At 65.1% G+C, this 55,308-nt stretch carries 54 protein-coding genes, 1 tRNA gene and 1 pseudogene (1 of these 56 only partly in view); 23 read left to right on the top strand and 33 right to left on the bottom strand.

The window, feature by feature from the left end; all coding sequences use genetic code 11:
• Positions 1-132 carry the final stretch of a hypothetical protein gene (locus tag I6F24_RS34630; RefSeq protein WP_109141820.1) on the top strand. The gene continues 399 nt to the left of window position 1, outside the view, so the window shows 132 of its 531 coding nt (coding positions 400-531); the start codon falls outside the window, past its left edge; it ends in the stop codon at positions 130-132.
• 189 nt (positions 133-321) lie between these two features.
• On the opposite strand, the gene I6F24_RS34625 is transcribed toward I6F24_RS34630, so the two are convergent.
• Positions 322-909: a DUF4337 domain-containing protein gene (locus I6F24_RS34625; RefSeq protein ID WP_036008765.1), complete on the bottom strand. Its 588-nt coding sequence runs from the start codon at positions 907-909 to the stop codon at positions 322-324.
• An 85-nt stretch (positions 910-994) separates the two neighbouring features.
• Positions 995-1,960 carry a tyrosine recombinase XerC gene (locus I6F24_RS34620; protein WP_036024634.1) on the bottom strand — a complete coding sequence of 322 codons (966 nt, stop codon included), beginning with the start codon at positions 1,958-1,960 and terminating at the stop codon, positions 995-997.
• Between the two features lie 112 nt (positions 1,961-2,072).
• Between I6F24_RS34620 and I6F24_RS34615 the strand changes: the two genes are divergently transcribed.
• A complete protein-coding gene (locus I6F24_RS34615) occupies positions 2,073-4,277 on the top strand; it encodes a primosomal protein N' (RefSeq protein WP_036024636.1) in 2,205 nt (734 codons plus the stop codon).
• Positions 4,278-4,503: 226 nt separating this feature from the next.
• On the opposite strand, the gene I6F24_RS34610 is transcribed toward I6F24_RS34615, so the two are convergent.
• Entirely contained in the window at positions 4,504-4,998 is a 495-nt protein-coding gene (locus I6F24_RS34610) for a septal ring lytic transglycosylase RlpA family protein (protein ID WP_036008760.1), read from the bottom strand.
• Positions 4,999-5,657: 659 nt separating this feature from the next.
• Between I6F24_RS34610 and I6F24_RS34605 the strand changes: the two genes are divergently transcribed.
• The 5 genes from I6F24_RS34605 (at position 5,658) to I6F24_RS34585 (ending at position 10,763) form a co-directional block, all read left to right on the top strand.
• Complete coding sequence (locus I6F24_RS34605) at positions 5,658-6,218, top strand: F0F1 ATP synthase subunit delta (protein ID WP_036024638.1); 561 nt, start codon at positions 5,658-5,660, stop codon at positions 6,216-6,218.
• Positions 6,218-7,747, top strand: coding sequence for a F0F1 ATP synthase subunit alpha (gene atpA / locus I6F24_RS34600; protein WP_036008755.1), 1,530 nt, complete (start codon positions 6,218-6,220; stop codon positions 7,745-7,747). Before I6F24_RS34605 ends, atpA begins: the two co-directional genes overlap by 1 nt.
• A gap of 170 nt (positions 7,748-7,917) precedes the next feature.
• A complete protein-coding gene (locus I6F24_RS34595; protein WP_225152550.1) occupies positions 7,918-8,790 on the top strand; it encodes a F0F1 ATP synthase subunit gamma in 873 nt (290 codons plus the stop codon).
• A gap of 34 nt (positions 8,791-8,824) precedes the next feature.
• Positions 8,825-10,267: a F0F1 ATP synthase subunit beta gene (gene atpD, locus I6F24_RS34590; protein WP_036008750.1), complete on the top strand. Its 1,443-nt coding sequence runs from the start codon at positions 8,825-8,827 to the stop codon at positions 10,265-10,267.
• An 88-nt stretch (positions 10,268-10,355) separates the two neighbouring features.
• Entirely contained in the window at positions 10,356-10,763 is a 408-nt protein-coding gene (locus I6F24_RS34585; protein ID WP_036008748.1) for a F0F1 ATP synthase subunit epsilon, read from the top strand.
• A 170-nt stretch (positions 10,764-10,933) separates the two neighbouring features.
• Here the strand turns inward: I6F24_RS34585 and I6F24_RS34580 are convergent, their stop codons facing one another.
• The 10 genes from I6F24_RS34580 to proB all read right to left on the bottom strand — a co-directional run bounded on the left by I6F24_RS34580 (position 10,934) and on the right by proB (position 20,678).
• Complete coding sequence (locus I6F24_RS34580) at positions 10,934-11,434, bottom strand: RNA pyrophosphohydrolase (RefSeq protein WP_036024643.1); 501 nt, start codon at positions 11,432-11,434, stop codon at positions 10,934-10,936.
• A gap of 197 nt (positions 11,435-11,631) precedes the next feature.
• Positions 11,632-12,138 (bottom strand): RNA pyrophosphohydrolase, encoded by a 507-nt coding sequence (locus I6F24_RS34575; protein WP_036024645.1) that lies wholly within the window; start codon positions 12,136-12,138, stop codon positions 11,632-11,634.
• A 75-nt stretch (positions 12,139-12,213) separates the two neighbouring features.
• A complete protein-coding gene (locus I6F24_RS34570) occupies positions 12,214-13,434 on the bottom strand; it encodes a divergent polysaccharide deacetylase family protein (protein WP_074447571.1) in 1,221 nt (406 codons plus the stop codon).
• A gap of 146 nt (positions 13,435-13,580) precedes the next feature.
• Entirely contained in the window at positions 13,581-14,942 is a 1,362-nt protein-coding gene (locus I6F24_RS34565) for a S41 family peptidase (RefSeq protein WP_036008736.1), read from the bottom strand.
• Positions 14,939-16,318 (bottom strand): peptidoglycan DD-metalloendopeptidase family protein, encoded by a 1,380-nt coding sequence (locus I6F24_RS34560; protein ID WP_225152573.1) that lies wholly within the window; start codon positions 16,316-16,318, stop codon positions 14,939-14,941. Before I6F24_RS34560 ends, I6F24_RS34565 begins: the two co-directional genes overlap by 4 nt.
• 32 nt (positions 16,319-16,350) lie before the next feature.
• Positions 16,351-16,833 (bottom strand): 23S rRNA (pseudouridine(1915)-N(3))-methyltransferase RlmH, encoded by a 483-nt coding sequence (gene rlmH / locus I6F24_RS34555; RefSeq protein WP_036008734.1) that lies wholly within the window; start codon positions 16,831-16,833, stop codon positions 16,351-16,353.
• Between the two features lie 91 nt (positions 16,834-16,924).
• Positions 16,925-17,281, bottom strand: a complete 357-nt coding sequence (gene rsfS / locus I6F24_RS34550) for a ribosome silencing factor (protein ID WP_036024649.1) — start codon at positions 17,279-17,281, stop codon at positions 16,925-16,927.
• 209 nt (positions 17,282-17,490) lie between these two features.
• On the bottom strand, positions 17,491-18,135 hold the full coding sequence (locus tag I6F24_RS34545; RefSeq protein WP_036024650.1) for a nicotinate-nucleotide adenylyltransferase: 645 nt from the start codon (positions 18,133-18,135) through the stop codon (positions 17,491-17,493).
• Between the two features lie 19 nt (positions 18,136-18,154).
• Positions 18,155-19,450 (bottom strand): glutamate-5-semialdehyde dehydrogenase, encoded by a 1,296-nt coding sequence (locus I6F24_RS34540; protein ID WP_036024651.1) that lies wholly within the window; start codon positions 19,448-19,450, stop codon positions 18,155-18,157.
• Between the two features lie 106 nt (positions 19,451-19,556).
• On the bottom strand, positions 19,557-20,678 hold the full coding sequence (gene proB / locus I6F24_RS34535) for a glutamate 5-kinase (RefSeq protein ID WP_036008728.1): 1,122 nt from the start codon (positions 20,676-20,678) through the stop codon (positions 19,557-19,559).
• 191 nt (positions 20,679-20,869) lie between these two features.
• Here proB and I6F24_RS34530 point away from each other — a divergent pair, with 191 nt between their 5' ends.
• Positions 20,870-21,835, top strand: coding sequence for a Bug family tripartite tricarboxylate transporter substrate binding protein (locus tag I6F24_RS34530; protein WP_036024653.1), 966 nt, complete (start codon positions 20,870-20,872; stop codon positions 21,833-21,835).
• Between the two features lie 160 nt (positions 21,836-21,995).
• On the opposite strand, the gene I6F24_RS34525 is transcribed toward I6F24_RS34530, so the two are convergent.
• The 3 genes from I6F24_RS34525 to I6F24_RS34515 form a co-directional block, all read right to left on the bottom strand.
• Positions 21,996-23,630 (bottom strand): alkaline phosphatase family protein, encoded by a 1,635-nt coding sequence (locus I6F24_RS34525; RefSeq protein WP_225152548.1) that lies wholly within the window; start codon positions 23,628-23,630, stop codon positions 21,996-21,998.
• 237 nt (positions 23,631-23,867) lie between these two features.
• Entirely contained in the window at positions 23,868-24,908 is a 1,041-nt protein-coding gene (obgE, locus tag I6F24_RS34520) for a GTPase ObgE (protein ID WP_225152546.1), read from the bottom strand.
• 85 nt (positions 24,909-24,993) lie between these two features.
• On the bottom strand, positions 24,994-25,476 hold the full coding sequence (locus tag I6F24_RS34515; RefSeq protein ID WP_225152544.1) for a MaoC family dehydratase: 483 nt from the start codon (positions 25,474-25,476) through the stop codon (positions 24,994-24,996).
• A 269-nt stretch (positions 25,477-25,745) separates the two neighbouring features.
• Here I6F24_RS34515 and I6F24_RS34510 point away from each other — a divergent pair, with 269 nt between their 5' ends.
• Positions 25,746-26,660: a DMT family transporter gene (locus tag I6F24_RS34510; protein ID WP_225115127.1), complete on the top strand. Its 915-nt coding sequence runs from the start codon at positions 25,746-25,748 to the stop codon at positions 26,658-26,660.
• A gap of 174 nt (positions 26,661-26,834) precedes the next feature.
• Here the strand turns inward: I6F24_RS34510 and I6F24_RS34505 are convergent, their stop codons facing one another.
• The 3 genes from I6F24_RS34505 to rplU all read right to left on the bottom strand — a co-directional run bounded on the left by I6F24_RS34505 (position 26,835) and on the right by rplU (position 28,349).
• Positions 26,835-27,428 (bottom strand): GNAT family N-acetyltransferase, encoded by a 594-nt coding sequence (locus I6F24_RS34505; protein ID WP_225152542.1) that lies wholly within the window; start codon positions 27,426-27,428, stop codon positions 26,835-26,837.
• A gap of 161 nt (positions 27,429-27,589) precedes the next feature.
• Positions 27,590-27,859, bottom strand: a complete 270-nt coding sequence (gene rpmA / locus I6F24_RS34500) for a 50S ribosomal protein L27 (RefSeq protein ID WP_025032812.1) — start codon at positions 27,857-27,859, stop codon at positions 27,590-27,592.
• 103 nt (positions 27,860-27,962) lie between these two features.
• Positions 27,963-28,349 (bottom strand): 50S ribosomal protein L21, encoded by a 387-nt coding sequence (gene rplU, locus I6F24_RS34495; RefSeq protein WP_036008712.1) that lies wholly within the window; start codon positions 28,347-28,349, stop codon positions 27,963-27,965.
• A 332-nt stretch (positions 28,350-28,681) separates the two neighbouring features.
• Here rplU and I6F24_RS34490 point away from each other — a divergent pair, with 332 nt between their 5' ends.
• Positions 28,682-29,809 carry an ROK family protein gene (locus I6F24_RS34490; protein ID WP_036008710.1) on the top strand — a complete coding sequence of 376 codons (1,128 nt, stop codon included), beginning with the start codon at positions 28,682-28,684 and terminating at the stop codon, positions 29,807-29,809.
• 174 nt (positions 29,810-29,983) lie between these two features.
• Here the strand turns inward: I6F24_RS34490 and I6F24_RS34485 are convergent, their stop codons facing one another.
• Complete coding sequence (locus I6F24_RS34485; RefSeq protein WP_225132192.1) at positions 29,984-30,847, bottom strand: alpha/beta hydrolase; 864 nt, start codon at positions 30,845-30,847, stop codon at positions 29,984-29,986.
• Between the two features lie 160 nt (positions 30,848-31,007).
• On the opposite strand from I6F24_RS34485, the gene I6F24_RS34480 reads away from it, so the two are divergent.
• Positions 31,008-31,097, top strand: a tRNA-Ser gene (locus tag I6F24_RS34480).
• Positions 31,098-31,132: 35 nt separating this feature from the next.
• Here the strand turns inward: I6F24_RS34480 and I6F24_RS34475 are convergent.
• Positions 31,133-32,044, bottom strand: a complete 912-nt coding sequence (locus I6F24_RS34475) for a LysR family transcriptional regulator (protein ID WP_225152540.1) — start codon at positions 32,042-32,044, stop codon at positions 31,133-31,135.
• Between the two features lie 111 nt (positions 32,045-32,155).
• Between I6F24_RS34475 and I6F24_RS34470 the strand changes: the two genes are divergently transcribed.
• Together I6F24_RS34470 and I6F24_RS34465 are read left to right on the top strand one after the other, a co-directional pair.
• Entirely contained in the window at positions 32,156-33,796 is a 1,641-nt protein-coding gene (locus tag I6F24_RS34470; RefSeq protein ID WP_225152538.1) for an FAD-dependent oxidoreductase, read from the top strand.
• Positions 33,797-33,871: 75 nt separating this feature from the next.
• Positions 33,872-34,852, top strand: coding sequence for a tripartite tricarboxylate transporter substrate binding protein (locus tag I6F24_RS34465; RefSeq protein WP_225152536.1), 981 nt, complete (start codon positions 33,872-33,874; stop codon positions 34,850-34,852).
• A 32-nt stretch (positions 34,853-34,884) separates the two neighbouring features.
• On the opposite strand, the gene I6F24_RS34460 is transcribed toward I6F24_RS34465, so the two are convergent.
• Complete coding sequence (locus I6F24_RS34460) at positions 34,885-35,787, bottom strand: LysR family transcriptional regulator (protein WP_225152534.1); 903 nt, start codon at positions 35,785-35,787, stop codon at positions 34,885-34,887.
• 92 nt (positions 35,788-35,879) lie between these two features.
• On the opposite strand from I6F24_RS34460, the gene I6F24_RS34455 reads away from it, so the two are divergent.
• The 4 genes from I6F24_RS34455 (at position 35,880) to I6F24_RS34440 (ending at position 39,708) form a co-directional block, all read left to right on the top strand.
• Entirely contained in the window at positions 35,880-36,941 is a 1,062-nt protein-coding gene (locus tag I6F24_RS34455; RefSeq protein WP_225152533.1) for an aldo/keto reductase, read from the top strand.
• A 76-nt stretch (positions 36,942-37,017) separates the two neighbouring features.
• On the top strand, positions 37,018-37,533 hold the full coding sequence (locus tag I6F24_RS34450) for a nuclear transport factor 2 family protein (RefSeq protein ID WP_225152532.1): 516 nt from the start codon (positions 37,018-37,020) through the stop codon (positions 37,531-37,533).
• Between the two features lie 292 nt (positions 37,534-37,825).
• Positions 37,826-39,097, top strand: coding sequence for a DUF2157 domain-containing protein (locus I6F24_RS34445; protein ID WP_225152531.1), 1,272 nt, complete (start codon positions 37,826-37,828; stop codon positions 39,095-39,097).
• The gene (locus tag I6F24_RS34440; RefSeq protein ID WP_225152530.1) at positions 39,094-39,708 is read left to right on the top strand and encodes a GDYXXLXY domain-containing protein; all 615 of its coding nucleotides are present in this window, start codon (positions 39,094-39,096) and stop codon (positions 39,706-39,708) included. Before I6F24_RS34445 ends, I6F24_RS34440 begins: the two co-directional genes overlap by 4 nt.
• Positions 39,709-40,072: 364 nt before the next feature.
• On the opposite strand, the gene I6F24_RS34435 is transcribed toward I6F24_RS34440, so the two are convergent.
• The 3 genes from I6F24_RS34435 to I6F24_RS34425 all read right to left on the bottom strand — a co-directional run bounded on the left by I6F24_RS34435 (position 40,073) and on the right by I6F24_RS34425 (position 41,757).
• The gene (locus I6F24_RS34435; protein WP_225152529.1) at positions 40,073-40,333 is read right to left on the bottom strand and encodes a hypothetical protein; all 261 of its coding nucleotides are present in this window, start codon (positions 40,331-40,333) and stop codon (positions 40,073-40,075) included.
• 365 nt (positions 40,334-40,698) lie between these two features.
• Complete coding sequence (locus I6F24_RS34430) at positions 40,699-41,562, bottom strand: hypothetical protein (protein WP_225152527.1); 864 nt, start codon at positions 41,560-41,562, stop codon at positions 40,699-40,701.
• 15 nt (positions 41,563-41,577) lie between these two features.
• Positions 41,578-41,757: a hypothetical protein gene (locus I6F24_RS34425; RefSeq protein WP_225152525.1), complete on the bottom strand. Its 180-nt coding sequence runs from the start codon at positions 41,755-41,757 to the stop codon at positions 41,578-41,580.
• Between the two features lie 899 nt (positions 41,758-42,656).
• On the opposite strand from I6F24_RS34425, the gene I6F24_RS34420 reads away from it, so the two are divergent.
• The 3 genes from I6F24_RS34420 to I6F24_RS34410 all read left to right on the top strand — a co-directional run bounded on the left by I6F24_RS34420 (position 42,657) and on the right by I6F24_RS34410 (position 45,455).
• A complete protein-coding gene (locus tag I6F24_RS34420) occupies positions 42,657-43,796 on the top strand; it encodes an FAD-dependent oxidoreductase (RefSeq protein WP_225152523.1) in 1,140 nt (379 codons plus the stop codon).
• A 427-nt stretch (positions 43,797-44,223) separates the two neighbouring features.
• Complete coding sequence (locus I6F24_RS34415; protein ID WP_225152520.1) at positions 44,224-45,084, top strand: DMT family transporter; 861 nt, start codon at positions 44,224-44,226, stop codon at positions 45,082-45,084.
• An 86-nt stretch (positions 45,085-45,170) separates the two neighbouring features.
• Positions 45,171-45,455, top strand: coding sequence for a hypothetical protein (locus tag I6F24_RS34410; RefSeq protein WP_109141799.1), 285 nt, complete (start codon positions 45,171-45,173; stop codon positions 45,453-45,455).
• Positions 45,456-45,561: 106 nt separating this feature from the next.
• On the opposite strand, the pseudogene I6F24_RS34405 reads toward I6F24_RS34410, so the two are convergent.
• A pseudogene (locus I6F24_RS34405) lies at positions 45,562-46,476 on the bottom strand (LysR family transcriptional regulator); the annotation flags it as partial.
• Positions 46,477-46,572: 96 nt separating this feature from the next.
• On the opposite strand from I6F24_RS34405, the gene I6F24_RS34400 reads away from it, so the two are divergent.
• Positions 46,573-47,427 (top strand): NAD(P)H-dependent oxidoreductase, encoded by an 855-nt coding sequence (locus tag I6F24_RS34400; RefSeq protein WP_225152516.1) that lies wholly within the window; start codon positions 46,573-46,575, stop codon positions 47,425-47,427.
• A gap of 48 nt (positions 47,428-47,475) precedes the next feature.
• Here the strand turns inward: I6F24_RS34400 and I6F24_RS34395 are convergent, their stop codons facing one another.
• Together I6F24_RS34395 and I6F24_RS34390 are read right to left on the bottom strand one after the other, a co-directional pair.
• On the bottom strand, positions 47,476-48,684 hold the full coding sequence (locus tag I6F24_RS34395) for an EAL domain-containing response regulator (protein ID WP_225152514.1): 1,209 nt from the start codon (positions 48,682-48,684) through the stop codon (positions 47,476-47,478).
• A 555-nt stretch (positions 48,685-49,239) separates the two neighbouring features.
• Positions 49,240-50,403, bottom strand: coding sequence for a hypothetical protein (locus I6F24_RS34390; protein ID WP_036024690.1), 1,164 nt, complete (start codon positions 50,401-50,403; stop codon positions 49,240-49,242).
• A 335-nt stretch (positions 50,404-50,738) separates the two neighbouring features.
• On the opposite strand from I6F24_RS34390, the gene I6F24_RS34385 reads away from it, so the two are divergent.
• Entirely contained in the window at positions 50,739-51,368 is a 630-nt protein-coding gene (locus tag I6F24_RS34385) for a helix-turn-helix transcriptional regulator (RefSeq protein ID WP_057026527.1), read from the top strand.
• 69 nt (positions 51,369-51,437) lie between these two features.
• Here I6F24_RS34385 and I6F24_RS34380 read toward each other — a convergent pair whose 3' ends face one another.
• The 5 genes from I6F24_RS34380 to I6F24_RS34360 form a co-directional block, all read right to left on the bottom strand.
• Positions 51,438-51,686 carry a hypothetical protein gene (locus I6F24_RS34380; protein ID WP_036024694.1) on the bottom strand — a complete coding sequence of 83 codons (249 nt, stop codon included), beginning with the start codon at positions 51,684-51,686 and terminating at the stop codon, positions 51,438-51,440.
• 151 nt (positions 51,687-51,837) lie between these two features.
• Positions 51,838-52,212: an Hpt domain-containing protein gene (locus I6F24_RS34375; protein WP_036008515.1), complete on the bottom strand. Its 375-nt coding sequence runs from the start codon at positions 52,210-52,212 to the stop codon at positions 51,838-51,840.
• Between the two features lie 154 nt (positions 52,213-52,366).
• Positions 52,367-53,065, bottom strand: coding sequence for a Crp/Fnr family transcriptional regulator (locus tag I6F24_RS34370; protein ID WP_192893380.1), 699 nt, complete (start codon positions 53,063-53,065; stop codon positions 52,367-52,369).
• A 186-nt stretch (positions 53,066-53,251) separates the two neighbouring features.
• Positions 53,252-53,653 carry a helix-turn-helix domain-containing protein gene (locus I6F24_RS34365; protein ID WP_225152512.1) on the bottom strand — a complete coding sequence of 134 codons (402 nt, stop codon included), beginning with the start codon at positions 53,651-53,653 and terminating at the stop codon, positions 53,252-53,254.
• Positions 53,650-53,961, bottom strand: a complete 312-nt coding sequence (locus I6F24_RS34360; RefSeq protein ID WP_225152510.1) for a hypothetical protein — start codon at positions 53,959-53,961, stop codon at positions 53,650-53,652. The genes I6F24_RS34365 and I6F24_RS34360 overlap by 4 nt, the downstream gene beginning before the upstream one ends.
• 395 nt (positions 53,962-54,356) lie before the next feature.
• On the opposite strand from I6F24_RS34360, the gene I6F24_RS34355 reads away from it, so the two are divergent.
• Positions 54,357-54,779 carry a response regulator gene (locus tag I6F24_RS34355; protein WP_162131166.1) on the top strand — a complete coding sequence of 141 codons (423 nt, stop codon included), beginning with the start codon at positions 54,357-54,359 and terminating at the stop codon, positions 54,777-54,779.
• Positions 54,780-55,308: the final 529 nt, after the last annotated feature.

Raw genomic sequence — 55,308 nt, 5'->3', positions numbered from 1 at the left:
AAGGCCGCGGAGCTGGTCGACCCGATCAAGCGCCGCATCCGCGAGCTGATCGCCGGCAACGGCGAAGGCTGGTCCTACCGCACGCTGCGTATGATCCAGCGCTTCAGGAAGAGCGTGCACCAGGCGCGGTGATCTTCGCCACCACAAGGACCGTCCGTAGCCCGGATGGAGCGCAGCGCAATCCGGGACAGGCGTCCCCGCTCTATCCTCCGTCATTGCGAGCGCAGCGAAGCAATCCAGTATCTTTCCCCGGAGGCAGTCTGGATTGCTTCGTCGCAAGGGCTCCTCGCAATGACGCGGTGAGAACCCGGCCTCAACACCTCAATGCAAATGCAACAGATGCGGCCACCACAGGCCGAGCGCGGTCATGAACAGGCCGGCGATCGTCAGCGCGCCGCCGACATAGGCGAGCGCGATCATGCCGGTGATGATGGTGGCGGACGCCAGCACGATGCCGATCTGGAAGGCGGCCGAGGCCAGCTCGAAATGGTGGTACTTCGCGGTCGCCTCGTCGCGGGCGTGCTCGGCGTGCTTGGCCTTGTCCGCAAGCTGCTCGGTGCCTTCGCCGGTCTCGGGCTCGGAGCGGTAGCGCTGCGCGGTCTTGGTCCAGTCGTCAATCTGCTTCTGCACGGCGGGCTTCTGCGCCTCGGCCGCGGCGGCCAGTGTCAGCTTGCCCTGTTCCGCCGCGGTCACCACCACGGTGCGGCGGATGCTCTTGGCCTGGAAGAATGCCCAGAGATTGGCGGCCTCGACGTTCTTGCTGATCGATTCGGTCTGGGCACCCTTGCCGAGCGTCTCCGAGATCGCCAGGAACAGCGCCAGCACGGCGATCAGAAGAGCGATCTTCTTGTTCGAGCCGGACGCGTGTTCGGCGTGCTCGGCATGCTCCATGCTTTCATGTGCGCCCATATAATGTCCCTCCTGTGCCGGTTCCCACGATTTGACCGAACCGTGGGCGCTGTGCAAGAGGCACGCGAGCTATGACGAGAGTGTGTCAGCGCCGCGGATGGGCGCTGGCATACACCTCGAGCAGCCGCTCGGAATCGATGCCGGTATAGACCTGCGTCGTCGAGAGCGAGGAATGGCCGAGCAACTCCTGGATCGCGCGCAGGTCGCCGCCGCGCGAGAGCAGATGCGTGGCGAAGGAATGCCGCAGCGCGTGCGGCGTGGCGCTGTCGGGCAGCCCGAGCGCGCCGCGCAGCCGCTCCATCGCGAGCTGGATGATGCGCGGGCTCAAGGGGCCGCCGCGCGCGCCGACGAAGATCGGTCCTTCCGCCGGCAGCGGATAGGGGCACATCGCAACATATTCCTGCACCAGCGCGAGCACGTTCTGCAGCACCGGCACCATGCGCGTCTTGTTGCCCTTGCCGGTCACGACCAGCACGTCGCCTTCGCCGGGCTTCGGCACCTCGCGGCGCTTGAGACCCAGCGCCTCGGAGATGCGCAGGCCCGAGCCATAGAGCAGCGCCATCACCGCGGCGTCGCGTGCAAGGATCCAGGTCTCGCGCTCCTCGCCGGCGCGCTCGTCGGCATCGGCCAGACGTTTGGCCGAGGCCATCGGCAGCGGCTTCGGCAGGCTCTTGGCGACCTTCGGCGCGCGGATCGCCGACAATGCACCGACCTTGCCCTTGCCCTCGCGCTCCAGAAAGCGTCCGAACGAGCGCAGGCCCGCCAGCGCGCGCATCAGGCTGCGGCCGGCAATGTCGTCGGCCCGGCGCATCGCCATGAAGGCGCGCACGTCGGTGGCTTCCAGCGCTGCAAACCGCTCCAGCGTGACCCGCTCGCCCCAATGATTGCTGAGGAAATCCAGGCATTGCCGCAGATCGCGGCCATAGGCCTCCAGCGTCTTCGGCGACAGCCGTCGCTCGGCGCCGAGATGCGCCAGCCAGCGCGCCATCTCCTGCGCGATCGAGGGATCGGCGCTGGCGAGCTCGATGTGTGGGGCGACCGCTTTGCTCATGCGCTCTGGACGTGGTGATTCCGCACAGTATATCGCATCACACCAGTTTACTGTTCGCTAAGGCCGCCGCGCGGCGCTAGCCTCAAGGCCTCAAGGTTCCGATTCCCCGCTCATGGACCAATCGCCGCGCAACGACACCGCCCCCGCCACCCGCATGGTCGACGTGCTGGTGCCGGTCGCGCTCGACCAGACCTATTCCTACAAGGTGCCGCGCGGCATGGAGCTGAAGGCGGGCGACCTCGTCGGCGTGCCGCTCGGTCCGCGCGAGGTGCTGGCCGTGGTCTGGGGCGAGAACGCCAATCCTGATCCGCGCCTGCATAACCGCCTCAAGGAGGTCAGCGAGAAGCTCGACATTCCCCCGCTCAAGCCGGAGTTGCGCTCGGTGGTGGACTGGGTCGCAAACTACACGCTGAGCCCGCGCGGCATGGTGCTGCGCATGTGCCTGCGCATGGGCGAAAATCTCGGCCCGGAGCGGGTGCGCGCCGGCGTGCGCCTGACCGGCGATCCGCCGAAGCGCCTGACACCGGCGCGCCAGCGCGTTATCACGCTGCTGTCGGACCGGCTGCTGCACGGCAAGTCCGAGGCGGCCAAGGAGGCCGGCGTCTCCTCGGGCGTGATCGACGGTCTCGTCGATGAAGGCACGCTCACAGTGGAGCCGATGCCGCCGCCGCCTCCGCCGCCGGCGCCCGATCCGGAATTCGGCCGGCCGGATTTTTCGCTGCTACAGCGTGCCGGTGTGGATGCGATGCGCGCGCTCGCGGCCAACGGCACCTTCCATGTCGCGCTGCTCGACGGCGTCACCGGCTCGGGCAAGACCGAGGTCTATTTCGAAGCGGTCGCCGAGGTGATCCGCCGCGGCAAGCAGGCGCTGATCCTGATGCCGGAGATCGCGCTGACCGGCCAGTTCCTCGATCGCTTCGCGCAGCGCTTCGGCGTCCGGCCGATCGAATGGCATTCCGAGCTCACCCCGCGCACTCGCGCGCGCAATTGGGCCGCGATCTCCGAAGGTTCGGCGCCGGTCGTGGTCGGCGCGCGCTCGGCGCTGTTCCTGCCTTACGCCAAGCTCGGCCTCATCGTCGTCGATGAAGAGCACGACCAGGCCTACAAGCAGGACGACGGCGTGCATTACCACGCCCGCGACATGGCGGTGGTGCGCGGGCACATCGCGAAAATTCCGGTCGTGCTGGCCTCGGCGACGCCGTCGGTGGAATCCGAGGTCAATGCGCGCAAGAACCGCTATCAGCGTATCGCGCTGCCCTCGCGCTTCGGCGGCCAGCACATGCCGCATATCGAGGCCATCGATTTGCGCCGCGAGCCGCCCGCGCGCGGCCGCTTCATCTCGCCGCGGCTTGCCGGCGAGATCAGAACCGCGATCGAGCGGCGCGAGCAGGCGCTGCTCTTCCTCAATCGCCGCGGCTATGCGCCGCTGACGCTGTGCCGTGCCTGCGGCCATCGCTTCGCCTGCACCATCTGCGATGCCTGGCTGGTCGATCATCGCTTTCGCCAGCGCCTCGTCTGTCACCATTGCGGCTTCTCGATGCCGCGCCCGCACATCTGCCCGAACTGTTCGGCCGAGGAATCGCTGGTCGCGGTCGGACCCGGCGTCGAGCGCCTGCAGGAGGAGGCGGCCGCGTTGTTCCCGCAAGCGCGCACCATGGTGCTGTCGAGCGATCTCATCACCTCGATTGAGACGATGCGAAGCGAGCTCGCCGAGATCGCGGAGGGCCGCGTCGACATCATCATCGGCACGCAGCTCGTGGCCAAGGGTCACAACTTCCCGCGGCTCAATCTGGTCGGCGTCGTCGATGCCGATCTTGGCCTTTCCAACGGCGATCCGCGCGCGGCCGAGCGCACCTGGCAATTGCTCAACCAGGTGATCGGCCGCGCCGGCCGCGAGCAGGGCCGCGGCGTCGGCTATCTGCAGACCCACCAGCCCGATCATCCCGTGATGCGGGCGCTGATCGCCTGCGACCGCGAGGCCTTCTACGACAGCGAGATCGAGCTGCGCGAAAAGACGCTCTATCCGCCCTTCGGCCGGCTCGCCAGCCTCATCATCTCTGCCGGCGATCGCCCGGGCGCCGAAGGCTTCGGCCGCAAGCTCGTCGCGCTCGCGCCGCGCGACGAGCGCGTCGTCGTGCTCGGCCCCGCCGAAGCCCCGCTCGCCGTCATCAAGGGCCGCTACCGCTTCCGCATCCTGGTGAAATCGGCGCGCGGTTTCGACCTGTCGGACTATTTGCGCAACTGGCTCGCGGTCTGCCCGAAGCCGACAGGCAATCTGAAGCTGGAAGTCGACGTCGATCCGCAGAGCTTTTTGTAGGGCCACCGCAGCCATACCCTCTACTGTCATTCCGGGGCGCGCGTAGCGCGAGCCCGGAATCCATCGGGCGGCAGAGTTTGTGGATGAATGGATTCCGGGTTCGCGCTCCGCGCGCCCCGGAATGACAAAACAAAAAAAGCCCGCGGTCCCCCAAGACCGCGGGCTTGTTTCACGTGCGCAGCAAACTGATGAAAACTGCGCGCTCGATCAGGCGCAGATCGCGCCTTTAGGAGACGACTTCCGCGGTGACGCGGCCAACGCCGCGACTGGTGAGGCCAATGGCGCGGGCGGCACCCGTGGAGAGGTCGAGCACACGCCCGCGAATGAACGGGCCGCGGTCGTTGATGGTGACGATGACGCTCTGGCTGCCATGGGTGACGCGCAGCTTGGTGCCGAAGGGCAGCGAACGGTGCGCCGCGGTCATGGCGTTCTGGTTGAAGCGCTGGCCCGAGGCGGTCTTGCTACCGGACTCATTGCCGTAGAAGGACGCGATGCCGGAGAAGCTGCGGCCCGTGCCGGAGGTCGGCGTCATCGACGCATTGGCATTGCGCCAATCGGAGGTCGCGTTGGCCTCGGTCTGGGCGTGGTGGCGGTGGTGATGCCGATGCTTGGATTTGGCGGAAGCTTCGGTGGCAGTTCCACCGACGAGGAGAGTTGCGGCGACGAAAGCAATCGCCGTACGCGGCCGGGTCACAAAGCCCAGCGTCTTCAAAGACAGCATTTAATGGTCCCTAAGCTAGTATTGCCACATTTGTGGCAAGTGGAGCCCCCATCAGTTTGTGAGCGATTTGGCGTTTCGATTCCCAATGAGGCGTGAATTGGGCAGTAAATCCGCTATGTGTCGTCTTGAAATATCTTGTTACCGTCGCGTGATATTCAGCCGATGTTCCGTAATCTTCGCCTTTAACGATTTATTAACCTCTATATTACTTGCGAATACTGTAAAGCGAAGTCATCGCCCCTAGCGTTTAGAATTCGATAAGTATTCGGCGGGTGGAACTGGTGGGAACGGATTCACGCCTCAGCGATCCGTGTTCATGGCCGCTATGCGCTGGGGGCAGGAACCAAATGGGGGGTGCCGCGGCAGGGCCGGCGCTGAATTCCGTGACGTGGCAGGTCGCCGCCTCGGTCGGCCCTCCCGCGCGCAATGTGTTGCGAGGCTGCGACGAACTGGCGATAGAACCTCATGCCTTTAGTTTGGCGTCATGTTGCACCTGCGCACCTGCTATGTTAGCAAAGCCGCGATTTTAACGAGCCCGGCACCTCCCGTGCTGGTCGGAAATCGAAGTCCCGCTTGAATTCCAAGGGCTTGGATCGCTAGGCGCCGCTTCGTGGCGACGGTTTTTCCCTTGCGAGTTTGACAGCAAAAAGAGCGCGTCTGTGGCTGCAGAAGATACGTCCGTTTCAGGTGTGTCCGGCCGTTATGCAACGGCCTTGTTCGAGCTGGCCCGCGACCAGAACGTGGTCGACGAGGTCAAAGCCGATCTTGATAAATTCGATGCCTTGCTGAACGAAAACGCTGATCTCAAGCGCCTCGTCCGCAGCCCGGTGTTCGCCGCCGATGCCCAGTCCAAGGCCCTTTCGGCCGTGCTGGACAAGGTGGGCATCGCCGGCATCACCGCCAACTTTCTGAAAGTGCTGACCGCCAATCGCCGCCTGTTCGCGGTGGCCGACGTCAGCCGCGCCTACCGCGCCCTCGTGGCCCGGTTCAAGGGCGAGACGACGGCCGACGTCACGGTGGCGGAGGCGCTCTCAGACAAGAATCTCGATGCCCTCAAGGTTGCCCTGAAGTCGGTGACCGGCAAGGACGTCGCGCTGAACGTGAAAGTCGATCCCTCGATCATCGGTGGCCTCGTCGTCAAGCTGGGCAGCCGCATGGTGGATGGTTCGCTTCGCACCAAACTCAATTCGATCAAGCACGCGATGAAAGAGGCAGGCTGATGGACATCCGCGCCGCGGAAATTTCCGCGATCCTCAAGGACCAGATCAAAAATTTCGGCCAGGAAGCTGAAGTCTCCGAAGTCGGACAGGTGCTGTCCGTCGGCGACGGTATCGCCCGCGTCTACGGTCTGGACAACGTCCAGGCCGGTGAAATGGTCGAGTTCGAGAACGGCACCCGCGGCATGGCGCTGAACCTCGAAACCGACAACGTCGGTGTCGTTATTTTCGGTGCCGACCGCGAGATCAAGGAAGGCCAGACCGTCAAGCGCACCCGCGCCATCGTGGACGCGCCGGTCGGCAAGGGCCTGCTCGGCCGCGTCGTCGACGCGCTCGGCAATCCCATCGACGGCAAGGGCCCGATCCAGGCTGAGAAGCGCATGCGCGTCGACGTCAAGGCGCCCGGCATCATTCCGCGCAAGTCGGTGAACGAGCCGATGGCGACCGGCCTCAAGGCCATCGACGCCCTGATCCCGATCGGCCGCGGCCAGCGCGAGCTGATCATCGGCGACCGCCAGACCGGCAAGACCGCGATCGCGCTCGACACCATCCTGAACCAGAAGCCGCTCAACGCGCAGCCGGACGAGAACATCAAGCTGTACTGCGTCTACGTCGCGGTCGGCCAGAAGCGTTCGACCGTCGCCCAGTTCGTGAAGGTGCTGGAAGAGCAGGGCGCGCTCGAATACTCGATCGTCGTCGCCGCCACCGCCTCCGATCCGGCGCCGATGCAGTACATCGCGCCCTTTACCGGCTGCACCATGGGCGAGTACTTCCGCGACAACGGCATGCACGCGGTCATCATCTATGACGATCTGTCCAAGCAGGCCGTCGCCTACCGTCAGATGTCGCTGCTGCTGCGCCGCCCGCCGGGCCGCGAAGCCTATCCCGGCGACGTGTTCTATCTGCACTCCCGCCTGCTCGAGCGCGCGGCGAAGCTGAACAAGGACATGGGCTCGGGCTCGCTGACGGCGCTGCCTGTCATCGAAACCCAGGCCAATGACGTGTCGGCCTACATCCCGACCAACGTCATCTCGATCACCGACGGCCAGATCTTCCTGGAAACCGACCTGTTCTTCCAGGGCATCCGTCCTGCCGTGAACGTCGGTCTGTCGGTGTCGCGCGTCGGTTCGTCGGCGCAGACCAAGGCCACCAAGAAGGTCGCCGGCAAGATCAAGGGCGAGCTCGCGCAGTACCGCGAAATGGCGGCGTTCGCGCAGTTCGGCTCCGACCTCGACGCCTCGACCCAGCGCCTGCTCAACCGCGGCTCGCGCCTCACCGAGCTGCTCAAGCAGCCGCAGTTCTCGCCGCTGAAGATGGAAGAGCAGGTCTGCGTGATCTGGGCCGGCACCAACGGCTATCTCGATCCGCTCCCGCTCAACAAGGTGCGCGCGTTCGAGGACGGCCTGCTCTCGCTGCTGCGCGGCAAGCACGCCGACATCCTCAACGCGATTCGCGACAGCCGCGATCTCTCCGACGATACCGCTGCCAAGCTGAAGTCGGTGGTCGAGGGCTTCGCGAAGTCTTTCTCATAAGAAGGCTGTCATGGCCGGGCCAAAGCGCGAAGCGCGTCTTCGCAACTGAAGTCCCGGCCATCCACGTCTTGTGCGTGGAAGACGGAGAACGTGGATGCCCGGGACACGCCCGGGCATGACGAAAGGATAGGGTCGCGGTCGAGCCGCAGGCTGATCGCTGGGGACGAAGAATGGCGTCACTTAAAGACATGCGCGTCCGCATCGCCTCCACCAAGGCGACGCAAAAGATCACCAAGGCCATGCAGATGGTCGCGGCCTCCAAGCTGCGCCGCGCGCAGACCGCCGCGGAAGCGGCGCGTCCCTATGCCGACAAGATGAGCGCGGTGATCTCCAACATCGCCAGCGCCGCGGTCGGCTCGCCCGGCGCACCGGTGCTGCTGGCCGGCACCGGCCGGGACCAGGTTCATCTGCTGCTGGTCTGCACCGGCGAGCGCGGCCTGTCCGGCGCCTTCAACTCCTCGATCGTGCGTCTCGCCCGCGAGCGCGCTCTGGCGCTGATCGCGCAGGGCAAGGAAGTGAAGTTCTTCTGCGTCGGCCGCAAGGGTTACGAGCAGCTTCGCCGCCAGTTCGACAAGCAGATCGTCGAGCACATGGACCTGCGCAGCGTCCGCCAGCTCGGTTTCGTCAACGCCGAGGAGATCGCCAAGAAGGTTCTGGCGCGCTTCGACAACGGCGAGTTCGACGTCTGCACGCTGTTCTACTCGCAATTCAAGTCGGTGATCGCGCAGATCCCGACCGCCCAGCATGTCATCCCGCTGGTCATCGAGGAGGGCGGTGCCGCCAACACGACGTCGTACGAATACGAGCCGGAGGAGGACGAGATCCTCACGCGCCTGTTGCCGCGCAACCTCGCGGTGCAGATCTTCCGCGCCCTGCTCGAGAACAACGCATCGTTCTACGGTGCGCAGATGTCGGCGATGGACAACGCCACCCGCAACGCCGGGGAAATGATCCGCAAGCAGACGCTGGTCTACAACCGCACGCGTCAGGCTCAGATCACCAAGGAACTCATCGAAATCATCTCCGGCGCAGAAGCAGTCTGACCGGACACGAAATTCGGATCGAAGGAGACAGTAAATGGCTACAGCAGCCACACAGATCGGTCGCGTTACCCAGGTCATGGGCGCCGTCGTCGACGTGCAGTTCGAAGGCCACCTGCCGGCCATTCTCAACTCGCTCGAAACCAAGAACGGCAACAACCGCCTGGTGCTGGAAGTCGCGCAGCATCTCGGCGAGTCGACCGTCCGCACCATCGCGATGGACGCCACCGAAGGTCTGGTGCGCGGCCAGGAAGTGACCGACACCGGTCAGCCGATCTCGGTTCCCGTGGGGGACGGTACGCTGGGCCGCATCATGAACGTCATCGGCGAGCCGATCGACGAGGCCGGCCCGATCAAGTCGGAAGGCACCCGCGCCATCCACCAGGAAGCGCCGACCTACACCGACCAGTCGACTGAAGCCGAAATTCTCGTCACCGGCATCAAGGTCGTCGATCTGCTCGCTCCGTATGCGAAGGGCGGCAAGATCGGCCTGTTCGGCGGCGCCGGCGTCGGCAAGACCGTGCTGATTCAGGAGCTGATCAACAACGTCGCGAAGGCGCACGGCGGTTACTCCGTGTTCGCCGGCGTCGGCGAACGCACCCGCGAGGGCAACGACCTCTATCACGAGTTCATCGAGTCCAAGGTCAACGCCGATCCGCACAATCCGGATCCGAGCGTGAAGTCGAAGTGCGCGCTGGTGTTCGGTCAGATGAACGAGCCGCCGGGCGCCCGCGCCCGCGTCGGCCTGACCGGTCTGACCGTTGCCGAGCACTTCCGCGACCAGGGCCAGGACGTGCTGTTCTTCGTCGACAACATCTTCCGCTTCACGCAAGCGGGTTCGGAAGTGTCGGCGCTGCTCGGCCGTATTCCTTCGGCGGTGGGTTATCAGCCGACGCTCGCGACCGACATGGGCGCGCTGCAGGAGCGCATCACCACCACGCAAAAGGGGTCGATCACCTCGGTGCAGGCCATCTACGTGCCGGCCGACGACTTGACCGACCCGGCGCCCGCGACCTCGTTCGCGCACTTGGACGCTACCACGGTGCTGTCGCGCGCGATCTCGGAAAAGGGCATCTATCCGGCGGTGGACCCGCTCGACTCGACCTCGCGCATGCTCTCGCCGCTGGTCGTCGGCGAGGAGCACTACACCGTCGCCCGTCAGGTCCAGCAGGTGCTGCAGCGCTACAAGTCGCTCCAGGACATCATCGCCATTCTCGGCATGGACGAGCTTTCGGAAGAGGACAAGCTAACGGTGGCCCGCGCCCGCAAGATCGAGCGCTTCCTGTCGCAGCCGTTCCACGTCGCCGAAATCTTCACGGGTTCGCCGGGCAAGTTCGTGGACCTCGCCGACACCATCAAGGGCTTCAAGGGCCTGGTGGAAGGCAAGTACGACCACCTGCCGGAAGCTGCCTTCTACATGGTCGGCACCATCGAAGAAGCCGTCGAGAAGGGCAAGAAGCTGGCGGCGGAAGCGGCCTAAGGTGCGAATGGCGAATAGGGAGTAGCGAATAGACGCGCTGCTCTCTTCGCCACTCGCCATTCGCTACTCACCATTCGCAAGGTTTCCCATGGCCACCTTCCATTTCGATCTCGTCTCTCCGGAAAAGCTCGCCTTCTCGGGTGAGGTCGATCAGGTCGACATCCCCGGCGCCGAGGGTGATTTCGGCGTGCTGGCGGGGCATGCGCCGGTCGTGGCTGCGATCCGGCCCGGCATCCTCACCGTCACCACCGGCGGCCGCCACGAGAAGATCATCGTGCTCGGCGGCCTTGCCGAAGTCTCCGAAAAGGGCCTCACCGTGCTCGCCGACGTCGCGACCTCGCTGGACGAGCTCGACCGTGTCCAGTTCGCCGAGACGATCGCGGAGATGGAAGAGAACTTGAAGGAGCACGAAGGCACCGAGCTCGATCAGGCCATCGAGCGGCTCGACCACTTCAAGAGCATCCAGCATCAGCTCAACGCCACGGCTATGCACTAAGCCCCGGGGCACCGCTCCGGGGCTCGATCTCCAAATTCCTGAACAGTTTCAGCGCTCGTCACGGTCGTGGCGGGCGCTGAAACTTTATTGCGCTATCGCTGGCGCTGTCGCCTATTTTATCGCGGCGCGTCAGTCACTTCGCTACTGTGCATGGGGTTGTTTTCGAGAGTTCAGTCGGCGAGGTGCGCAAACTCCTGTGCCACCGCGCGGTAGACCTCGCGGCGGAACGGCACCACGAGGTCGGCGACACGGCCGAGGCGCTCCCAGCGCCAGGCGTCGAACTCGGCGGGCTGGCCGTTGCGCGGCGTCAGCGGATCGATCTCGTCGTCCGTGCCGGTGAAGCGCAGCGCGAACCATTTCTGGCGCTGGCCGCGAAATTTCGCCAGCCGGTGCGTCTGCGGTCCGTCGTAAGGCGGGAATTCATAGGTGAACCAGTCGGTCTCGCCGAGATAGTCGGCACTGACGACGTTGGTCTCCTCCCACAGCTCGCGCATCGCCGCATCACGCAGGTTCTCGCCCTCGTCGACACCGCCCTGCGGCATCTGCCAGTCGAGCCCCGGCAGGATGATCTCGGGTCCGTCACCCTTGAAGCGATGGCCGATCAGCACGCGGCCGTCGGCGTTGAACAGCGCGATGCCGACGTTCGGGCGGTAGGGTTTGTGGGTCGTCACGCGTAACCTTCTCTCGTCATTCCGGGGCGCGCGAAGCGCGAGCTCTGGTGCGCAATTGCGCACCTGAGAATCCATAACCACAGGCCACAATGGGTTGAAAGGCCGTGGCTGCTATCCTTCGCACAGCTTCTGCCTGGGAGTATGGATCCCCGCCTTCGCGGGGATGACGACCGAGCGAGCCGCGACAGGTGATCTGATCACCCCTCCGCCAGCGCAGAAAATTCCTGCACCACGCGCTCATAGACTGGGCGCTTGAACGGGATGATCAACTCAGGGAGATTCTTCATCGACTCCCAGCGCCAGCTCACGAATTCCGCCTTGTGGCCGCCGCCGCCGGGATGCTCGACGTTGATCTCGCTGTCCTTGCCGGTGAAGCGCACCGCGTACCATTTCTGGCGCTGGCCGCGGTAGCGGCCCTTCCAGGCGCGCCCGGCAACGGTGCGCGGAATGTCATAGGTGAGCCAGTCCGGGACCTCGCCGAGCCGCTCGACCGAGCGGACGCTGGTCTCCTCGTAGAGCTCGCGCTTGGCCGCTTCCCAGGTGTCCTCGCCGGGATCGACCCCGCCCTGCGGCATCTGCCAGACATGGGTGTCGTCGACATGCTCGATGCCGCCGGCGCGGCGGCCGATGAACACCAGTCCCTTTGGATTGATTAGCATCACACCGACACAGGTCCGGTAGGGCAGATCCTCGTAACGCGCCATTCCGCCAGACCTCTTGCCTGCTTCTTGGGAAGGCATGCCGGCCCCGCGAGACCCGCGCCGAACCAATTCGTTGATTTAGCTGGATTTTGATTTCAGCATCGCGGTTGTCAATGGCACCAAAAGGATACCTCGGTCGCCCAGTGTCTTGGTCCAGGCGCTGATGCGCTCGATCGAGACGGGCAGGGCGGAGGCCGTGCCGACGGCGATGCCGCGCTCGCGCGCCGCCGATTCCAGCTTGTTGAGGGCGCGGTCGATCTCGGTCGCTGTCGGCACCGCGTCGATGGCGATATCGCCCTTGCCGAACGGCACGGCCTGGTTGGCCGCGGCCTGAGGCGCGATGCTGCGGGGCGAGGAGCCGTCGTCGAAGAAGCCGAGCCCGCGCTTGGCCGCCTCGCGGATGATCGGCTGCATCGCCGGCTCCGTCGCGATGAAGCGGGCGCCCATGAAATTGGTGAGGCCGGCATAGCCCTGCATCCGGCTGAGGTGCCAGTACAGGCGGTCCATGTTCTGGTCGGGGCTGAGCGAGGTCAGCAGCGTCTGCGGCCCCGGATCGTTGTCGGGGAAGTCGTAGGGCTCCATCGGGATCTGGAGGAAGATCTCGTGGCGCTGCGCCCGCGCCCGCTCGGCGAGCTTGCCGGGGTCGGAGCCGTAGGGCGTGAAGGCCAGCGTCACCGCCGGCGGCAGCTTCATGATGGCGTCCAGGGTCTTGGCGGCGCCGACGCCGAGGCCGCCGATCACGATCGCGACCACCGGCATCTTGGCGGCCTTGGCGCGGTCGGCGTCCGCCGCATAGACGTTGAACGGCCTCAGCCCGTCGGCGACCACCGGGATCATGCCGTAGCGCGATTTCTCCAGCAGCTTCGGATTGATCCCGGTCATGACGGGCGGCGGGGCGGATGCAGCCTCGCCCTTGTCGGCGGCATCGCCCCCGCCGATCACCACGTCGCGGCGGGCGCCGGTGGAGCCATCGATCATGGTGATGGTCTTCTGCTCGCCGGGCGCGGCCTGCTTCGGCGCTTCCTTGGTCTCGTGCTTGGTTTCCTGGCCTTGGCCGATGGCAGACTTGTCGTCCGTGGCCTTCTCGGCCGGCCTGAGCTGGTTGATCGCGATCCGGCTCATCGGCTCACCGCCGAGCGGGTCCTTGTTGAAGATGGCGAAGCCGGCAAAGGTAACCAGGAACAGGCCGAGCAGAACAGCCAGCAGCTGCATAGACGTGAACGGCAGCCGCAGCCGCCGTTTGCGGCGCGGCTTATCCTGTCCGAGCGGGGCGCTCAGATCATCGGCCGTTTCAGTCATGCGCGATCCCGAATCACTCCAGCCGACGATACCACGCCGAGGTCAAGCGGCGGCAGGCCGGGATAGGCCGGAGGCAGCAGCAGTTCCCAAGCAAAAAGGGCGGCTTCGGGAAGCCGCCCTTTCGCTGGATCGCGTGATACGCCGACCTAGTTCGCCGCTTTGGCCTTGTCGGTCGCCGCCTTGTTGTCGTTGCCGGGCGTCGGCGCCGCGGAGGCGCTGTTCTTGATGCCGTGGAGCAGGTCGCCGGCGAGCTTGAGCGCCTTGTCGTCCTTGGCGTCCGGCGGGACGTAGGACTGCGAGCCCGTCTTCTCGTCGCCGTCGTTCTTGAGGTGGCCGCGCAGCGAAGCCTCGCCCTTGGTGTCGGTGCGCGACTTCAGCTCGTCCGGCACGTCCTGGAGCACTTCGATATCGGGCACGATGCCCTTGGCCTGGATCGACTTGCCCGACGGCGTGTAATAGCGCGCGGTGGTCAGCCGCAGCGCGCCGTTGCCGCTGCCGAGCGGAATGATGGTCTGCACCGAGCCCTTGCCGAACGAGCGCGTGCCGACGATGGTCGCGCGCTTGTGGTCCTGCAGCGCGCCGGCGACGATTTCCGACGCCGAGGCCGAGCCGCCATTGACCAGCACGATGACCGGCCTGCCCTTGGTCAGGTCGCCCGTATGCGCGGCGCGGCGCTGGGTCTCCTCGGCATTGCGGCCGCGGGTCGAGACGATCTCGCCCTTCTCGAGGAACGAGTCGGAGACGGTGACCGCTTCCTCGAGCAGGCCGCCCGGATTGTTGCGGAGGTCGATGATGAAGCCCTTGAGCTTGTCGCCGCCGATCTGGTTCGTGAGGTTGCCGATCTCGCGCTTCAGGCCTTCGGTGGTCTGCTCGTTGAAGGTGGTGATGCGGATATAGCCGATGTCATCCTGCTCGACGCGCGCGCGCACCGAGCGGACGCGGATGTTGTCGCGCACCAACGTGACGTCGAGCGGATTGTCCTGGCCCTTGCGGATGATCTTGAGCTTGATCTTGGTGTTGACTGGACCGCGCATCTTCTCGACCGCCTGGTTCAGGGTCAGGCCCTGCACCGCCTCGTCGTCGAGATTGGTGATGATGTCGTTGGCCATGACGCCGGCGCGCGAGGCGGGCGTGTCGTCGATCGGCGAGACCACCTTGATCAGGCCGTCCTCCATCGTGACCTCGATGCCGAGGCCGCCGAACTCGCCGCGGGTCTGCACCTGCATGTCGCGGAAGCTCTTCGCGTCCATGTAGCTCGAGTGCGGATCGAGGCCGGTAAGCATGCCGCTGATGGCGGATTCGATCAGCTTGGTGTCATCGGGCTTCTCGACATAGTCGGAGCGCACGCGCTCGAACACATCGCCGAACAGGTTGAGCTGGCGATAGGTGTCCGCGGTGGCGGCTCGCGCGCTGGAGCCCATGAACACCGCGCGCGGCTGGGTCACGAACAGCGTCAGCGCTGCACCGGTGGCGGCGCTGAGGAGGATTACTGAAGTCTTGCGCATCATCCGCGAACCTTCTCGCCTTCATTTGCGGCCCACCATGGGCCTGGATCGATTGGAGTGCCGTCTTTACGGAACTCGACATACAGCACAGGTTGACTCGCATTGGTGGCGAGAATGGAAGCGACCTGAGAGGTCGACCCCATGGTCGCGACCGGCTCCCCCGTGAGCACAAACTGGCCGATGTTGACCGAAATGCGCTCCATCCCGGCGATCAGGACATGATACCCGCCCCCGGCGTTTAGGATCAAGAGTTGTCCATAGCTGCGGAATGGGCCGGCATACACAACCCAGCCATCACACGGCGTCGTGACCTGGGCGCCGGGCTTGGTCGCCAGCGAAATGCCCTTCTGGACGCCGCCGACCCCGTCGGAACCGCCAAAGTCCCTGATCTTGTTACCGTTAACCGGAAACGGCAGGAGGCCCTTGGCCGAAGCGAAGGCGATCGCCGGGGTGGTGCGGGACTTGTCCTTGAACGCGCCCGGGCCCTGTTTGGCGCTGGCGGCCGCGTTTGCCGCCGCCAGTTTGGCCTCCTTGGCCTCGGCCTGCCTTGCGGCCTCGGCAGCCTTCTCGGCCGCCCTGGCGGCGGTTTGCAGATCCTGCTCCATCTTGGCGATCAGCCCCTGGAGATCGCCGACCTGCCTTGACAGCGCGATCGCGCGCGCGCTTTCGGCGTCGAGGTCTTTTTCCCGCGCGGACTGCTGACGCTGCCGTTCCTCGATCAGGGCGGTGAGCCGGGTCTGGTCGCTCCTGACCTTGTCGCGGTCGGAGGCGAGCTGATCGCGCTCGGTGGCTATGGTCTTGCGCAAGGCCACGAGCTCGCCGAGCTCGCTTGCGATCTTCTCGGCGCGGCCGCGCAATTCCGGCACGACGGCGCCAAGCAGCATCGCGGTGCGCAAGGATTGCAGCGCATCTTCTGGCCGCACCAGCAGCGCCGGCGGCGTGCGCCGGCCGGCGCGCTGCAAGGCCGCCAGCACCTCGACGATGTCGGCACGGCGCGAATCCAGCGAAGCGCGCATCTGCTGCTCGCGGCCGTTCAGCGTTCGCAGCCGCGCCTCGGCCTCGTCGATCTTGGTTTCCACGGCGCGCACATTGGCGGCGGTGTCGATCAGCTGCTGATTGAGCTGGGTGCGGTCCTGGCCGAGCGCGGTGATCTCGGCCTTCAGCTTGGCCTGCGCTTCTTCCGCGCTTCGTTGCCTCGCGCGCGCGGCCTCCAGCTCCTGCTCGCGCTGCTTGATCGCATCGGGCGAGACGGCGGCAGTCTGCGGCGACGGCGCAACTGTCTGACCTTGCGTCTGGGCTTGCGCGAGGCTTTCTTCGGCGAAGAGGCTTGCGCCGGCAAGGCCGGTGATCAGCAGCAGGTTGAGGAGCGGCGCTCGCATCGTGTCGGCAAAGGTGCTCGTTGTGGCGCGCATCACGCGCGGTGATAGGGATGGCCGGCCAGGATGGTGGCGGCCCGATACAGCTGTTCCAGAAGCATGACGCGGACCATTTGGTGCGGCCAAGTCGCAGAGCCGAACGCGATCGCGAGCTTAGCCTTACGGCGCAATTCGGGCGAAAGTCCGTCCGCCCCTCCGATCACGAAGATAGTATGTCCGGCGCCCTCGTCGCGCCAGCGCGCCAGATGCCGTGCGAATACGGTGGACTCGAGATTCTGGCCGCGCTCGTCCAGCGCCACCAGGATCGCCTTGTCAGGAATATGCGCCGAGATTGCCGCGGCCTCTTCGGCCATCCGCGTCGCCGCATCGCGTGCGCGGCTTTCGGGAATTTCGTGGATGCCGAGCTCGCGGAATCCAAGCTTGCGGCCGGCCTCCTCGAACCGCTCGAAATAGCGGTCTGCAAGCTCCCGTTCGGGGCCCTGCTTCAGCCGGCCCACCGCAATGACAGCAACACGCATGATTCTTGAGTCGCGTTGACGAGACCGCGCGCAACAAGCGCGCGCACGACGCTAGCATGCGCGTCAGCCGATTCGAAATCGGCCTTCGAGCCTAGATCGCCTTCGCCGCCCCTGGGCCCTGCGTGTACAACCGCTCGAGGTTGTAGAACTCGCGGACCTCGGGTCTGAACACGTGCACGATCACGTCGCCGGAATCGATCAGCACCCAGTCGCAATTGGGCAAGCCCTCGACATGGATGTTCTTGATGCCGTTTTCCTTGAGGCTCTTGGTGACGTTTTCCGCGATCGCGCCGACGTGCCGGTTCACCCGGCCGGTGGTGACGATCATGTAGTCGGAGTACGCCGATTTGCCGCGAAGGTCGATGGTGACCGTCTCTTCCGCCTTCATGTCCTCGAGGCGGGAGAGGATCAGGGTCAGCGTCTTGTCGGCGTCGGGTTGCGCCTTCAAGGCCGCAGCTTTGGTCGATGTTTTACGCGTAGGCTTGGCAACCTTGGGTAAAACAGACTTGGACAATACAGATGCGGTCAGGGACCATTCCTTTCACTGTATCGCGAACGCCGAATCCGGGCGCCCACTGGTTACACTACATCATGTGGGGTTAAGGGTTTCAATATGCCAGAGAGACCGAAATCCCCACCAGGTCGGCACACTTCGTCTCACTTCGTACCTTTCCAGCTCCCGTCCGGGTTCCGTAGGCCGGTCGAGGACAGATTCAGCTTCAATCCGGTCAGGAACACCCAGGCCGGTGCCGGCCGATCTGCAAGCTGGACAGCCTTGTTCTCGGGCAGACGGTAGCGCGATAACGCCTGGGCCGCGGGCGAGCCGAGCGCGCGAAAACTCTGCGGGGGGCGATCGATCACGGCCATCGGCACCTGGGCGGCGATGCGCCGCCAGTCCTGCCAACGATGGAATTGAGCGAGATTGTCGGCGCCCATGATCCAGACGAAGCGCAAGCCAGGAAAGCGGCGGCGCAAGGTGTTGATCGTGTCGATAGTATAGCGGGTGCGAATGACGGATTCGAGACAGCTCACCTCGATGCGCGGATCATCGGCGACCTCGCGCGCGGCCTGCATGCGCTCGCCGAGCTCGTGCAGCGTGCCGTTCTCCTTGAGCGGATTGCCCGGCGTAACCAGCCACCAGACGCGATCGAGCTGCAATCGCTTCAGCGCGAAGCGGCTGATCGCGCGGTGCGCCTGATGCGGCGGGTTGAACGAGCCGCCGAGCAGGCCGATGCGCATGCCCGGCGTCGAGGGCGGAACCGCTTGCGCCACGAAGCGCGGCACGACGAGATTGTTGCTCAATGCCCGCGCCCCGCGACGTCTACGGCCGAGTCTGTCCGGTGCCGCGGACGCGATATTTGAAGCTCGTCAATTGCTCGGCGCCGACCGGGCCGCGGGCGTGGAAGCGGCCGGTGGCAATCCCGATCTCGGCGCCGAACCCGAACTCGCCGCCATCGGCAAACTGCGTCGAGGCGTTGTGGAGCACGATCGCGGAATCGACCTCGCTCAGGAACTTGCTCGCCGCAGCCTCATCCGCGCTCACGATGGCATCGGTGTGATGCGAGCCGTGGTCCTGGATGTGCGCGATCGCGCCGTCGACGCCGTCCACCACCTTCGCCGCGATGATCGCGTCGAGATATTCGGTGTCCCAATCCTCCTCGCTCGCCGGCTTGACGCGCGGATCGGCCTTCTGCACGGCCTCGTCACCGCGCACCTCGCAGCCGGCATCGAGCAGCATCTCCACCAGCGGCTTCAGGTTCTTGCCAGCGGCGGCACGATCGACCAGCAGCGTCTCGGCCGCGCCGCAGACGCCGGTGCGTCGCATCTTGGCATTGAGCACGATCGACTTCGCCATGGCGAGGTCGGCGCTGCCATCGATATAGACGTGGTTGACGCCTTCGAGATGCGCGAAGACAGGCACGCGCGCCTCCTGCTCGACCCGCGCGACGAGGCTCTTGCCCCCGCGCGGCACGATCACGTCGATGGCGCCGTTGAGGCCCGACAGCATCATGCCCACCGCTGCGCGGTCGCGCGTCGGCACCAGCGTGATCGCAGCTTCCGGCAGGCCGGCTTCGCGCAGGCCCTGCACCAGGCACTCATGGATGGCGCGGCACGAGCGGAAACTGTCGGAGCCGCCGCGCAGGATCACGGCATTGCCCGACTTCAGGCACAGCACGCCGGCATCGGCCGCGACATTGGGCCGGCTCTCAAAAATCACGCCGACGACGCCGAGCGGCACGCGCACGCGCTCGATGGACATGCCGTTCGGCCGCTGCCAGCGCTCGGTGACGACGCCGATGGGATCGGCGATGCCGCGCACAATGCCGATGCCTTCGGCCATGCCCTCGATGCGCGCCGGCGTCAGCGTCAGGCGATCGATGAAGGAGGAGGTGGCATTGCCGGCGGCACGGGCCTCCGCGACGTCCTCCGCATTGGCGGCGAGGATCGCGGCCGAGTTGGCGCGGATTGCCCGCTCCATGGCTTCCAGCGCGCGGTTCTTCTGCTCCGGCGGCGCCAGCGCCAGCACGCGCGCGGCAGCGCGGGCACGGGTTCCGAGATCGGACATCAGCGCCTGAAGATCGGCATTGCCGTCAACGGCTTTGAGGGGGGCGGCCATGGGGTCAAAACCTTCTGCTAAGGCGGTGTCCTAGCACGGAAATCCCGCTTTTGCGAAGGGCGGGGAGGGTATGGCTGGTCTCCCGGCGGCGAGCGGGGCGGGGCCCTTACCCGCCCACCACCAGATCATCCCGGTGGATCATCTCCGCGCGGCCGCTGATGCCGAGGATGGTCATCACATCTGGGGAGGAGCGGCCCTTGATCCGCTCGGCATCATCGGCGTCATAGGCGATCAGGCCGCGGCCGACCTCGCTGCCGTCGGGGCCGCGCACGATCACGGCATCGCCGCGGGCAAACTGGCCCTCGACCTTGTTCACGCCGGCCGGCAGCAGGCTGGCCCCGGCCCGTAGCGCGGTCACCGCGCCGGCATCGATGGTCAGCGTGCCCTTCGGCTCCAGCGTGCCCGCGATCCAGCGCTTTCGCGAGGTGATGGGATTGGCCGGCGTCAGGAACCAGGTGCAGCGGCCGCCATCGGCGATCGCCTGCAAGGGATGCTCGATCTTGCCGGAGGCGATCAGCATATGCGTGCCTCCGGTCGTCGCGATCTTGGCGGCCTCGACCTTGGTGCGCATGCCACCGCGCGACAGCTCGGACTCGGCATCGCCCGCCACCGCCTCGATCTCCGAGGAGATGCTGTCGACGACGGGAATGAGTTTTGCGTTCGGATTGTTCTTCGGCGGGGCATCGTAGAGCCCGTCGATGTCGGACAGCAGCACCAGCAGGTCGGCGCTCGCCATGGTCGCGACGCGCGCGGCGAGGCGATCGTTGTCGCCGTAGCGGATCTCGGTGGTCGCCACCGTGTCGTTCTCGTTGATCACGGGGATCGCGCGCCATTCCAGCAGCTTGCCGATGGTGGAGCGCGCGTTGAGATAGCGGCGGCGCTCCTCGGTGTCCTGCAGCGTCACCAGGATCTGGCCGGCGCCGATACCGTGGGCGCCAAGCACCTCCGACCAGATTCGCGCCAGCGCGATCTGACCGACGGCGGCCGCGGCCTGGCTCTCTTCCAGCTTCAGCGGGCCGCGCGGCAATTTCAGCCGGCTGCGGCCGAGTGCGATCGAGCCGGAGGAGACGACCAGCACGTCGCGCCCTTCCTTGTGCAGCTTGGCCATGTCGTCGGCCAGTGCAGCCAGCCAGGACGCACGCACCTCGCCCCTGTCGGAATCCACCAGCAGCGCTGAGCCGACCTTGACGACGATGCGGCGGAATTGGCTGAGTTCGGGGCTGGCCATGTCTCTTGTGTGCTGGCGCTGGATGCGAATGACGGCGGAGCGACAGGCGGCGCCGATGAGCCCTGCTTTTGCAGCAGGACGGTGACCGGCGCAAGTCAGCCGGGATGGTAAACGACGCATGTCGGCCTTGTGTCAGCCGTCCGTCTGGCTCTAATGGCGATCAACGATAAACGGGCCGAAAGAGGAAACGAATGGATCGCCGCAAATTCATGGCCGGATGCCTCGGCCTGCCGCTGTTCGCGCAGGCGGGTGGTGCGCGGGCGCAGGCCGGGCTGACGAAGATCATCTTCCCGTTTGCGGCCGGAGCCGGCGGCGACACGCTGTGCCGGCTGCTCGCGCAGGAGATGGCTCCGCTGCTGCAGCGGACCGTCGTGGTCGAGAACCGCACCGGCGGCGACGGCCTGATCGGCATCAAGGCGGTGAAAGGCGCGAGCCCCGACGGCAGCATGGTGCTGGTGACGACAGGGCCGACCATGTATCTGCTGCCAATGGTGGAGGCGACGCCGAGCTTCGACACGGCCAGGGATTTCATGCCGGTGTCGCTGCTGGCGCGCTTCGAGTTTGCGCTGGTGATCGGCCCGGGCATCGATGCTGCCGATTTCAAAGCGTTCGTAGCGTGGCTGAAATCGCATCCGGACAAGACCTCGTTCGGAGTGCCGAGCAACGGCACCATTCCGCATTTCACCGGCTCCAAGCTCGAGAAGGATCTCGGTATTCCCCTGACCCGCGTGCCCTATCGCGGCAGCGCGCCGATCCTTAACGACCTCGTCGGCGGCCACATTTCCTTCGGGATCACCACGCTGGCGGACGCGCTGCCGCAGCACCGCGCCAAGGGCGTGAAGATCATCGCGGTCGCGAGCGCGGAACGTTCACCCTTCGCGCCTGACGTGCCCACGCTGAAGGAGAGCGGCATCGATCTCGTTGCCGACGCCTGGTACGGCATGTGGCTTCCCGCCGGCAGCCCGCCGGAGTTCGCGAGCAAGCTCGGGGCGGCGGCGAGCGCCGCGCTCGCCAAGCCGGAGGTGAAGGAGAAGTTGACGGCGATCGGGCTGATTCCGATCGGCAGCAATGCGGACGCGCTATCCAAGGAGCTCGCCGCGAACACCGCGCTGTGGCAGCCGATCGTGAAGGCGACGGGCTACAAGATCACGAATTGAAGGCTGCCTCTTCTCCCTCTCCCCGTTCTTACGGGGAGAGGGTTGGGGTGAGGGGCTGTCTCCGCGAAAGCGCTGGCAATTGAACTCGCGGAGAGTCCCCCTCATCCGGAATTTGCTCTCGTAAATTCCGGCCTCTCCCCGCAAGCGGGGAGAGGCTGCTTCACATCTTCGCGCGCTGGGCGATGCCGTCCTTGATCGCCGCGAGCTCTTTCTCGTCCCAGATGCCGATCAAGATCCCACCCTTCACCTGGAGCTGACTATCCGCATAGGCGGCGATCTTCTCGCGTGGTGTGGTGATATGATCGTTAGGATGCAGCGCCCAGTCGAACAGCTCGGCCTGGAGCCGCGCGATGATGCCGGCGCATTCCGGATCGTCGCCGCGATCCAGATATTCGTCCGGATCGGTTTCGAGGTCGTACAGCATCGGGCGGAAGCCGGAGGCGTGGATGTATTTCCAGCGTCCGTCGAACACCATGAACAGGCGGCAGCGCTCGATCGGCTGGTTCAGCTTCAGCCGTACGTCCTGCATGGCATAGTCGTATTCGGAGAACGCCACCTTGCGCCAATCTGATGGCGTGCGCCCGCGCAGCAGCGGCAGCAGCGAACGTCCTTCGAGGATATGGCCCGCCACCTTGCCCCCGAAATAATCGACGAAGGTGGGCGCGAGATCGATTCCCTCGACCAGCGCGTCGCTGCGTGTGCCGCGCGTCGCGTCGGCTTCTTTCGAAGGATCGATGATGATCAGCGGGATCTTTGCCGATTGCTCGTGGAACAGGTCCTTCTCGCCCATCCAGTGATCGCCTAGATAGTCGCCATGATCGGAGGTGAACACGATCATGGTGGTGTCGAGCAGGCCGCGCTCACCTAAAAACTTCATCAGCACGCCCATCTGATCGTCGATCTGGGTGATCAGGCCCATATAAGTCGGGATCACCTTCTCGCGTGCATCATCGCGCGCCATGTTGCGGGAATAGCGCATGTCCATGTAGGCGCCGAACACCGGATGCGGATTCTGCCGCTCGCGCTCCGAGCGGATCACCGGGATCATGTCATCCGTCGAATACATGCTGGCATAGGGCTCCGGCGCGATATAGGGCCAGTGCGGCTTGATGTAGGACAGATGCAAACACCAGGGGCGGCCGTCCGTTTCCGCCTCGCTGATGAAGTCCATCGCGCGCCGCGTCATGTAGGGCGTCTCGGAATGCTCTTCTGGCACGCGCGCGGCCTTGTCGGCGTGCACCAGCAGCCAGCCGTTCTGCAAGCTGCCATCCTCGGCAGCGCCGGAATTGGCCCAGTGCTCCCAGGGATTGGTGGCTTCAAAACCCTGCTTTCGCAGATATTCGTCGTATTTCGGGCGTGGCCGTCCGGTCGGATGCAGGCCGTCGTCGCGCTCGTAAGGCTCGAAGCCGCATTCGGCGACATGCACGCCGATCATCGATTCCGGCGGGATGCCGAGCGCCTTCATGCCTTCGATATCAGGCGCCATGTGGGTCTTGCCGACCAGCACGTTGCGCACGCCGATCTTGTTGAGGTGATCGCCCAGCGTGGGCTCGCCGACGCGAAGCGGCCAGCCGTTCCAGTGCGAGCCGTGCGAGCGCATGTAGCGGCCGGTGTAGAACGACATCCGCGACGGGCCGCAGATCGGCGATTGCACATACGCCTTGCTGAACAGCACGCCGCGCTTGGCCATGGCGTCGATGTTCGGTGTCTTCAGCGTGGGATGGCCGGTGCAGCCGAGATAATCGTAGCGAAGCTGGTCGCACATGATCCAGAGAACGTTCTTCGCGCGCGCCATGCGTTGTCCCTGCCGTTTCTTGATTGTTTGATGCTGCGCTATCGCGGGCGCGAAGACAAGCCGGTGATGCGCGCGCTCGCAGCGATAGACTCCGCTGTCGTCCCCGCGAAGGCGGGGACCCATAACCACAGGGAGTCGTTTGGCGAAGACTCGTCGTTCGGTACTTCGACCCTTCGCAACAGATAGATCACGCGGTATGGGTCCCCGCCTTCGCGGGGACGACGTTGGGGAGAGAGTTTAAGCCGACCACGGCTCCGCTTCGGCCGCGCTCTTGGCCTTGGCGGAGACCGGGCTTTCGCCGATCACATCGGCCAGCGCGCGCAACGCCTCCTTGACGCCCTGGCCGGTGGCGCCCGACAGCAGCAGCGGCGTCTTATTGGCGGCGCGCTTCAGGCGGTCCTTCTGCTTCTTCAGCTCGTCCGGCTCGACCGCATCGATCTTGTTCAGCGCGACGATCTCGATCTTGTCGGTGAGCTGCCCGCCATAGGCGTCGAGCTCCTTGCGCACGGTCTTGTAGGCCTTGCCGGCATGCTCGCAGGTGGCGTCGATCAGGTGCAGCAGCACGCGGCAGCGCTCGACATGGCCGAGGAAGCGGTCGCCGAGGCCGGTGCCTTCATGCGCGCCCTCGATCAGGCCGGGAATGTCGGCCAGCACGAATTCGCGGCCGTCGGCATTCACGACGCCGAGCTGGGGATGCAGCGTGGTGAAGGGATAATCGGCGATCTTCGGCTTTGCCGCGCTGACCTTGGAGAGGAACGTTGACTTGCCCGCATTGGGCATGCCGACGAGGCCGGCGTCCGCGATCAGCTTCAGCCGCAGCCAGATCCAGCGCTCCTCGCCGGGCTGGCCGGGATTGGCGTTGCGCGGCGCGCGGTTGGTCGAGGACTTGAAATGCGCATTGCCGAACCCGCCATTGCCGCCTTCGGCCAGCACGAACTTTTCGCCGACCTTGGTGAAGTCGTGGATCAAGGTCTCGCGATCCTCGTCGAAGATCTGCGTGCCGACCGGCACCTTCAGCACGATGTTCTTGCCGTTGGCGCCGTGGCGGTCCGAGCCCGAACCGTTCTCGCCCTTCTGCGCCTTGAAATGCTGCTGGTAGCGGTAGTCGATCAGCGTGTTGAGGCCGTCGGCGACCTCGATGATGACATTGCCGCCGCGGCCGCCATTGCCGCCGGAGGGACCGCCGAATTCGATGAACTTCTCGCGGCGGAACGCCACGCAGCCGTTCCCGCCGTCACCGGAGCGGATATAGACCTTTGCTTCGTCAAGGAATTTCATGGGCCATAGGTAGGCCAGCCGGCCCCCTGCGGCAACCCGGATTGACCCGCAAACCGGCTGAAATTCCGCCGACTGCTGCCCTTGCTTAACCGGTCGGTCGCCGCCGGATCAGGAATTTCTGCAGGCCGTCCAGCACCAGCTCCTTGCGCTGGTTGAACACGGTGCTGCGCAGCGTCACCACGCCGGTGGTGCGCCCCGGCACCAGCTCGGTGATTTCGAGCGCGGGATAGATGGTGTCGTCGGCGAACACCGGCTTGAGGAACCGGCTCGACTGCTCGAGGAAGCCGACCAGGGAGTCCTCGACCATGAACGGAAACAGGCCGGCGCCGGGCGCGGTGTGGATCAGGGTCTGGAAGCCGTGGGCGAGCAGATGCGGCATGCCGCGGGCGCGGCAATATTCCACGTCGTAATGCACGGGGTGGGTGTCGCCGCTCGCGGTCTGGAATGCGGCGAACAATGCCGAGGTTTGGGTGCGGCTCGGCAGCACGAAGCGTTCGCCGACGACGAAATCCTCAAACCAGCGTTGCGTCGGGATCATGCGATGCCGGGTGGGATCGAAATCGGTCATGTCAAAGCTCTCTTTTCGTCGCTGGGCGCTTATCGCTACCGCGATGCAAACAATGCGACAATCCGTTCAATTAGGCTTGCGCGGGCTTGCCGCGGCGGCTGCCGTCATTAAAACGACTGCAAGCGACTCTATTCGCCTGCTTTCGCCGCTATCTCCCCGTCATTGCGAGCGCAGCGAAGCAATCCAGAATCCCTCCCCGGAAAGATTCTGGATTGCTTCGTCGCAAGAGCTCCTCGCAATGACGAGCCCCGAACCTGCAACTCGTCGCAATGCCCCTGTTCAAGAATCTCTCCGCCTATGACGATCGCTCCGCGCGCCTGGCCGGCATCGGGCTCATGGTGCTGTCGATCTTCATGTTCTCGTTCGGCGACGCCATGGGCAAGTTCCTGGTCGGGACCTATTCGGTGGGGCAGCTGCTATTCCTGCGCGCCTGCGCGGCACTGCTCCTGCTGTCGCCGCTGATCTGGAAGCAGCGTCACCAGTTTCTGCATCTGGAGCGGCCGGGCCTGCAGCTGGTTCGCGTCGTGCTGTCGACGCTGGAAGTCGCGGCCTTCTTTCTCGCAACCGTCTATCTGCCGCTCGCCGACGTCATCACCTATTATCTCGCCGGCCCGATCTTCGTCACCGCGATGTCGGCAATCTTTCTGGGCGAGAAGGTCGGCTGGCGGCGCTGGACCGCGATCCTGATCGGCTTCTGCGGCGTCTTGATCGCGCTGCGCCCCTCGGCGCAGACCGTCAGCCTGCCGGCCCTGATCGCGCTCGGCGGCAGTCTTTCTTTCGCGACCCTGATGCTGATCACGCGCAGCCTGCGCAAGACGCCCGACATCGTGATGGCGTCCTCGCAATTCCTCGGCACGTTCTCGCTGGGCGCAGTGCTGTCGGTGTTCAACTGGGTGCCGCCGACGCCGGGCAGCCTCGCGATCTTCGCCGCCGCCGGGCTGGTTTCGGTCACCGCGCTGTTCTGCGTCAACCGTTCGCTCAAGCTGGCGCCGGCCAGCGTCGTGGTGCCCTACCAATATTCGATGATCGTCTGGGCGGTGATCTTCGGCTTCGTCGTGTTCGGCGACGTCCCATCCATCGCAACACTCGTCGGCGCCGCGATCATTATCGGCGCCGGGTTCTACATTTATCTTCGGGAGCGCGATTTGGGACGTGAGAGCGACGAGGTCAATCCGCCGGCGTAGCCACGACGTCGTCCCGGGGCGCGCGCAGCGCGAGCCCGGGACCCATAGCCCCAGGGAGCAATTGGACGACGACCCGGAGTGGGCGCTTTGCCCCACACTGCGCTCCGGGATTATGGATCCCGGGCTCGCGCTACGCGCGCCCCGGGATGACAATTGCGAGTGCGGCGCCTCGCCCTACCGCACCCTCCTCGCACTGCTCCAGCTCTTCAGCGAGGCCCACACGCCGCGCGACAGGCGGAAGCAGTCGACGGGGGTCGAGGAGCCGAGCGCCAGGAAGCGGTGCAACTGCACGCCGCTCCACTGGAAGCCGCACTTCTCCAGCACCTTGCGCGAGGCCGGATTGGTAACGCGCGCGCCGGCGTAGAGATGCTCGTCCTCGAACTCCTCGAAGAAGAAATCGATCGCGCCGCGCGCCGCCTCGGTGGCAAAGCCCCGACCCCAATGCTCGACGCCGAGCCAGTAGCCGAGCTCGGCATTGCCGGGCTTGGAGCAATCGATGCCGACCATGCCGACCGGCCCGCTGTCGTGCTCGATCAGGAACACGGTCTCAGCTCCGAGTTCGGCGGTGGCGCGGATGAAGTCGGCGGCGTCGTCCTGCGAATAGGGATGCGGCAGGCGGCGCGTGTTCTCGGCGACACGGCGGTCGTTGGCGAGCCGGGCGATGGTCCTGACGTCGGCCAGCGTCGGCCGCCGCAAGGTCAGCCGCTCGGTGGCGACGACGCTTGGTCTCGCCTCGGCCAAGGTCACGCTCGAGAAATCCTGCAACATGTCCGGCTCCTGAAAGTCACTAAGTCAAAGTGCAAAGAACAAAGTGAGCAAAGAAAAGGGGAGGCCGGTTTCCCGCCTCCCCTTGGAGCCTTCGATCTCTTGCGATCTCTAGGACTCCGCCGGTTCAGTCGGGACCGGCGGACTCCGTTTTTGTCCACCGTCTATTCAGCAGCCTCGGCAAGCGGGAGCACCGATACGAAGGTGCGGCCGTTGGCTTTGGCTTGGAACGCAACGCGGCCCTCGATCTTGGCGAACAGAGTGTGGTCCGTACCCATGCCGACATTGAGGCCGGGGTGCCAGGTCGTGCCGCGCTGACGCGCAATGATGTTGCCGGGCGTGACGATCTCGCCGCCGAACGCCTTGATACCGAGGCGCTTGCCCTTGGAATCGCGACCGTTGCGCGATGAACCGCCTGCTTTTTTGTGAGCCATGGCTCGTCTCCGAAATCCTGCGTAGTTCTAGGTCAATTCCTTGACGGAATCATTTCAAAACGTCGCACGCATCAATTCGTGAATTGGCGTGATCGGTTTTGCGTTACTCGGCGGCTTCCGCTGCCGGCTCCTTCGTCACCTTTTCCTTCTTCGGACGCGGGCCCTTGGTGGGCTTGGCGCCGTCCGTCAGAATCTCGCTGATGCGCAGAACCGTGATCTCGTCGCGATAGCCGCGCTTGCGGCGCGAGTTCTTGCGGCGGCGCTTCTTGAACGCGATGACCTTCGGTCCGCGCTTGTGGTCGAGCACCTCGACCGCGACGGACGCGCCTGCGACCGTCGGGACGCCCAGCACCGGCGTGTCGCCGCCGACCACGAGCACTTCATTCAGCTGCACGATCGAGCCGACTTCGCCTTCGATCTTGCCTACTTCGAGAACATCATCCGGCACGACGCGGTATTGCTTGCCGCCGGTTTTGATGACTGCGAACATCGTTCTTTCTCCGTGTTCAATCCCGGCCTCGGGACGAGCGTCGTCCGGGCCGGCTTTTTGTCAGTCGCTATGGTTTATGCGAGTCTGCGTGGGCGGGAATTATCCCTTTGAAAACCCAAGCAAAAACAAGCGGCGCGAGAAACGCCCCGCGCCGGCTGTGGGACTTATAGCGGCCGAGCGCGCCAAGTCAAGGAAAAGTGGGCGAAAACCGCCCGGATTTGAAGGCTTTGGCCGCGCTGAAAGCGCGCAGCCGAATCTCGGGTGGGCTTTGCAACAAACGGGTTCCCCCGCAGTTGTCCCGGCCGGAACAGGAAAGCGGGGCAAGGGCTCTCATGGCAACAGACGAATTGGTCAAAACAACGGGCATCGCCCAGCATGGCGCCGAACGGCTGCCATCGGTCGACGTCGACAGCTTCAACATCGAGATCAAGGACGAGGACGGCTTTCTCGGCGACCGCGCCAGCAAGGGCGCGTTCCGGGAGGTGCTCGAGCGCTGGCGCAAGCCGCTGCGCAAGACGGGGGAGGACCCGTTCGGGAAGGTGCCGACCGAGGAGATCAACAAGAAGACGCTGGACGCCATCCTGATCGGCGACGACACCGAGGCCTCGGCCGTGGTGCACAGCGCGATCGAGGATTTCTCCCAGGAGCTCGCTTATGTCACGCGCCGATTCCTCAAGACCAAGGCCTGGGCCAAGACCGAGCGCATCGTCGTCGGCGGCGGCTTTCGCGATTCAAGGCTCGGCGAGCTCGTGATCGCCCGCGCCGAGATCATCCTGAAATCCGAGGGCTTCAAGATCGACCTGCAGCCGATCCGCCATCATCCTGACGAGGCCGGCCTGATCGGCGCGCTACACCTGGCGCCGTCCTGGATCTTCGAGGCTCATGACAGCATTCTCGCCGTCGACATCGGCGGCACCAACATCCGCTGCGGCGTGGTGGAAACCGGCTGGAAGAAAGCCAAGGATCTGTCCAAGGCCAAGGTGGTGCATGCGGAGCTGTGGCGTCACGCCGACGACGAGCCGACGCGCGAAGGCGCGGTGAAGCGGCTGACCAAGATGCTGAAAGGGCTGATCACGGAGGCCGAGGCCGAAGGCTACAAGCTCGCGCCGTTCATCGGCATCGCCTGTCCCGGTGTGATCAACCCGGACGGCTCGATCGAGAAGGGCGCGCAGAATCTGCCGGGCAATTGGGAGAGCAGCAAGTTCAACCTGCCGGCGAGCCTGATCGAGGGCATCCCCGCTATTGGCGAGCACGACACCGCGATCCTGATGCACAATGACGGCGTGGTGCAGGGGCTCTCGGAAGTACCGTTCATGCAGGACGTTGACCGCTGGGGCGTGCTCACCATCGGCACCGGACTTGGCAATGCGCGCTTCACCAATCGCCGCAAGGAAGGCAACGGCAAGGACCGGGATTCCACGGAGAACGGGAAGAAAAAAGGTAAAGCGGACAAGGAGTAACCTTGACCGGTTAGGTTAAGGACCGGATTGCGTTGCGGACCGCCCGTCGCACGCTAGGGTCGAATCGTCGCTTCCACTCGGCCGGCGAAGCCGCCCTTCACGGCCAGTATTTCAATAAGCGGCACGGGACCGCCAGTGTTTACCGCGTCTGGCGGTCCCACCCCGTTTTTCTCCTCAGCTCCAGCCGATGCGCGCAAAGAACGCGGCGATCTCGCGTGCCGCGCGATCCGGATTTTCCCGATGCGGGAAGTGGCCGACGCCGGGAAACATCTCGAGGTCGAGATCGCTGAAGGTCTCGGACAGCCGGTCGGTCCAGCCAAAGGGAAACAGCGGATCGTGCTCGGCCCAGCGCACGCAGGTCGGCACCGCGATCGGCGGAAGTGGCGGCGCTTCGCCCTTCATCATCGCCACGCGCCCGGCATGCGAGGCGCGGTAATGCGCAAAGCCGCCGGCGAGGTTGCCGGCTTTCAGGAAATTGTCCGTGAAGGCGTCCAGCACGTCGTCGAAGGCATTTGTCCGGTGCGCCCAGCCTTTGAGGAAATGGCTGATGTAGAGCCGGCAGCTCTCCCGGCTCGCACCGATGAGCTGTGGCGCCATCTCCATCTGGTGAAAGGACTGGTACCAGATGTGGTTGAGCCTATCGGGCGCGGCCATGCGCGGCCCGATCCCGGGATAGACGAAATCGAAGAAGAAGAGGCCCGCGAGCCGCTCGGGCGCCTGCCGGGCCAGCGGCTGCATGACAGCGCCGCCGACATCGTGGCCGACGACGCCGAATCGCTCGATGCCGAGCCGGTCCATCAGCGCCAGCATGTCGGCGGCGTGGCCGTCCGGCCCGTAAGGGCCATCCGGCTTGTCGCTGTCGCCGAAGCCGCGCAAATCGGGCGCGATCAGCGTGAAGCGGTCCGAAAGCCTCGATATCACCGGCTCCCAGGTGAGCCAGAATTCGGGCCAACCATGCAGTAAAAGCAGCGGTTTTCCCTGTCCGGCGCGGACCAGGTGGAAATCGGCGCCATTGGCCGTGACAGTCAGGTGCTCCATGGCGGTTCCTCATCGCTTGAAAGGCCAAGGGGACGACAGGCGGGACGACAAGGGCTGAATCAGGCAGCGGATTTTGCTCTTTCGCGCCTTGTCTGGCCCGCCATCCTCGCCTATTAACGCCCCCAACCACAGGGGCCCAGCTCCTAATATGGCGCCTTCAGGAGAGGTGGCAGAGTGGTTGAATGCACCGCACTCGAAATGCGGCATAGGTGCAAGCCTATCGGGGGTTCGAATCCCTCCCTCTCCGCCAGCTCAGCGACCCCCCTCCCAAATAGCTCCGCAAAGTCAGCCTGATGCCGGTGCCGTTCGCCCCGCGAGCACCATCCGCGCCGTCGCCACGAAGGCCTGCGCCGCCGGCGACAACGTCCGGCCCTGGCGCTGCAGAAGCGACACGGGGCGGGTGAGGGCGGGGCGCACCAGCGGTCTTGCGATCAGTGTCGGGAACTGGTCGGCCGGCAGCATCGTCGCGGGAAGGATGGCGAGGCCGAGGCCCTGCGCCGTCATGGCGAGCGCGGTGTTGATCAGGGTCACTTCATAAGTCGGATCGAGGCGCTTGCCCTGCGCGCTCAGGGCCTGATCGATCTGCATGCGGATGCGTGTCTCGCTGCGCATCGCGATGGTCGGCAGTTGCACCAGCTCGTCCCAGGTCAGGGAACGCCGCGCGGCGAAGTCCGCGGTGCGACGGCCGATCGCGCTCAGGCGGCCGCTCGTCAGCGTCTCGATCGTCATGTCCGCGAATTCGCCCTCCACGCTGCCGATCGCGAACTCAGCATCCGTCGTGCTCAGCCGTGGCACGAGATCGTCGGCGGCGACGTCGCGCATGTCGATCTCGATGTCGGGATGGCCAGTGTGGAATTTCGCCAGCACCATGGGCAGCAGCGCCGATGCCGTGCCGGCCGAGGCGAGAAACACGACCCGGCCGGCGCGGGCCTGCGCGAGGTCACGCATGCGGCGCGACAAGCCTTGCGCATCGCTCAGCATGCGCTCGGCGGCGGCGAACGCCTCGTCGGCGGCCAGCGTCGGCTGCACCGAGCGTGTGGAGCGGTCGAACAGCTTGACGCCGAGCTGGGCCTCGAGCTGCTGGATCAACAGGCTCGCCGCCGATTGCGTGATGCCGAGCTCGCGGGCGGCCCGCGTGATGCTGCGCGTCCGATACACGCCGGTGAAGATCCGCAGCTGGCGCAATGTGACATTCATAGAGAAATCTCATGAATTGATGAGTTCTTTCCGACTTATCGCATAAACGGACCTGCAATAAAATGCATGCTGTGCGGACGGAAAGAATCCGCGGCAAGGATTGGAGCGAGCATGAGAGCGCAAGTGCTGGTGGTGGGCGCCGGGCCCGTCGGGTTGACCGCGGCGATGGATCTCGCTTCGCGCGGGATCGACGTCGTCGTCGCGGAAATCCGCCACGCCGGCGATCCGCCCAGCGTCAAGTGCAACCACGTATCGGCGCGCTCGATGGAGATTTTTCGGCGGCTCGGCGTCGCCGCTCGCTTGCGCGATGCGGGGCTCCCTGCGGACTTTCCCAACGATTGCTCCTATCGGACCACGGCGACCGGGATCGAGCTTTGCCGCATCGACATTCCCTCCCGCGCGCGCCGCTATAGCGCGACCGGCGGCCCCGACACCTGGTGGCCGACGCCCGAGCCGCCGCACCGGATCAACCAGGTCTATCTCGAGCCGATCCTGTTCAGCCATGCCGCTGCGCAATCACGCATCAAGATCCTGGCGCGCACGGAAATCACCGACATCGCGCAGCACGACGACCATGTCGTCGCGCTGGCGCGCGATCTCGACAGCGGGAATTCGCTCCGCATCGAAGCCAGCTTCGTGATCGGCTGCGACGGCAGCCGATCCCTCGTCAGAAAAGCAATCGGTGCCAGCCTGTCCGGCACGCCGGTGATCCAGCGCGTGCAGTCGACCTTCATCGAAGCGCCGCAACTGAAAGAGCTGATGGGGGCGCACAAGCCGGCCTGGATGGTGCTCTCGCTCAATCCGCGCCGCTCCGGCACTGTTGTTGCCATTGACGGTCACGACCGCTGGCTGATCCACAATCATCTGAAGCCGGACGAGCCCGAGTTCGACTCGGTCGATCGCGACTGGGCCATCCGTGCCATTCTCGGCGTCGACGAGCGCTTCGAATACCGCGTGCTCAGCAAGGAGGATTGGGTCGGACGGCGCCTGGTGGCCGACCGCTTCCGCGACCGCAGGGTCTTCATCTGCGGCGACGCCGCACATCTGTGGATGCCCTATGCCGGCTACGGCATGAATGCCGGCATTGCGGACGCCGTCGATCTCTGCTGGCAATTGGCGGCGCATCTGAACGGCTGGGCGCCGGCTGCGATCCTCGATGCCTATGAGGCGGAGCGGCAGCCCATCACCGAGCAGGTGTCGCGCTTTGCGATGGACCATGCGATGAAGATGATGGCGCAGCGCGGCGGCGTGTCCGCCGAGATCGAGGAAGACACGCCGCGCGGCCAAGCGGCGCGCGCGGCGCTGGCGAAAGCGGCCTACGATCTCAACGTGCAGCAATATTGCTGCGCCGGCCTCAACTTCGGCTACTATTACGACGCCTCGCCGATTATCGCCTATGACGGCGAGACGCCGCCGCCTTACGCGATGGGCAGCTTCACGCCCTCCACCGTGCCGGGCGCCCGCGCGCCGCATTTGTTCCTGCGCGACGGACGCTCGCTCTACGACGCCTTCGGCCCCGGCTACACATTGCTGCGGTTCGATCCGGCGATCGATGTGACGCAGCTGCAAGACGCTGCAAAGGCGCGCGGCGTGCCGCTCGCGCTGGTCGACGTCGCGCCGGAGGAGGCGAACGGCGCCTATGCCGAGAAGCTCGTGCTGGCGCGGCCCGACCAGCACATCGCCTGGCGCGGGCAGTCGGCGCCGGAGAACGCGCAGGGCCTGCTGGCCCGTATCACTGGCGCTGCGGCGTAGGACGACATCGAGCGGACGGCCTGGCGACGTAGCTCGCCAAGCCGAGTTTCAAAAACAGAATACATGGAGGAGACCGTGTTTCACGTTGCAAGACGCCGCATCCTGGCCGCGCTGACGGCCGCCGCTTTCGCACTGTTGCCGCCGGCGGCGGCCCGAGCCGCCTATCCCGAGCAATTGATCAAGATCATCGTGACCTTCCCGCCCGGCGGCAGCGCCGACACGGTCATCCGCGCGCTCGAGCCGCTGGTCACCGCCGAGCTCAAGCAGGGCCTGGTCATCGAGAACCGCGCCGGCGCCGGCGGCAACATCGGCATGACCGCGGTCGCACAGGCAAAGCCCGACGGCTACACGCTTGGGGTGGCGCCGGCGGGTGCGTTGACCGTGAATCCGCACCTCAATGCCGCGATGCCGTTCGCGCTGAAGGATCTCGCGCCCATCACCCTGCTCGCGGAAATTCCCTTTGTGCTGGTCGCGTCCGCGAATATTCCGGCGCGCACACCTGCGGAGACCATCGCGCTCGCCAAGGCGAAGCCGGGTGGGCTCTCGATCGGGCATGGCGGCAACTCGACCGCGATGCATTTGACCGCCGCGCTGTTCACGCAGAGAAGCGGGATCGCGATGGAGCTGGTCCCGTATCGCGGGACGGCGCCGGCGGCGGTCGATGTTCTCGCAGGCCATGTCCCGTTCGCGGTGCTGGATATTCCGGCATCGCGACAATTGATCCTCGACGGTAAGCTCAACGCGATCGGCGTGTCCTCGGCGCGCCGCCTTGCGTCCCTGCCCGACGTGCCGACGCTGGCCGAGAGCGGCCTTGCCGGTTTCGAATCTGTCGGCTGGTTCGGGCTCGTTGCTCCCGCCGGCACGCCTGCGGACGTCATCGCCCGGCTGAACGAGGCCTTCGCCAAGGCGCTGAAGGACCCTGCCGTGGCGGAGAAGATCCGCACCCTCGGCGCGGAGCCTGCGCCGACCTCGCCCGAGCAGTTCGGCCGCTTCATTCAGGACGAAAGCGCGAAATGGGGCAAGCTGATCAGCGAGGCCGGCATCAAGGCAAACTAGAGCAAATCGATTCGATCTAAAGCCATTCCGCTTTAGCGTTTTCCGCTTCCCCGATAACGCACGTGATCGACCAGCGCGCGCAGCTTCGGCGGAAGATTCCGCCGATCCGGAAAGTAGAGGAAGAAGCCGGGGAAGAACGGGCAGAATTCCTCCAGCAGGGGCACCAATTCTCCGCGCTCGATATACGGCTTGAACGTCTCTTCCATGCCGAATGTCAGGCCGCCGCCCGCGCAGGCGGTCCGCACCATGACCCACATGTCGTTCGTCGTGATCCTCGGCTCCACCGCGACGTCGAACTCGCGCCCCCCTTCCGCAAATTCCCAGCGGTAGGGCGCAACGTGCGGCGCCGGCCGCCACCCTATGCAGCAATGCTGTGAGAGCTCGCGCGGGTGCGAAGGCGCGCCGAACCGCTCCAGATAGGCGGGAGCTGCCACGACCAGCTGGCGCTGATCGCCCGAAACAGGCACGGCGATCATGTCCTGCTCGATCACTTCGCCAAGCCGGACGCCGGCATCAAAGCCCTCGGCCACGATGTCGAATTCCGCATCGGTCACGGTGACGTCGACCTGCACGCCGGGATGAGCCTGCGTGAATTCGGCCAGCAACGGACCGCGAATGAATCGCTCGGCGATCGATGAGACGGCAAGACGCAGCTGCCCCGTCGGCTGCGCGTCACGGTCGCGGGCGCCGTTGATCGCCCGTTCGACTTCGGCGACCGCCGGCGCCACCCGCTCGTGCAGGCGCAGGCCAGCCTCGGTGAGACTGACGCTGCGCGTCGTTCGCTGCACGAGAGCCACGCCCAGCTGGTCTTCCATGCGCCGGATGGCCTGGCTCACCGCGGATCGGGTCACCCCGAGCCGCTCGGCGGCGCCGCGGAAGCTCTTGGCTTCCGCGACCGCGATGAAAACGGCGACGAGGTTCAGGTCGGTGGTCATTGGTTAGCTATGCTTACCACCCCCGTCATCATTGGCCAACTTCTCCCACCCCTCCTCGGGGGCTATCTCCGAGCCAACCGAAGGAGGCTCTGATGACGTCGCTCGATCAATACCGCCTGCTTGGCCGTTCCGGCCTGCGCATTTCCCCCCTTGCCCTGGGCACGATGACTTTCGGGACCGAGTGGGGATGGGGATCCGATCCCGGCGAGGCACGGCGGATCTTCGATCTCTACGTCGACCGCGGCGGCAATTTCATCGACACCGCGGTGAACTACACCAACGGCGCGTCCGAGCGCATGGTCGGCGAGTTTGCCCGCGGCAAGCGCGATCGCCTCGTGCTCGCAACCAAATTCACCATGGCGCGCGATCCCGGCAACCCCAATTCCGGCGGCAACCACCGGCTCAACATGGTTCGGTCCGTGGAGCAGAGCCTGCGGCAGCTCGAGACCGATCGCATCGACCTGCTTTACCTGCACGCCTGGGATGCGACGACACAGCCGGATGAGGTGATGCGCGGCCTCGACGATCTCGTGCGCAGCGGCAAGGTCCAGTATGTCGGCATTTGCAACACGCCGGCATGGCGCATTGCACAGCTGCAGACGCTCGCAGACCTGCGCGGCTGGTCGCCCTTCGTGGCGCTGCAGATCGAATACAATCTGGTCGAGCGCACCGTCGAGCACGAGCTCATTCCGCTGGCGGCGAGCCTCGGCCTCGGCGTGCTGCCCTGGTCGCCTCTCGGCGGCGGCGTGCTCACAGGCAAGTACACCCGCGCCGATCTCAGGGATTCCCAGGAACGCGCCGTCGGTACGACACGCGCCTCGATCATCGCATCGTCCGGCCTTCTCAACGAGCGATCGCTGGACGCGGCCGAGACGGTTCGATCCGTCGCCTGGGAGCTCGGCGCGACGTCCTCGCAGGTGGCGATTGCATGGACGCTGGCCAATCCCGCGGTCACCGCGCCGGTGATCGGGGCCCGCACGCTGGAGCAGGCGGAAGACAATTTTGGCGCGGTCGGGATCTCGCTGTCCCCCGAGCAGATGGCGCGCCTCGACCAGGCGACCGCGCCCGATCCCATCTTTCCAGGCCGCTTCCTGCGCCGTCCGATGGTCGAGCAGCTCATCTTCGGCGGCGCCGCCGTCGCGCGGCGCGGGTAGGTCGAGCAACAACGCGACCGACCTGCGTGCATCACTTCGGGGCAGACGGCATCTTGCACCAGAAAGGGAGACACCAATGGCAACCCTGCTTAATCGCGCACTTGCGTCGTGCGTCTACGCGGTCATCGTCACCGCTTCCACCCTGACGACGGCCGCACCCTGCGGACAGGCCAATTCCGTGCCGGAGGACAACAAGCGGATCGTCACCGACGCCTTCGACCGCTGGGCGGCGGGAGGCACCACCTTCTTCAATGACCTGCTGCACGACAACGTGGTCTGGCGCATCAGGGGATCCGGCCCAAGCGCCGGCGAGTTCAGAGGGCGCGAAGTCTTCATTGATCGCGCGGTCCGCCCGTTTGCCAGCCGGTTGTCGATCCCGGTCCGCCCCACGTCCCTGAGGATCTACGCCGATGGCGACCACGTCATCGCGCATTGGGAAGGCAGCGGCGTCGCCCGCGACGGCAAGCCCTACGCAAACTCTTACGCGTGGATCCTGCTCATGCAGGACGGCAAGGCCGCGGAGGTCACGGCCTATCTCGACCTCGCACCCTATGACGACGTCCTGCGGCGTATTCCCTTGCCGGCGCAATAGGCCGCACATGAGAGTGATATCGCTTGTGGCCATCCTTCGAGACGCCCGCCGCTGGCGGGCCCTCAGGATGAGGACCGAGTGTGTGGCGCGAGTTTCAGCGGGCTCCGACGCCGCTTAGCCTCATCCTGAGGAGACAGCGAAGCTGTCGTCTCGAAGGACGAGGCGCGCGCTCAGCTCGCGCAAAGAGCCATATGCGATAGCCCGGCCGCGCGTGGAAGCTTGAACCCATCGCCCGTACGATCCGACCTAGCAAGGTCCCGCCATCCGGTGGGGCCTAAGTGATCCCAGGACGATGTTCGACCAAACCTACCGGCGGCGCCTCGAAGCCGATCTTGCGCGATGGGAGGCCGACGGCGTGATTGCGCCGGCGGCGGCAGCCGCCATCCGCAATGCGCTGCCGCCGCTTCCGGCCGGCATCAACATCGCCGTGGTCGTCGGCATCGTCGGCGGCCTCCTGATCGCCGCCGCGTTCCTCGCTTTCGTGGCCGCGCACTGGACCGAGATCGCGCGCCTTGCGCGGTTCGCGATCCTGCTGGCCGGCATGGCCGCCGCCGGCGGTCTCGGCGCCTGGTTCGCCGCGCGAGAGCGCACAATTCTCGCCGATCTCTGCGCCAGCATCGGTGCGATCATCTTCGGCGCCGGCATCGCGCTGGTCGGGCAGATGTACCACCTCGGCGACGACTTCGCCGGCGGCATGCTGCTGTGGTCGATCGGCGCGTTTGCCGCGGCACTTCTTACCGGCTCGCGCGGCGCGCTCGCGGTCGGCCTCGTCGCCGCCTCGATCTGGACCTGCATGCGGATCACCGATGCGTCCGACGTGCTGCATCTCCCGTTCGTCGCGGTCTGGCTCCTCGCCGCCGCACTCGCCTTCGCCTGGAATTCCCGCGTCGCCGCCCACCTCGTCGCGCTGGCGCTGCTGCCGTGGTGGATCGCGACCTCGCTCCGCTTCGAATTCGAGGGCACCCAGCCGTCCTTCGTGCTCGCGAGCGGTGCGGCGCTGCTGTTCGGCGCCGGGCTCGCGATCGCCGCCGCGCCGTCGCCGCGGGCGCTCCGGCTCGGCAATGTCCTGTCGGTTTACGGCGCGTTTTCACTGGCCGCCGCCGCGTTCCTGGAGGTGACGACGGTCGACGATCTCGTCCGCTTTCGCGAAGGGTCCATTGCGGGCCAGCCGCTCTGGGCGATCGCGTGCGGAAATGCCGGCGTGATCCTCGCGCTGGCCTCGGCTGCGATCACCCGGCGCGCGGGAGAGCTGCTTGCAGCAGCTGCGATCGCCCTGGTCCTGCTCGCGGCGCCGGTCTGGCCGGCCTCCATGGCCGGCGAATCCTGGCTCGCTTATGCCGCGCTGCTCGCGGCCATGCTGTGCCTCGTCGTCTCCGGCATGCTCGACGACGTGCGCCCGCGCATCGTCGCGGGCTGGCTCGGGATCGCCGGGGTCATCGCCGGCATCACCTGGGCGGTGAAGGGCTCGCTGCTGCGCCGCTCGGCCTTCTTGGCAGTGGCGGGCATCGCAGCCGTCGCCTTTGCCACCGCGCTCAATCGCATGCGGCTGAGGGCCGCGCGATGAATGAGATGATCGCATTGCTCACCGCGTTCTGGCAGCGCATCCCGAAAGCCGTGCTGTTCGGCATCGCCATCCTGATCCAATGCGCGCTGCTGGTCCTGATGGTCGCCGACCGCATGCAGATCCTGCGTAACGGCGTCGAGGTGACCTTGCAGACGCAGCCGGTCGATCCCCGCGATCTCCTGCGCGGCGACTATGTCGTGCTCCGTTACGACATCTCGCAAGTGCCGGCCGGCGCGCTCGCCGGCAAGGTAGCCGACGCGCGCCAACCCATCGTGTTCGTCAAGCTCGCGCCCAGTGCCGGCGGCGTCTATCAGCCGGTCTCGGTGCATGCCGAGCCCGTCGCGGTCACCGCGCCCGAAGTGCTGATCCGCGGCCGCGTCGGCAATTACGGCGGGTCCTGCGGCGACGACCGGCGAAGGTTCTGCGACAAGCTGCCGATCAAATACGGCCTCGAAAGCTATTTCGTGCCCGAAGGCGAAGGCAAGAAGCTCGAGGACGCCCGCAACCAGCAGAAGCTCCGCATCGTCGCCGCCGTGCTGCCCTCAGGCCGCGCCGCGATCAAGCGGCTGCTGCTGGATGGCGAGCCGGTGTACGAGGAGCCGTTGTATTAGGGGGGATGGGTCGTGCCTCAGTCTGAAGTCTAAGGACCTTAGCGGTTGTCAGCACGTACTCCATTGCCAATGAGCGACATCGTTACGCTGATCGATGAGCGCGAGGGCCCGCCGAGAAGTACGGCCCCTACAAAAAGCGTGAACAACTGATCGCCCCAGCCCAGCAGTGATATACTCGTGCAGCGATTCACCGAGTCGCACCACAACCTAGAAAGGGTTACCGCTATGGGTAAGAACGAAAAGACCGGCAAAGGCGTCGGTAGCATTGCTTCGAAAGGTTTGCAGAAGCCGGGCTCACTGACGAACAAGGAAATCAAGACTTTGGCGGCCTCTGCGCTGACGCAACGCCCGGACCACAAGAAGCCTACGCGACGGAAGTAAGTTTTTCGATTTTGGTTATTGCTACGGTCGGAATCGTAAAAAGACCCGAAGCCTGATCCCAATCCTCGCCGCCGTTACTTGCACCCAAGTTCGGCGCGAGGACTTTTGTTTGCTCATCGTCCTGAACAAGGAAGCCGACCGACACGCATCTATGCGCGCGCCGCGCTTCTACTTCGGAAAGCCATTGCCATCCGGGTATCGGCTGGCCGCTATCGACCCATTCGATTCGAACTAGTTCGGGCATGCGCTTATCTCGCCGAGTTATGGTTAACACTGCCTAAATTTTGAAACTGAGGCACGGCCCTCGCACCGGCTATGGCGTCGGTAGGGGCTTTTTCCTCTTGGCTGGCGTCCATCAGGCGGTCTCGGTGCATGCCGAGCCCGTCACGGTCACCGCGCCCGAAGTGCTGATCCGCGGCCGCGTTGGCAATCACGGCGGCTCCTGCGGCGAAGACCGCCGCCGCTTCTGCGACAAGCTGCCGATCAAATACGGCCTCGAAAGCTATTTCGTGCCGAAGGCGAGGGCAAGAAGCTCGAGGACGCCCGCAACCAGCAGAAGCTGCGGCTTGAGAAACCGTCGCATCAGCAACGGCGAACAGTATCTGATGGCTATGGATTCAGCTTTGCAGGACCCCGTTTCCCGCCAGCGGAAGGGGTATTAGCATAGGGCTTGGCACGAGCCTGCATCCTCTCCAAGAGCTCTCTGCGCGCCCTGACTGCGGCTTCGAGAGCTTTTGTACCTTCATCAGTAGCCTTGATGGTTTGAGCGCTTGGATCAAAAAGAATGTTGGCGATATTCCCGCCGTCAATCATTAGGTAGTCCCAAACGCGGCGCTGCGCGGTCGCCTCACGAAAAATATCTAGTTGGGGCCCCGTGCTAAGCTCATTATCCCCAAAATTCATGTAGTAGCGCGCGCAATCCTTTAGAATGACGTAGGAGAGCTTGCCATCCTCCTGAAGCAAAAATTCATGGAGCCGGCCTCGATACATCAGAACCTTGCTGTCCTCCATCGTGGTGGTCATAACGTAAACTGTTGTGATGCCACGACGCCTATCCCGGTCGATCAGATCGTAGGCCCACTTGTGCTTGACGAGAAAGCGGAAAGGCCCTGTCACGATGCCAATCGCGACCAGCACCCCCAAACCAATCCCGCAAGCCGTTGAGATTACCAAGTAGAGGGCGACGGGAAGCAGCTTGCTGATTACCCGCCGAACCATCTCAGCATGAGAGACGTAGTCATAGTCAGCTAGCGGCGCGACGAAGGCGCTCAATCGAAAGCCAAAGGCGCCAAGCAGCGTCAGAAGCGCGATATGGATGAGCAAAGAGACCAGAGTGGCCAGAGCTATTTCACTGACAGCTCCGCTCCGGATAACTTCACGAGAAAAGCGCTCGTAAGTCGCGACGCCGATGAAGAAAAAGATTCCAGGAAAAAGAAGCGCGACAAGTACTGCGGTGGTCCAAATCGCAGACATGGACCACCCGTTGGCTTAAGCCGCTTGCGGCTCCGCAATGTGGTTCAGGATGTACTGAACAACGTCCTTCAGATCAGCTTCGCCGTCGGGGCCAGTGGCGCTAGCCCGAATTGCATCTTCAACAAGGCGGGCGTCGCCATTTGCAATCTCCACCAGCCGGTCAAAAAGTTCCGAACTTTTCATTGTGACAGGCATAGGTATCTCCCAAGGGCCCGACTAACGCCATTCGGACCCGATTTGTTCCCGTAAATCATCGCACAGCGCGAATCTCGCTGCAAGCTAGTACTGATAGTGCGATGAAGCTGATATCGCAAAATATGGTTAATGCCGCCTGTACCGCTAGATACCATTATCGGGCAATTTGCCACAGCATGTATTGCCCCGTCCTTGTACGCAATGGAGTAGACGGTTCTCCCGCTGGTCAGGAGCGCGACTCCCACCCGCTTTGACATGAGCCGCCAGAGCCGCTGGCCGTTCTTGTCCAAGGCCCGCTCCACTAGAAGCTCCTGGGCGATATACCGACTGGTAAGCGGCTCTGCAGCTTGGGAGGCCCGGCACCTCGCTCGCCTCCGAGAGCTCAGGCAGAACCCCGCCTCTCGGACCTCCTGCGATGACGCCACTATGCTCCTGTTTTGCCCGACGAAGCAAATGACAGGAGACGTCATTCGGAAATTACGGTGACAGTGCACTAAACTCGTAGTCTCCGGTGGCGACGCCGGGGCAAACAAAAGCCGTACCGGCGCCGACCGCGCAATTCGGTTGCGTTCGAGAGGTGGGCCAAACCCTGCCAATCAGACCTCCTGCAACTATGAAACTATGCTCCCGTTTTGCCCGACGGGTCAAATGACGAGAGACGTCGTTCGAAGTAAGCCGAGACCAGGATAAATTCTCATCTCCCCCACCCCAAACGGATTCATCATTCTCGCTCTCAGCGCCGCAACATCGCGATCATTGCACGTCACCAGCGTCAGATCGTGCACCAACGCGGTTGCCGCGAGCAGGCCGTCGTGCCGTAACCGCCCTCCCGCCGCCCTTGCAAACCCGCGAAATCCTCCGGATGATCTCCGCGTCGTAGCATCGCTCGCGAGGCCTTCATGCGAAAATGCGAAGTTGCCGTGCTGGGTTTGGGGCTCATGGGCGGAGCAGCGCTGGGCGCATTGCTGGATGCCGGCGTCGATGCGCTCGGCTTCGATCCGGTCGCAGCAGGTTCGGATCGAGGCTCGTCACATGGTTCATGTCGCATTTTCCGTCGCTTCAATTTCGAAAACCCCAACTACACCAGCCTGAGCGACGAGGCTCATGCCGGCTGGATCCGGCTGCAGAGCGAAAGCGGTCAAACAATTCTGACGGAAATCCCTGTTTTGGAGGCCGGCCGCCCCGGCTCCGCCATGGTGGCGTCCTCGCGCGCGGCCGCGATCGCGAAAGGGCGGCCGGATCCGATGTTGACCGCGGCTCAAGCGAACAGGGAATTTCCGGCTTTCAGCCTGCCCGGCGACTGGGACGTCGTCGTGCAGGGCGGTGGCGCGATCCTGCATACCGAGGTCGTCATGAAACTGATGCGCGCACGCGCTCGCGCCCGCGTGATTCCGGAACGCGCGAGCTTCACGGCGCACCACGACGGCGTCTCGATCCGCACGGCGAGCGAAGAGTTCTTCGCCGAGCGCGCGATTCTGGCGCTGGGCCCATGGCTCGGTCGCGCACTTCCGCGACTAGGCGCGCTGCTGAACGTGACCCGACAGGCGGTCGGCTGGTTCGCGCCTGCTAGCCCCGAGAGCGTGGCGCTCGGTCGTTTCCCGATCTTCATTCTGGACCGAGGTCCTGATGACACCGTCTACGGCTTTCCGGACTTCGAACAGCGCGGCGTCAAGGCTGCGCCTCACAACCACGGGCCCGTGGTCGGCCCCGACGACTGGGGTCCGCAGGCCAGCGATGCCGAACTCCGCCCGGTCGGCGAAGCCTTGGCCGCCCTCGTCCCGGGCGCGGCCGGGCCCATCATCGATCGCGACGTCTGCCTCTACACCAACACCGCGCCCGCCGACATCAGGCTAGACGCGGGCGAGGAATTCATCATCGATCGTTGGCCGGAGTCCCGCCTGATCGTCTGCTCCGCCTGTTCAGGCCATGGTGCGAAGTTCGCACCCGCCATCGGGCAAAGGCTTGCTCGCCTTGCCACCGATCCGACCTACCAGGCAGAACCGTTCTTTCGGCTGTCCCGATATTCTCGATTTGCCTGAGCGGATGCCGGATGTTGCGGTGACAGTGCACGAAACGCGCACCGTCCGGCGGCAGACGCCTTCACGAGACCCGGGCCAAAGCCGGCCTGTCCGATCTCCTGCGATGATGCCACTATGTTCCTGTTTTGCCCGACGAAGCAAATGACAGGAGACGTCATTCGGAATGGGCGACACCGCTCGCCGCCAACTCGTCGGCTCGCACCGATGCGCCGAACAGCCGCGACAAACCACGTTTCCTCGACTTTTCGGCTCCTGAAATCCCGCCCGACCCGCACCTAATTCCACCCCCCGCCTAACCCATTGATCTTGCAACCCCCGTCTACTGTGCATGGGGTTGTTTTCGAACTTTTGTTGTTCCATGCCATCACGCGAGGCGTTCAACCGCCCCGGCACCCGATCCGCCGCCGTCCACCAAGCGAGACCAAACATGCACTCTTCCGCCAGCGGCTGGGGCAACGGGCTTCTCGGCGTCATCATCTTCAGCGGCTCGCTGCCGGCGACGCGCGTGGCCGTCGGCGGCTTCTCGGCGCTGTTTTTGACCTCGGCGCGCGCGGTCATTGCGGCGCTGATCGGGGCTGTGGTGCTCGGCCTGCTCCGGCAGGCGCGGCCGCAGCGCCGTGATCTCGCCTCGCTCACCATCGTCGCCATCGGCGTCGTGGTGGGCTTTCCCCTGCTGACGGCGCTCGCGCTCCAGCACATCACCTCCGCGCGGTCCATCGTCTTCATCGGCCTGTTGCCGCTGGCGACCGCGATCTTCGGCGTGCTGCGCGGCGGCGAGCGGCCGCGGCCGCTGTTCTGGCTGTTCGCGGGTCTCGGCAGTGCCACGGTGGCCGGCTTTGCCCTTACCGGTGACGGCGCGGCCTCGCTCAAAGGCGATCTCCTGATGGTCGCCGCGATCGTGCTGTGCGGCCTCGGCTATGCCGAGGGCGCCGCGCTGTCGCGCCGCCTCGGCGGCTGGCAGGTGATCTCCTGGGCGCTGCTGCTCGCGCTGCCCTTGATGCTGGTGCTCGCGGTGCTGACCTGGCCGCCGGTCTGGAGCGGCATCGGTGTGCCCGCCTGGATTGGGCTCGCCTATGTCTCGGTCTTCAGCATGTTCGTCGGCTTCATCTTCTGGTACCGCGGGCTCGCCATCGGCGGCATCGCCCGCGTCGGCCAGCTGCAGCAGCTGCAGCCGTTCTTTGGTCTCGCGCTCGCCGGCCTTCTGCTCGGCGAGCCGGTCGCAGCAAGCATGATCGCCGCGACCGCGATCGTGGTCGCCTGCGTCTTCTTCGCGCGGCGCTTTGCGTGAGGCGGCGACGCCAAACCTTGATCTAGATCAATGCCTGTCTCGGCGCGGTGCCTGCCTTTAATGCATGACAAGCGAGGGAGGACGTGATGCGACAGCGAACGAAATTGTGGTTGGCCGGCGCCGTTGTTGTCTGCGCAGCATTGGGCTCGGTGCAGTGGTCGGCAGAGGACGGTCTTTCACTCGCGATCCAGAGCGCGGAAGCCCGCGTCGGGCGGCCGGCGACGCCGGCGAGTGTTGCGGGCGTCGCACGTCGAACGACGCGTCGTGCCGTGGTCGGTGGCGCCGCCGTCGGTGCAGCAGCCGCAGGAGCCGCCGTCGTGGCGCCAGCCTGCGTCCGCGTGCTGGTCAACGGCGTCTGGGTCTGCCGCTAGCGTGAGGCCTTCGCCTCACTGCTGCCCCATCACGGTGCGCATCAGCGCGCTCCGTGCGAACTTCTTCAGCGGCATCGGCTTGCCGGACAGAAAGCTCTGATTGAGGCCTTTCGATCCCCGGTAATCGCGCGATCTCTCCGGCGAGGAAATCGACCAGGAGGCGCACGCGCGCAATGCCGGACCGCTCCGGCACGATCAGCATGTTCAGCGGCACCGGCGGCGGCGAATAGTCCGGCAGCACGCGTTCGAGCCTGCCGCCCGCGAGCAGGTCGCTGACCAGCCACAGATGCGCCGGCGCAATGCCGCGGCCGGCCGCGAGCGCCTCACGCGCGGCAAGCCCGTGATCGAGGCGCAGCCGCCCGTTGAAGGGTATCGCGTGGCGGCCGCCGCGGCGCCCCTGCAGCACGAGGACATCGCTGCCGGCGATGTTGGACATCCGAACGCCCTCGTGATGAGCGAGGTCTTGCGGGCGCGCGGGCCGGCCACGCGCGGCAAGATAATCGGGTGCGGCCACGAGCACTCGCCGCGACTGGCCGAGCGACTTCAGCTTCATCGTGCTTTCGGCGAGCGGCCCCAAACGCAGCGCGACGTCGACGCCCTCTCTGACGAGGTCGATCCGCTCGTCGGTCAGGCTGAGGTCGACCGAGACCTCCGGATAAGCGTCCTGGAAGGCGAAGATCAAGCGGCTGACGTGGAGCACGCCGAACGCCGCGGTGCAGGAGACCCGCACCGTTCCGGCCGGCGCGCCGCGCGTCGAGCGCGCTTCATCACCGGCCTGCTCGATCAGACGCAGGATGTGCACGCAGTCGGCGTAGTAATGGCGGCCCTCTTCCGTCACGGTGACCCTGCGCGTGGTCCTGGTGAGCAGCGGCACCCCGACCGCCTGCTCCAGCTCCCGAATGTGCCGCGTCACCGTGGACTGGCCGACGCCGAGCTCGCGCGCGACCGCGGACAGGCTTCCGCGCTCGGCAACGCGCACGAAGCTGCGCATGCGCTCGAGCGTAACCTCCGGCCTATCCATTTTCCGGCACAATCTTATCCATCGGCTACGTCTACCGGATCGCGGGCCACCGCGCTATCTGCCGAGCCACAATCCTCAATCCAATGGTGCCCGAACATGAAAGTGTTGATCGTCTATGCTCATCCCGAACAGCGCTCGCTGAACGGCTCGCTCCGGGATGTCGCCGTCCGAGAGCTCGAGGCGCAGGGGCACGAGGTGCGGGTCTCCGACCTCTATGCCGAAGGCTGGAAGTCCGAGGTCGACCGCGGCGACTTTCCGTCGCTGCCGGTCGATGCGCGTCTCGCGGTCGCCGCGGCATCCAAGCAGGCGTTCGAGGCGGGCACGCTGACTGCCGACGTCAAGGGCGAGATCGAGAAGCTGCTGTGGGCGGATGCTCTGATTCTGCAGTTTCCGCTGTGGTGGTTCAGCATGCCTGCGATCCTCAAGGGCTGGGTCGACCGCGTGTTCGCCTACGGCTTCGGCTATGGTGTCGGCGAGCACAGCGACAAGCGCTGGGGCGACCGTTACGGCGAAGGGACCTTGGCCGGCAAACGCGCGATGCTGATCGTGACGGCCGGCGGCTGGCAGGACCATTATTCCGCTCGCGGGGTCAACGGGCCGATCGACGACCTGCTGTTTCCGATCAATCACGGCATTCTCTATTATCCCGGCTATGACGTCCTGCCGCCGTTCGTGGCCTATCAGGCCGACAGGTTCGATGAAGCCGCTTTCGGCGCGACGGCCGAACGCCTGCGCGAGCGGATGAGAATGCTTGCGACGACTTTGCCGATTCCCTATCGGCGCCAGAATGGCGGCGATTACATCATTCCGAGCATGAAGCTCCGCGCCGGGCTCGAGTCTCCCGGAGCGCGCGGTTTCGCGCTCCACCTCGATCAGGCTGACGAAAGCGGCGCGCCGGGCGAGCTAGGCACGATGCGGTCGACGGCGGATCTCCGCGCGGCAACGGCGTAGTTGCGTGATCGCACGGACGCAGCTCTCAAGGCCCGGGAACGCGCGCGCTCATCCCATCACGGTGCGCGTCAGCGCGCTCCGTGCGAACTTCTTCAGCGGCATCGGCTTGCCGAACAGAAAGCCCTGCACGACATCGAAGCCGATCTCGTTCGCGACAACGAGGTCGGCGCGGCTCTCGACCCCTTGCGCCACCGCGCGCGCACCAAAGGTCTGCGCCAGCTCGACGATGTGACGGCACACCGTGCGCTTCAGCCGATCGCCACCGCTGCCGGTGACGAACTGCCGATCGGCCTTCAGCTTGACGAAGGGAATCTTGTCCAGCTCCATCAGCGACGGCCAGTTGGCGCCGAGATTGTCGATCGACAGGCCGATATTGTGCAGGCCGACCTCGCGCGCGACCTCGGCGAGGAAATCGAGCTCGCGGATCGCCTCCTCGCTGTCGATTTCGACCGTCAGTCCGCCGAAGGCCGGATGCGTCGGCACGCGGCGGCAGAGATCGCGCACCGCCTGCGGCTCCCTGAGATAGGAGGCGGGAAGATTGATCGACAGGTCGACCGGACTTTGTTGCTCGAGAAGATAGTGCCAGTCCTGCATGGCGCGATCAATCACGAACTCCGACAGCTCGCGAAAATGCGGATCGTGCGGCTCCGGGATGAAATAGGCCGGCGGCACCACGCCCCAGGTCGGATGCCGCATCCGCACCAAGGCCTCGGCGCCGTTGCGGACCAGCGTGCGCGCGTCAATCTTGGGCTGGTACCAGAGCTCGAGCCAGCCGGCATGCAAGGCCTCGCCGACATGCACGGCCGGGCTCGGCGCCGGCTCCTCCGGCAGCAGCATGGCAACGCGCTCGCGCAGCGTCTCCGCGGCAAAGGGCGTGGTCAGCGGCGGCAGCATCGCAAGGCCATATTCGTCGCCGACCTGCCGCACGGCTTTGACGATGATCGAATCGCGGGCGCCGACGGCGAGAACCTTGCCGGCAAATGCCTCACGCACCAGGACTTCGAGGAATCGTCCCGGCTCGATGCCGTCGGCGGCGACGCCGAGCAGGATCAGGTCCGGCAACTCGCTCGCGAGCACCGTCTTCAGCTCGTCGGCGCTGGCACATTCGCAGGTGACGAAGCCGAGATCCTCGAGGATCTCGCTGAGGAACGCGCGCAAGTGACGCTTGCTGTCGGCCACGCAGGCGCGCGGCGTCACCTTTCGCCGTCCGAAGGTCACAGGCCTTCGTCCGACGAGTTCAATCATCCCATCGTTCATCGTACACCACTCCCGTTCCGTGACGGTTTCTTAAACGCGGAGCGTGGGTTCAAATAAGGAGAGCTTCACATCGTTCTTGAATTATCTGAGTAACGTTAAGCCCTGCAATTCGAGCTAATTTGTCGACGAAATCTTTGGGTGCACGCGCGCGGTTGTCCCGCGGCGGCGATGAAGCCGGCGCAACGTGAATCGGCGGCGGCTTTCACGCTTGCGTCTTCCCGCGATGCGCGCACCGCCGCCTTTCGCTCGTGACGGTCATGCGACAACGGGTCCGCGCCGGCGGCCGAGAATGTGAAGCACATCACACGCGCGTTGCCGCGCTCGCGCTAAAGCTCCCCCGAGCCGGTGGAGGGCTGTCGAGGATTACAGCTATGTCGATGCGGCGAATGATGTATTGGTGGTTCAGGTTCGTGCTGTCAGGGCGATTCATGGATCGCTTCCTGTGCCTGCCGCGCTAGCCGCGCGGCGCATCGTGGCTTTTCGCGGCCGAACCGGATCTAGAGCATGATCCGGAAAGTGTGCAGCGGTTTTCCGGAAAGATCATGCTCAAACGCTTTAGGTTTGCCCGATCAATTTGCGGAACGCCGCCGCACCGTCCTGCATCGCGTCGCGTCCCTTCCAGGCCAGATAGGACAGCTTGCCGCCGAGCGTGTCGTGGCTGCGCAGCCGCCGCGAGCCGAGAATGTGGCCGACATTGGCAGGAAAGCGGCTCACCTCGGCGGAGACCAGCGCCGCGATCGCGTCCATCAATTGCTGGAGGCGGACGCCCCATTCGCATTGCTCGATGCCGTCGATCCGGACCTTGAGCGCATATTCGGTGTCGTAGATTTCGGCGAGCAGGTCGCGAGCGATCAGCACCCGGTTGTGCCGGAGTGCGACACGAAGCGCGAGGCGCTTGTCGTCGAGCCGGTCGAGCACCATGGGAACGACGCAGGCATAGGGGGTGGCGGCGACGTCTGCGGCGGCCTTGCTCGCAGCGGCTCGGGTCGCAAGCCGCACCAATTGCCAGGACGTCTTCAGGCGTCGCGCCACCAGCGCCAGCGCGAATGGCAGCGCCTGGGGATGCGCCTTCTTGAAGGCATCGAGCTGCGCGGTGATCTGGGCGACCTGGCCGTCGTCGAACTTCGCGATCTTGTCGGGCAGCTTCGCGTTGAACTTCGGCAGTGCATCGCCGGCGCGCAACACGTGCAGCATCTTCACGACGTCGTCGAAGGCGGTGCGCGAGGCCGTATATTGCCCGAGCTTGGCGCGCGCGGATTCGGCGCTCTCGGGCGAGGCGAGGGTGCTCTCGAGGACCTTGACGACCTTGATCTGGAAGGTCGAGGCGATCTTCTGGACCTCCTTCGGGTTGTTGGCCGCGACCTGGTCGCCGATCGCCTTGATGTAGTCGCGCGCCATGGTCGGCAGCAGGTCGCGGCAGATCCATTCCCAGATCGGGGTGAGGGTATTGCGCGAGATCCGCCCCATGTTGGCATGCTCGGGCGCGCCGTCGATCAGCAGCAGCTCGAGCGGCGCGAAGAAATAGCGCGACGGGCTGGTGGCGCGCGCCTGGGTCGATCCGTCCTTGCGGAATTCGGCGCGCAAGCGGGCCTGGATGTCGGCCGAACCCGGCATGTCGATGCCGCACAGCTCGAGCCGTTCGAGCTCGCTGAGCAGACAGCTGCGCGACAGCGGCGTCAGCCTCTGCAGAAATTCCGATAGCCGGTCGATCTCGTCCATGGCACGCAATCTTTCGCAGCGTGGCCCGCGGGCTTGCGGGCCCAATGCGTGGAGGCATTTGCGCGCTCTCAACCTCCCTAGAGAAGCAAGTCGCCGTTAATTAATCCGTAAAATCCGGGGGGTGGATGTCGGAGCAAGGCGTTCGCCGAGGAGCTTTCCCGTTCCCACCCCACGATTTCGGCAGAAAACTCAACCGCTGCATGGTCGCGTGCGGCACCGCGCAAGCACAAATTGTGCCGAAGTCGTCATTTCAGCGTAAAACCGTCTAAATCACCGTAGTCATACGGAGCAAAAAGTTAATCACAGAGCCGCCCCGGTTCCGCTAAACGAGTGACATGGGGTCACAGAATGATACGGCCACCGATTCGCGGCCGTCGGCATGGCACGAGAGCAGCGCTGCTTCAGCTGAAGAGCTCGATTTCGCCCGCCTGAGCGCCTTGCGTGCCAAGGCGGCCGACGAAATGGCGGCTGCCATCGCCCGCGAGCTCAATGGCCCCCTGACCGCGCTGCTGCTCTACATGGGCGAGATCAAGCACCACAGCGATCAGCTCGTCCCCGCGACCGGCGATCGCGCCTATTTGCAGCGGGTGGTGGAGAACGCGCTGGCCCAGACCGAGCGCGTTTGCGGCCTGGTCAAGCAGCTCGCCGGCCCGCCCAAGGGCGGCTCCAAGGGCGGCTTGCCCAGCCCGTCCGAAGAAGCGGAATCGAAGGCCGTCCGCGTGCTGCAACCGCCGCGGCCGCCGAGCGCCGATCTGATCGGCCCGTCGGGCCAGAAGCGGCTGACCAGGCGCGAGCGCGAGGTGCTGAGGCTGATCAGCGAAGGCTACTCGAACAAGCAGGGTGCGCTTCGCATGCAGATCAGTCCGCGCACTTTCGAGAGCCATCGCGCCGAGGCGATGCGCAAGCTCGGTGCGCGCAACACCGCGGACCTCGTCCGTGCGGCGCTGCTGCATTCGATCGACTGAGGCCGGGCCCGTCGCCCGCCGTCGGGCGAGACCCGACGCCTATCTCGAAAGTTGGGAAATCCGTGGCGCTCAGAAATAGTCTTCGGCGAAGGGACGTGCGCGCGAGGTGGGACGCAGCGGCTTGATCTCTTCCTTCGGCGCGCTCGGAATGATCGTGATGGTCCAGCGGGGGGGCATGCTCGATTCCTGCTCCAGCACCGAGCGCACGAAGCCGGTCACGGTCGACTCGCCGGCCTTCACCGTCGCCATCCGGCCGTTGAACTGTGCGATCCGGAAGCGACGAACCTCCTTCTGGTCTGCGGTCTCGTAGGTGAACATGGAAAACCCTCCTGGTTTTCCGGGACTATCGCCAGCTATGATTAGCCATCTGTGAAAATCGCAAACCGTAGAAGTACGGCGGGAATGCACGCGCGAGTAGTTCGGAGCGTTTTCACGCGAAGCAGCGCGACGAGCGCGCATCCCAAGCGAGCTAGCCTTGCGGCTCCTGCGCATGCGCGGCGGCGTAGGCCGCATCCATCAGGTCCAGCAGCGCGCGGAATTCGGTCTCGCCGAGGCTTTCCGCGGTTTTCTCCAGCCGGAGCGCCAGCGCTGCCAGCCTGAGATAGCCGAACGTTCCGGCCGCGCTCTTCAAAGAATGTGCTTCGCGCGCGATCCTGGCGTGGTGCTGCGCAGGCGAGAGCGTTCGGAACGATTCCAGGCGCGCGCAGGTCTCGCTCCAGAACACGTCGCGCACTTCGCCGGCACCGTCCTCGCCGATCTCGCGCACCAGCGCTTCGTACGCGCGCGGCTCGCGCGCGGGTTCGGCATCGATCGCGTTCGCAAGCCCGACGGTGACGTCAAACATGTCTTGCCTGCCCTGATCCCGGTTCGTGTCGCGCGGCACGCCGCCGCGCGAGGCATGTCGCGTGTGTACGGCCTTCGAATTTCAGTTCTGGTAGCAGGATGGCTGGTGTTTGCAGGCCGGCATTAGCCCGCGGTTTACCAAGCGACCGCGGCGTTCAGGGCGGGCCGAGCAGCCGGTCGTACTGGGCCTTCACGGCGGCGTAGCATTCGCACGCCGTCTGGCGCAGCCCGTCCAGGTTGGTGATCTGGATGTGTCCGCGGCTGTAGTGGATGAAATTGGCCTGCTGCAGGGAGTTGGCGACCAGCGACACGCTGTTGCGCCGGGCCCCGATCATCTGAGCCATGGTCTCCTGTGTCAGCAGCAGACGCGACTCGCCCGACATGTCATGCGTGTGCAGCAGGCAGCGCGACAGCCGCGACTCCACCGGATGAGCGGCGTTGCAGCCCGCGGTTTGCTGCACCTGGGCGTAGACCGCCAGCCCGTGACGCGCAAGCTGCGTGCGCAGGGCGCTGCTCTGATCGGCGGCCATGCGCAGGCGGTCCAGATCCACCACCGAGGCGGCGCCGGGAACCAGCACGATGGCGGTGTTCAACGCACACGCATCACCCTCGATGGCGAGCGTTCCGAGCAGGCTACCACGGCCGATCATGGCGACCTGCACATGCTCGCCTTTGGCCAGTTCAACCACCAGCGAGATGACGCCGCGGTGAGGAAAATAGGCGCGCATGAGCGTCTCGCCGGTCTCGACCAGCACCGCCCCGTGGGGCAGATCCACAGTTCGCAGGTGCGGGCGGATCAACTCATAATCGTCTGCCGACAGTGCGGACAGGAAACCGTTGGACGGACGCGCCATGCTTTCCAAAGCTGCCTCCTCCGTACCCTTGCACCTGGGAATCGCACGCCTGCACTCACGCGGTGCGCGGGTAAGTTCCATCATCCTCGCGGCGGGATATATTGGCAATTGAGACAAGTTGTCCGGCCCTGGCGATGCATCGACGCTGCGTGCACGTCGGAACACAGAGATCGCATCGTGCTCCCGTCACGCCACGATTCCCATCAGGCGCAGGTGATGGGCCTTCACCGCCGAATAGCAGCCGCAGGACGTCGCCAGCAGCGCCTTGGGATCGATGATCTCGATCTGGCCGCGGCTGTAGCGAATGATGCCGGCGCGCTGCAGCGCATGCGCGACCAGCGAGATCGCGTTGCGGCGGACGCCGATCATCTGCGCCAGCGCCTCCTGGGTCAGCGGCAGGATTTGGCCGTCGGACAGGTCGTGGGCGCGGAGCAGCCAACGCGCGAGCCGCGCCTCGACCAGAGGCAGCGTATTGCAGAGCAGCGATTGCTGCACATGCGCGAGCATGACCTGCTCGTGGCGGACCATCAGCTTGCGGAGGCGTGCGCTTGCGGTCGCGACCGCGCGGAAAACTCCGATTTCGATCAAGGAAGCAGCTCCTGGGAACAGCACAACCGCGTCCATCGGCGAGATGCCGTCGGCAAGGGCCGCACCGGCCCCACGACGCTGTCGCGGCCCAGCATCGCAATTTCGATCGTCTGTCCTTCGGACAGGCTCACCCTGATCGAAACGCATCCACCATGCGGGAGGTAGACATGTCTCGGTGCAGTGCCGATCTCGCCCACGACAGATTTGCTGACCATTTCAACCGTCGCGAGGTGCGGACGCAGCAGATCGAAATCCGCGGCATCGAGCAGTTGCAGCAGCTGGTTGGGCGGGCGGCCGCTCACGGTCATGCAGGTTAATCCGGCGGGTTCGATGGACGCTGGGCGCGGCGGCCTTCGTCACTCAGTTGCACGGCGCGCAAATACTAATCTGAAGGTTGTGGTGTCGTCCATATACCCGTTAGAGGGCAGACAACCTGTCTCATTTGCGGCGGAATTAAGTAGCGCACGCTGATTCGTTGACGAGGCGGCCGTCCTGCAACGATTGCGCAGGGAAAAAGCGGCAAGGGGGCCTCAGGAGCCGGAAGGCATTGCAGTCGCGCTGGCCATTGGGCCGGCTCGCGTCGCCTCGACCGCGTCCGCAAAAATGTTAGTTTCATCTCTCATCGAAAGCAAAGGAGAAAGGCGTGCCCCACGGTTCGATTGTTGAATCGCCGGAACGGGAAGCTCAATCCGGGCGAGACGATCTGCGCCATATTCTCGTCGTCGACGATGACCCGATGGTGTGCATGGCCATCGAGGTTTACCTCCAGCGCAACAATTTTCGGGTGACGATCGCCGAGGGTGGTGAAGCCGGACTGCGCGCCCTCGAGCACAAGCAATTCGATCTGATGATCATCGACATCTTCATGCCGCACATGCGCGGGTTCGAATCGATCCGGATTTTCCACGACCGGGCTCCGGTCATTCCGCTGATCGCGATGTCCGGCTACGCCTTCGCGAATTTGGACTCGCCCGCGCCGGACTTCCTGCGGATGGCGTTGGAGCTCGGCGCCGCGCGCTGTCTGCGCAAGCCGTTCACGCCGCACGCGCTGCTCGCCGCCATCAACGATTGCCTGGCAGAGCCTCGCCCCCGCTCCGACATTGCCACGGCCGTGCAGCTCGGTTAGCGCGACACGAGCCGCTTTCCCCGCGGGGTAACGCTTCGTTTACCTCGAGCGTGGACCGCCTAGATCCGGCAACGCCCAAGCACTCGCGCGACGAGGGCGCGGCCGGCTTGCCTCGACCGCCTCTATCGTTCTTCACGAGCAGGACTTTCTCGCACGCCGCGTCGCGCGATTAGTGGCTCGTTCACCGCGCGGCTCCCGCCGTTGCGGCGCGGGGATGGTTTTGCCGAAAAGCGCTGCAACACGCGGCAGAACCGCAAACTTCTCTTCAAAATCCGTAGTAGCACGGAGGATGAAATTAACGGGACTGTGAAAGGGGATGTCTAACGATCCAGGATAGGGCGTCCGTCCGTGCCAAGGGTGGCTCGGACGTCGCGTTTGCGGCCCGGGTCAGTAAGGCGTAGCTCATGGATGATCTGTTGCGGGAGTTTCTGACGGAGACCAGCGAGAGCCTGGACACCGTGGACAATCAGCTGGTGAAGTTCGAGCAGGAGCCGAACAACGCCAAGATCCTGGATAACATCTTCCGCCT

The organism is Bradyrhizobium sp. BRP23 (genome assembly GCF_020194135.1).
In the GTDB taxonomy this organism is placed as follows: Bacteria; Pseudomonadota; Alphaproteobacteria; order Rhizobiales; family Xanthobacteraceae; genus Bradyrhizobium; species Bradyrhizobium yuanmingense.
This window is presented reverse-complemented; position numbering and strand designations above follow the sequence as displayed.

Coding starts and splice junctions, on each gene's coding strand:
- I6F24_RS34625 (WP_036008765.1), bottom strand. CDS start 909: ATGGGCGCACATGAAAGCATGGAGCATGCCGAGCACGCCGAACACGCG.
- I6F24_RS34620 (WP_036024634.1), bottom strand. CDS start 1,960: ATGAGCAAAGCGGTCGCCCCACACATCGAGCTCGCCAGCGCCGATCCC.
- I6F24_RS34615 (WP_036024636.1), top strand. CDS start 2,073: ATGGACCAATCGCCGCGCAACGACACCGCCCCCGCCACCCGCATGGTC.
- I6F24_RS34610 (WP_036008760.1), bottom strand. CDS start 4,998: ATGCTGTCTTTGAAGACGCTGGGCTTTGTGACCCGGCCGCGTACGGCG.
- atpA (WP_036008755.1), top strand. CDS start 6,218: ATGGACATCCGCGCCGCGGAAATTTCCGCGATCCTCAAGGACCAGATC.
- I6F24_RS34595 (WP_225152550.1), top strand. CDS start 7,918: ATGGCGTCACTTAAAGACATGCGCGTCCGCATCGCCTCCACCAAGGCG.
- atpD (WP_036008750.1), top strand. CDS start 8,825: ATGGCTACAGCAGCCACACAGATCGGTCGCGTTACCCAGGTCATGGGC.
- I6F24_RS34585 (WP_036008748.1), top strand. CDS start 10,356: ATGGCCACCTTCCATTTCGATCTCGTCTCTCCGGAAAAGCTCGCCTTC.
- I6F24_RS34575 (WP_036024645.1), bottom strand. CDS start 12,138: ATGGCGCGTTACGAGGATCTGCCCTACCGGACCTGTGTCGGTGTGATG.
- I6F24_RS34570 (WP_074447571.1), bottom strand. CDS start 13,434: ATGACTGAAACGGCCGATGATCTGAGCGCCCCGCTCGGACAGGATAAG.
- I6F24_RS34565 (WP_036008736.1), bottom strand. CDS start 14,942: ATGATGCGCAAGACTTCAGTAATCCTCCTCAGCGCCGCCACCGGTGCA.
- I6F24_RS34560 (WP_225152573.1), bottom strand. CDS start 16,318: ATGCGAGCGCCGCTCCTCAACCTGCTGCTGATCACCGGCCTTGCCGGC.
- rlmH (WP_036008734.1), bottom strand. CDS start 16,833: ATGCGTGTTGCTGTCATTGCGGTGGGCCGGCTGAAGCAGGGCCCCGAA.
- I6F24_RS34540 (WP_036024651.1), bottom strand. CDS start 19,450: ATGGCCGCCCCCCTCAAAGCCGTTGACGGCAATGCCGATCTTCAGGCG.
- proB (WP_036008728.1), bottom strand. CDS start 20,678: ATGGCCAGCCCCGAACTCAGCCAATTCCGCCGCATCGTCGTCAAGGTC.
- I6F24_RS34530 (WP_036024653.1), top strand. CDS start 20,870: ATGGATCGCCGCAAATTCATGGCCGGATGCCTCGGCCTGCCGCTGTTC.
- I6F24_RS34525 (WP_225152548.1), bottom strand. CDS start 23,630: ATGGCGCGCGCGAAGAACGTTCTCTGGATCATGTGCGACCAGCTTCGC.
- obgE (WP_225152546.1), bottom strand. CDS start 24,908: ATGAAATTCCTTGACGAAGCAAAGGTCTATATCCGCTCCGGTGACGGC.
- I6F24_RS34515 (WP_225152544.1), bottom strand. CDS start 25,476: ATGACCGATTTCGATCCCACCCGGCATCGCATGATCCCGACGCAACGC.
- I6F24_RS34510 (WP_225115127.1), top strand. CDS start 25,746: ATGCCCCTGTTCAAGAATCTCTCCGCCTATGACGATCGCTCCGCGCGC.
- I6F24_RS34505 (WP_225152542.1), bottom strand. CDS start 27,428: ATGTTGCAGGATTTCTCGAGCGTGACCTTGGCCGAGGCGAGACCAAGC.
- rpmA (WP_025032812.1), bottom strand. CDS start 27,859: ATGGCTCACAAAAAAGCAGGCGGTTCATCGCGCAACGGTCGCGATTCC.
- rplU (WP_036008712.1), bottom strand. CDS start 28,349: ATGTTCGCAGTCATCAAAACCGGCGGCAAGCAATACCGCGTCGTGCCG.
- I6F24_RS34490 (WP_036008710.1), top strand. CDS start 28,682: ATGGCAACAGACGAATTGGTCAAAACAACGGGCATCGCCCAGCATGGC.
- I6F24_RS34485 (WP_225132192.1), bottom strand. CDS start 30,847: ATGGAGCACCTGACTGTCACGGCCAATGGCGCCGATTTCCACCTGGTC.
- I6F24_RS34475 (WP_225152540.1), bottom strand. CDS start 32,044: ATGAATGTCACATTGCGCCAGCTGCGGATCTTCACCGGCGTGTATCGG.
- I6F24_RS34470 (WP_225152538.1), top strand. CDS start 32,156: ATGAGAGCGCAAGTGCTGGTGGTGGGCGCCGGGCCCGTCGGGTTGACC.
- I6F24_RS34460 (WP_225152534.1), bottom strand. CDS start 35,787: ATGACCACCGACCTGAACCTCGTCGCCGTTTTCATCGCGGTCGCGGAA.
- I6F24_RS34455 (WP_225152533.1), top strand. CDS start 35,880: ATGACGTCGCTCGATCAATACCGCCTGCTTGGCCGTTCCGGCCTGCGC.
- I6F24_RS34450 (WP_225152532.1), top strand. CDS start 37,018: ATGGCAACCCTGCTTAATCGCGCACTTGCGTCGTGCGTCTACGCGGTC.
- I6F24_RS34445 (WP_225152531.1), top strand. CDS start 37,826: ATGTTCGACCAAACCTACCGGCGGCGCCTCGAAGCCGATCTTGCGCGA.
- I6F24_RS34440 (WP_225152530.1), top strand. CDS start 39,094: ATGAATGAGATGATCGCATTGCTCACCGCGTTCTGGCAGCGCATCCCG.
- I6F24_RS34435 (WP_225152529.1), bottom strand. CDS start 40,333: ATGCCCGAACTAGTTCGAATCGAATGGGTCGATAGCGGCCAGCCGATA.
- I6F24_RS34430 (WP_225152527.1), bottom strand. CDS start 41,562: ATGTCTGCGATTTGGACCACCGCAGTACTTGTCGCGCTTCTTTTTCCT.
- I6F24_RS34425 (WP_225152525.1), bottom strand. CDS start 41,757: ATGCCTGTCACAATGAAAAGTTCGGAACTTTTTGACCGGCTGGTGGAG.
- I6F24_RS34420 (WP_225152523.1), top strand. CDS start 42,657: ATGCGAAAATGCGAAGTTGCCGTGCTGGGTTTGGGGCTCATGGGCGGA.
- I6F24_RS34415 (WP_225152520.1), top strand. CDS start 44,224: ATGCACTCTTCCGCCAGCGGCTGGGGCAACGGGCTTCTCGGCGTCATC.
- I6F24_RS34410 (WP_109141799.1), top strand. CDS start 45,171: ATGCGACAGCGAACGAAATTGTGGTTGGCCGGCGCCGTTGTTGTCTGC.
- I6F24_RS34400 (WP_225152516.1), top strand. CDS start 46,573: ATGAAAGTGTTGATCGTCTATGCTCATCCCGAACAGCGCTCGCTGAAC.
- I6F24_RS34395 (WP_225152514.1), bottom strand. CDS start 48,684: ATGAACGATGGGATGATTGAACTCGTCGGACGAAGGCCTGTGACCTTC.
- I6F24_RS34390 (WP_036024690.1), bottom strand. CDS start 50,403: ATGGACGAGATCGACCGGCTATCGGAATTTCTGCAGAGGCTGACGCCG.
- I6F24_RS34385 (WP_057026527.1), top strand. CDS start 50,739: ATGGGGTCACAGAATGATACGGCCACCGATTCGCGGCCGTCGGCATGG.
- I6F24_RS34380 (WP_036024694.1), bottom strand. CDS start 51,686: ATGTTCACCTACGAGACCGCAGACCAGAAGGAGGTTCGTCGCTTCCGG.
- I6F24_RS34375 (WP_036008515.1), bottom strand. CDS start 52,212: ATGTTTGACGTCACCGTCGGGCTTGCGAACGCGATCGATGCCGAACCC.
- I6F24_RS34370 (WP_192893380.1), bottom strand. CDS start 53,065: ATGGCGCGTCCGTCCAACGGTTTCCTGTCCGCACTGTCGGCAGACGAT.
- I6F24_RS34360 (WP_225152510.1), bottom strand. CDS start 53,961: ATGACCGTGAGCGGCCGCCCGCCCAACCAGCTGCTGCAACTGCTCGAT.